Origin of the sequence: Mesorhizobium sp. M0306 (assembly GCF_040321655.1) — a bacterium.
Classification (GTDB): Bacteria; Pseudomonadota; Alphaproteobacteria; order Rhizobiales; family Rhizobiaceae; genus Mesorhizobium.
This window is the reverse complement of record NZ_JAMYRY010000020.1, coordinates 1-57,671: the sequence shown is the minus strand read 5'-3', so window position 1 is coordinate 57,671 and position 57,671 is coordinate 1. Positions and strand designations below refer to the sequence as shown.

General features: G+C 59.1%; 45 protein-coding genes, 10 pseudogenes and 1 riboswitch (1 of these 56 running past the window's edge). Of the genes and pseudogenes, 31 read left to right on the top strand and 24 right to left on the bottom strand.

The window, feature by feature from the left end; all coding sequences use genetic code 11:
• From NKI95_RS23475 to NKI95_RS23445, 7 genes and pseudogenes are all read left to right on the top strand, one after another.
• Nucleotides 1-46, top strand: the 3' end of a protein-coding gene (locus NKI95_RS23475; RefSeq protein WP_352693095.1) for a porin. 1,115 nt of this gene lie to the left of the window's left edge; only the last 46 of its 1,161 coding nucleotides appear in the window; its start codon lies off the left edge, out of view; its stop codon occupies nt 44-46.
• 14 nt (nt 47-60) lie between these two features.
• A pseudogene (locus NKI95_RS34490) lies at nt 61-269 on the top strand (bifunctional hydroxymethylpyrimidine kinase/phosphomethylpyrimidine kinase); the annotation flags it as partial.
• A gap of 403 nt (nt 270-672) precedes the next feature.
• Complete coding sequence (locus NKI95_RS23465) at nt 673-2,205, top strand: Fic family protein (RefSeq protein ID WP_352693099.1); 1,533 nt, start codon at nt 673-675, stop codon at nt 2,203-2,205.
• 15 nt (nt 2,206-2,220) lie between these two features.
• The gene (locus NKI95_RS23460; protein WP_352693101.1) at nt 2,221-3,990 is read left to right on the top strand and encodes a prenyltransferase/squalene oxidase repeat-containing protein; all 1,770 of its coding nucleotides are present in this window, start codon (nt 2,221-2,223) and stop codon (nt 3,988-3,990) included.
• A 203-nt stretch (nt 3,991-4,193) separates the two neighbouring features.
• Nucleotides 4,194-4,280, top strand: a complete 87-nt coding sequence (locus tag NKI95_RS23455) for an N-6 DNA methylase (RefSeq protein WP_352549373.1) — start codon at nt 4,194-4,196, stop codon at nt 4,278-4,280.
• A pseudogene (locus NKI95_RS23450) lies at nt 4,265-4,756 on the top strand (phosphomethylpyrimidine synthase ThiC); the annotation flags it as partial. The gene NKI95_RS23455 and the pseudogene NKI95_RS23450, both read left to right, overlap by 16 nt.
• Before the next feature lie 3 nt (nt 4,757-4,759).
• Nucleotides 4,760-5,254 (top strand): annotated as a pseudogene (locus NKI95_RS23445) (FAD-dependent oxidoreductase); the annotation flags it as partial.
• Between the two features lie 819 nt (nt 5,255-6,073).
• Here NKI95_RS23445 and NKI95_RS23440 read toward each other — a convergent pair.
• Nucleotides 6,074-6,544, bottom strand: a complete 471-nt coding sequence (locus tag NKI95_RS23440; RefSeq protein WP_352719565.1) for a hypothetical protein — start codon at nt 6,542-6,544, stop codon at nt 6,074-6,076.
• 326 nt (nt 6,545-6,870) lie between these two features.
• On the opposite strand from NKI95_RS23440, the pseudogene NKI95_RS23435 reads away from it, so the two are divergent.
• Nucleotides 6,871-7,002 (top strand): annotated as a pseudogene (locus NKI95_RS23435) (ATP-binding protein); the annotation flags it as partial.
• Nucleotides 7,003-7,136: 134 nt separating this feature from the next.
• Here the strand turns inward: NKI95_RS23435 and NKI95_RS23430 are convergent.
• From NKI95_RS23430 to NKI95_RS23395, 8 genes and pseudogenes are all read right to left on the bottom strand, one after another.
• Nucleotides 7,137-9,296 carry a hypothetical protein gene (locus tag NKI95_RS23430; RefSeq protein ID WP_352693105.1) on the bottom strand — a complete coding sequence of 720 codons (2,160 nt, stop codon included), beginning with the start codon at nt 9,294-9,296 and terminating at the stop codon, nt 7,137-7,139.
• A gap of 635 nt (nt 9,297-9,931) precedes the next feature.
• Complete coding sequence (locus NKI95_RS23425; RefSeq protein ID WP_352549318.1) at nt 9,932-10,654, bottom strand: LuxR family transcriptional regulator; 723 nt, start codon at nt 10,652-10,654, stop codon at nt 9,932-9,934.
• Nucleotides 10,655-10,785: 131 nt separating this feature from the next.
• Nucleotides 10,786-11,153 (bottom strand): annotated as a pseudogene (locus NKI95_RS23420) (transposase); the annotation flags it as partial.
• A 139-nt stretch (nt 11,154-11,292) separates the two neighbouring features.
• On the bottom strand, nt 11,293-12,381 hold the full coding sequence (locus tag NKI95_RS23415; protein WP_352693109.1) for a hypothetical protein: 1,089 nt from the start codon (nt 12,379-12,381) through the stop codon (nt 11,293-11,295).
• A gap of 180 nt (nt 12,382-12,561) precedes the next feature.
• Nucleotides 12,562-13,926, bottom strand: a complete 1,365-nt coding sequence (locus NKI95_RS23410; protein ID WP_352719563.1) for a hypothetical protein — start codon at nt 13,924-13,926, stop codon at nt 12,562-12,564.
• Between the two features lie 9 nt (nt 13,927-13,935).
• The gene (locus NKI95_RS23405) at nt 13,936-17,490 is read right to left on the bottom strand and encodes a S8 family serine peptidase (RefSeq protein WP_352719562.1); all 3,555 of its coding nucleotides are present in this window, start codon (nt 17,488-17,490) and stop codon (nt 13,936-13,938) included.
• 203 nt (nt 17,491-17,693) lie between these two features.
• Nucleotides 17,694-18,200 (bottom strand): lysozyme family protein, encoded by a 507-nt coding sequence (locus NKI95_RS23400; protein ID WP_352549327.1) that lies wholly within the window; start codon nt 18,198-18,200, stop codon nt 17,694-17,696.
• On the bottom strand, nt 18,157-18,852 hold the full coding sequence (locus NKI95_RS23395; RefSeq protein WP_352549329.1) for an acyl-homoserine-lactone synthase: 696 nt from the start codon (nt 18,850-18,852) through the stop codon (nt 18,157-18,159). Before NKI95_RS23395 ends, NKI95_RS23400 begins: the two co-directional genes overlap by 44 nt.
• 393 nt (nt 18,853-19,245) lie before the next feature.
• Here NKI95_RS23395 and NKI95_RS23390 point away from each other — a divergent pair, with 393 nt between their 5' ends.
• The 11 genes and pseudogenes from NKI95_RS23390 (at nt 19,246) to NKI95_RS23340 (ending at nt 28,333) form a co-directional block, all read left to right on the top strand.
• Complete coding sequence (locus NKI95_RS23390) at nt 19,246-19,812, top strand: hypothetical protein (protein WP_352549331.1); 567 nt, start codon at nt 19,246-19,248, stop codon at nt 19,810-19,812.
• Between the two features lie 29 nt (nt 19,813-19,841).
• Nucleotides 19,842-20,009, top strand: coding sequence for a phosphatase PAP2 family protein (locus NKI95_RS23385; protein ID WP_352719598.1), 168 nt, complete (start codon nt 19,842-19,844; stop codon nt 20,007-20,009).
• A 169-nt stretch (nt 20,010-20,178) separates the two neighbouring features.
• A pseudogene (locus tag NKI95_RS34485) lies at nt 20,179-20,389 on the top strand (IS1 family transposase); the annotation flags it as partial.
• Between the two features lie 31 nt (nt 20,390-20,420).
• The gene (locus NKI95_RS23375) at nt 20,421-20,714 is read left to right on the top strand and encodes a hypothetical protein (protein ID WP_352549333.1); all 294 of its coding nucleotides are present in this window, start codon (nt 20,421-20,423) and stop codon (nt 20,712-20,714) included.
• 355 nt (nt 20,715-21,069) lie between these two features.
• Nucleotides 21,070-21,378 (top strand): M10 family metallopeptidase C-terminal domain-containing protein, encoded by a 309-nt coding sequence (locus tag NKI95_RS23370; RefSeq protein ID WP_352719597.1) that lies wholly within the window; start codon nt 21,070-21,072, stop codon nt 21,376-21,378.
• Between the two features lie 662 nt (nt 21,379-22,040).
• Nucleotides 22,041-22,394 (top strand): IS66 family insertion sequence element accessory protein TnpB, encoded by a 354-nt coding sequence (tnpB, locus tag NKI95_RS23365; RefSeq protein ID WP_352719561.1) that lies wholly within the window; start codon nt 22,041-22,043, stop codon nt 22,392-22,394.
• 69 nt (nt 22,395-22,463) lie between these two features.
• A pseudogene (locus NKI95_RS23360) lies at nt 22,464-22,859 on the top strand (transposase domain-containing protein); the annotation flags it as partial.
• The gene (locus NKI95_RS23355; RefSeq protein WP_352719596.1) at nt 22,817-23,629 is read left to right on the top strand and encodes an IS66 family transposase; all 813 of its coding nucleotides are present in this window, start codon (nt 22,817-22,819) and stop codon (nt 23,627-23,629) included. The pseudogene NKI95_RS23360 and the gene NKI95_RS23355, both read left to right, overlap by 43 nt.
• 1,034 nt (nt 23,630-24,663) lie before the next feature.
• Nucleotides 24,664-26,001, top strand: coding sequence for a serine hydroxymethyltransferase (glyA, locus tag NKI95_RS23350; RefSeq protein WP_352693120.1), 1,338 nt, complete (start codon nt 24,664-24,666; stop codon nt 25,999-26,001).
• A 54-nt stretch (nt 26,002-26,055) separates the two neighbouring features.
• On the top strand, nt 26,056-27,231 hold the full coding sequence (gene metK, locus NKI95_RS23345) for a methionine adenosyltransferase (protein WP_352693122.1): 1,176 nt from the start codon (nt 26,056-26,058) through the stop codon (nt 27,229-27,231).
• Nucleotides 27,232-27,340: 109 nt separating this feature from the next.
• A complete protein-coding gene (locus tag NKI95_RS23340) occupies nt 27,341-28,333 on the top strand; it encodes an adenosine kinase (protein WP_352719560.1) in 993 nt (330 codons plus the stop codon).
• Nucleotides 28,334-28,365: 32 nt separating this feature from the next.
• Here the strand turns inward: NKI95_RS23340 and NKI95_RS23335 are convergent, their stop codons facing one another.
• A complete protein-coding gene (locus NKI95_RS23335) occupies nt 28,366-29,028 on the bottom strand; it encodes a transposase (protein ID WP_352542143.1) in 663 nt (220 codons plus the stop codon).
• Nucleotides 29,029-29,317: 289 nt separating this feature from the next.
• Here NKI95_RS23335 and NKI95_RS23330 point away from each other — a divergent pair, with 289 nt between their 5' ends.
• Together NKI95_RS23330 and NKI95_RS23325 are read left to right on the top strand one after the other, a co-directional pair.
• Nucleotides 29,318-29,569, top strand: coding sequence for an MFS transporter (locus NKI95_RS23330; RefSeq protein WP_352458261.1), 252 nt, complete (start codon nt 29,318-29,320; stop codon nt 29,567-29,569).
• Between the two features lie 62 nt (nt 29,570-29,631).
• On the top strand, nt 29,632-30,465 hold the full coding sequence (locus NKI95_RS23325) for a helix-turn-helix transcriptional regulator (RefSeq protein ID WP_352515945.1): 834 nt from the start codon (nt 29,632-29,634) through the stop codon (nt 30,463-30,465).
• 317 nt (nt 30,466-30,782) lie between these two features.
• Here NKI95_RS23325 and NKI95_RS23320 read toward each other — a convergent pair whose 3' ends face one another.
• Entirely contained in the window at nt 30,783-31,037 is a 255-nt protein-coding gene (locus NKI95_RS23320; protein WP_352468275.1) for a hypothetical protein, read from the bottom strand.
• A gap of 556 nt (nt 31,038-31,593) precedes the next feature.
• Nucleotides 31,594-31,794, top strand: a riboswitch (cobalamin riboswitch).
• A gap of 95 nt (nt 31,795-31,889) precedes the next feature.
• Here NKI95_RS23320 and metE point away from each other — a divergent pair.
• A complete protein-coding gene (gene metE, locus NKI95_RS23315; protein ID WP_352719558.1) occupies nt 31,890-34,235 on the top strand; it encodes a 5-methyltetrahydropteroyltriglutamate--homocysteine S-methyltransferase in 2,346 nt (781 codons plus the stop codon).
• A 352-nt stretch (nt 34,236-34,587) separates the two neighbouring features.
• On the opposite strand, the gene NKI95_RS23310 is transcribed toward metE, so the two are convergent.
• Nucleotides 34,588-35,490 (bottom strand): dihydrodipicolinate synthase family protein, encoded by a 903-nt coding sequence (locus NKI95_RS23310; protein WP_352719557.1) that lies wholly within the window; start codon nt 35,488-35,490, stop codon nt 34,588-34,590.
• 52 nt (nt 35,491-35,542) lie between these two features.
• Nucleotides 35,543-36,775 (bottom strand): trans-sulfuration enzyme family protein, encoded by a 1,233-nt coding sequence (locus tag NKI95_RS23305; RefSeq protein WP_352719555.1) that lies wholly within the window; start codon nt 36,773-36,775, stop codon nt 35,543-35,545.
• Nucleotides 36,776-36,857: 82 nt separating this feature from the next.
• Here NKI95_RS23305 and pdxR point away from each other — a divergent pair, with 82 nt between their 5' ends.
• The 4 genes and pseudogenes from pdxR (at nt 36,858) to NKI95_RS23285 (ending at nt 40,286) form a co-directional block, all read left to right on the top strand.
• On the top strand, nt 36,858-38,354 hold the full coding sequence (pdxR, locus tag NKI95_RS23300; protein WP_502909233.1) for a MocR-like pyridoxine biosynthesis transcription factor PdxR: 1,497 nt from the start codon (nt 36,858-36,860) through the stop codon (nt 38,352-38,354).
• Between the two features lie 158 nt (nt 38,355-38,512).
• Nucleotides 38,513-38,590: pseudogene (locus NKI95_RS23295) on the top strand (MOSC domain-containing protein); the annotation flags it as partial.
• 220 nt (nt 38,591-38,810) lie between these two features.
• Nucleotides 38,811-39,200 (top strand): phenylalanine--tRNA ligase beta subunit-related protein, encoded by a 390-nt coding sequence (locus tag NKI95_RS23290; RefSeq protein ID WP_352719552.1) that lies wholly within the window; start codon nt 38,811-38,813, stop codon nt 39,198-39,200.
• Nucleotides 39,201-39,764: 564 nt separating this feature from the next.
• On the top strand, nt 39,765-40,286 hold the full coding sequence (locus tag NKI95_RS23285; protein WP_352719550.1) for a helix-turn-helix domain-containing protein: 522 nt from the start codon (nt 39,765-39,767) through the stop codon (nt 40,284-40,286).
• A gap of 277 nt (nt 40,287-40,563) precedes the next feature.
• On the opposite strand, the gene NKI95_RS23280 is transcribed toward NKI95_RS23285, so the two are convergent.
• Both NKI95_RS23280 and NKI95_RS23275 read right to left on the bottom strand, forming a co-directional pair.
• Nucleotides 40,564-41,619, bottom strand: a complete 1,056-nt coding sequence (locus tag NKI95_RS23280) for a cytochrome-c peroxidase (protein WP_352719548.1) — start codon at nt 41,617-41,619, stop codon at nt 40,564-40,566.
• An 810-nt stretch (nt 41,620-42,429) separates the two neighbouring features.
• On the bottom strand, nt 42,430-42,732 hold the full coding sequence (locus tag NKI95_RS23275) for a DUF982 domain-containing protein (protein ID WP_352719546.1): 303 nt from the start codon (nt 42,730-42,732) through the stop codon (nt 42,430-42,432).
• A gap of 557 nt (nt 42,733-43,289) precedes the next feature.
• Between NKI95_RS23275 and NKI95_RS23270 the strand changes: the two genes are divergently transcribed.
• The gene (locus NKI95_RS23270; protein ID WP_352452644.1) at nt 43,290-43,760 is read left to right on the top strand and encodes a Ros/MucR family transcriptional regulator; all 471 of its coding nucleotides are present in this window, start codon (nt 43,290-43,292) and stop codon (nt 43,758-43,760) included.
• Between the two features lie 227 nt (nt 43,761-43,987).
• Here the strand turns inward: NKI95_RS23270 and NKI95_RS23265 are convergent, their stop codons facing one another.
• On the bottom strand, nt 43,988-44,200 hold the full coding sequence (locus NKI95_RS23265; protein WP_023679670.1) for a cold-shock protein: 213 nt from the start codon (nt 44,198-44,200) through the stop codon (nt 43,988-43,990).
• Nucleotides 44,201-44,545: 345 nt separating this feature from the next.
• Between NKI95_RS23265 and NKI95_RS23260 the strand changes: the two genes are divergently transcribed.
• The 3 genes and pseudogenes from NKI95_RS23260 to NKI95_RS23250 all read left to right on the top strand — a co-directional run bounded on the left by NKI95_RS23260 (nt 44,546) and on the right by NKI95_RS23250 (nt 49,144).
• The gene (locus tag NKI95_RS23260; protein WP_352452611.1) at nt 44,546-44,800 is read left to right on the top strand and encodes a hypothetical protein; all 255 of its coding nucleotides are present in this window, start codon (nt 44,546-44,548) and stop codon (nt 44,798-44,800) included.
• Nucleotides 44,801-45,758: 958 nt separating this feature from the next.
• Nucleotides 45,759-47,180 (top strand): M16 family metallopeptidase, encoded by a 1,422-nt coding sequence (locus NKI95_RS23255; RefSeq protein ID WP_352719545.1) that lies wholly within the window; start codon nt 45,759-45,761, stop codon nt 47,178-47,180.
• A 507-nt stretch (nt 47,181-47,687) separates the two neighbouring features.
• Nucleotides 47,688-49,144, top strand: a pseudogene (locus NKI95_RS23250) (NAD-dependent succinate-semialdehyde dehydrogenase).
• A gap of 373 nt (nt 49,145-49,517) precedes the next feature.
• On the opposite strand, the gene NKI95_RS23245 reads toward NKI95_RS23250, so the two are convergent.
• The 7 genes from NKI95_RS23245 to NKI95_RS23215 all read right to left on the bottom strand — a co-directional run bounded on the left by NKI95_RS23245 (nt 49,518) and on the right by NKI95_RS23215 (nt 56,426).
• Complete coding sequence (locus NKI95_RS23245) at nt 49,518-49,940, bottom strand: hypothetical protein (RefSeq protein ID WP_352719543.1); 423 nt, start codon at nt 49,938-49,940, stop codon at nt 49,518-49,520.
• Between the two features lie 16 nt (nt 49,941-49,956).
• Nucleotides 49,957-52,161, bottom strand: coding sequence for a class I tRNA ligase family protein (locus NKI95_RS23240; protein WP_352719542.1), 2,205 nt, complete (start codon nt 52,159-52,161; stop codon nt 49,957-49,959).
• A 134-nt stretch (nt 52,162-52,295) separates the two neighbouring features.
• The gene (locus NKI95_RS23235) at nt 52,296-53,075 is read right to left on the bottom strand and encodes a phytanoyl-CoA dioxygenase family protein (protein WP_352719541.1); all 780 of its coding nucleotides are present in this window, start codon (nt 53,073-53,075) and stop codon (nt 52,296-52,298) included.
• Between the two features lie 506 nt (nt 53,076-53,581).
• Nucleotides 53,582-54,886: a lysine N(6)-hydroxylase/L-ornithine N(5)-oxygenase family protein gene (locus tag NKI95_RS23230; RefSeq protein WP_352719540.1), complete on the bottom strand. Its 1,305-nt coding sequence runs from the start codon at nt 54,884-54,886 to the stop codon at nt 53,582-53,584.
• A gap of 251 nt (nt 54,887-55,137) precedes the next feature.
• Complete coding sequence (locus NKI95_RS23225; protein WP_352719538.1) at nt 55,138-55,287, bottom strand: hypothetical protein; 150 nt, start codon at nt 55,285-55,287, stop codon at nt 55,138-55,140.
• Nucleotides 55,288-55,862: 575 nt separating this feature from the next.
• Complete coding sequence (locus NKI95_RS23220) at nt 55,863-56,117, bottom strand: hypothetical protein (RefSeq protein WP_352719536.1); 255 nt, start codon at nt 56,115-56,117, stop codon at nt 55,863-55,865.
• A 42-nt stretch (nt 56,118-56,159) separates the two neighbouring features.
• A complete protein-coding gene (locus NKI95_RS23215) occupies nt 56,160-56,426 on the bottom strand; it encodes a hypothetical protein (protein ID WP_352719534.1) in 267 nt (88 codons plus the stop codon).
• A 64-nt stretch (nt 56,427-56,490) separates the two neighbouring features.
• Here NKI95_RS23215 and NKI95_RS23210 point away from each other — a divergent pair, with 64 nt between their 5' ends.
• Nucleotides 56,491-57,171: an OmpW/AlkL family protein gene (locus tag NKI95_RS23210; RefSeq protein ID WP_352719594.1), complete on the top strand. Its 681-nt coding sequence runs from the start codon at nt 56,491-56,493 to the stop codon at nt 57,169-57,171.
• Between the two features lie 372 nt (nt 57,172-57,543).
• Here the strand turns inward: NKI95_RS23210 and NKI95_RS23205 are convergent.
• A pseudogene (locus NKI95_RS23205) lies at nt 57,544-57,671 on the bottom strand (ArdC-like ssDNA-binding domain-containing protein); the annotation flags it as partial.

Sequence of the window (57,671 nt, the reverse complement as noted above, 5' to 3'; positions counted from 1 at the left end):
GAAGAGCAGTGTCGGCGGAATCCTGCGTTTCGAACGCTCATTCTAACGGATGAAAGGGCGCTGAGGCAGGCATCGCATGTACTTGTCGTCGGCGGATCGGACTCCAGTGGGGGTGCCGGAATCGCGCGCGATATCGAGACGCTCTCCTCCATGGGCGTGCGCAGCTGCCTTGCCGTCACTGCGGTGACGGTGCAACACACGACAGCGTCACGGACATCCTTCATCTGCAACCCGGTCTGGTGGCCGATCAGATGCGTGCAGCGATCTCGCGGGCGTCGCGGCGTAGTGAGCGCGGGCGCGGCCGTGATGATCGTGGCGGGAGGGAGAGGTAAGGAGCGTCTTTCCTTTGAGAATTCGCGTTTACGGGTACCCACGATGCACAACGGGCGAGTTTTTCAAAGAGGCGCGTCCTCCTTCGAAGCGCTTCGGAGGGCCAGGCTCTAGGCTCGCCCCGAGCCCCTGCGTAGCCTGCGGGGGAGCTGGGTCTCGGCCCATCCGGGTAACGATCCTTCGCGCGGCTATGGAAACGATCGCATTTGCCGATTATCGCATAAAAAACTTGTTATCGCACGACTAAAAAAACTTGCAACTCCACAGCATCATTGACTTGTCGCCTATCAGCACTATACACTTGTAATCGCACAGCTCCTAAAAACTTGCAAAGGCACAGCCATGGCCAAGCCCCATGAAAAACTCGCTGTATCACTGGCCGTCCTCAAAGAGCTGCAGGAGGGTGGGCGGCGCATATTCAAATCAGATGAGCTGACCCGCGTCCACCGGGAGCGGCTGCTGCAGAACGGGTTCCTGCGCGATCTTATCAAAGGCTGGCTCATGTCGACCGGCCCGCAGGCACAGCAGCAAGACACCACCCCCTGGTACGCGAGCTTCTGGGAGTTCTGCTCCCTTTACTGCAATGACCGGTTCGGCAAGGACTGGTTCCTGTCACCGGAGCAGTCGCTGCTTCTGCACGCGGAAGCGCCCACTATTCCGCCTCAGGTGGTGGTGAACACCCCCAAAGGCACGAATAACAAAATCGACCTGCTGTTCGGCACTTCGCTCTATGACCTCAAGGTCAAGGAGATGCCGGCCGAACTGACAGAGAAAAACGGCCAGCGCGTGTTCACTGTCGAGGCCGCCCTTACCCGGGTGCCGGAAGCGTTCTTCCAGCGCGCCCCTGTCGAGATGCAGATCGCCATGGCGTCGGTGCGCGACGTATCAACCGTTCTGGCCCTGCTGCTTGATGGCGGCCATTCCGCCGTGGCGGGACGGCTTGCGGGGGCCTTCCGTCGCGTAGGACGCGACTCCTTTGCCGATGAAATCGTGGCCGCCTTCAAAGCCGCCGGCTATGACGTGCGCGAATCCGATCCGTTCGCGGGACAAATTGGACTGACAACCATTGCGGCGGGCGTACCGCCGTTGGTCGCCCGCCTGCGCGCGATCTGGCAATCGCAGCGCGAAGCCATCATCGAGATATTCCCGAAGGCACCCGGACTGCCGTCCGACAAAGACGCCTATATGAAGTTCGTCGAGGATATCTACGAAAGCGACGCCTACCATTCGCTGTCGATAGAAGGGTACAGCGTCACCCCGGAACTCATCGACCGGGTGCGCGAGGGGAGCTGGAATCCGGAGATTGATGAAGAGGACCGCAAGAACCGGGATGCGCTTGCCGCGCGTGGCTACTACCTCGCATTCCAGAAGGTCAAAGACTCTGTTGCCGCGATCATCAACGGCAAGCCAGCCGGCGCGTTGACGCGGGACACTCACCGGGAGTGGTACCGGGAGCTGTTCGCGCCGTCAGTGACCGCCGGCATCCTCAAAGCCAGCGCGCTTGCGGGATATCGCAATCACCCTGTGTACCTGCGCGGCTCGCAGCACGTGCCGCCGCGTACCGAAGCGGTGGCCGATGGTATGAATGAGCTGTTCGACCTGCTGGAGGCGGAGAAGGAGGCCTCCGTGCGTGCCGTGCTGGGGCATTGGCTTGTGGGCTATGTGCACCCCTATCCGGACGGCAACGGACGGATGGCGCGGTTCCTCATGAACGCGATGCTGGCTTCAGGCGGTTACCCCTGGACAGTCGTCAGAGTCGATGACCGGAAGGCCTACCTCGCAGGGCTGGAGGAGGCGAGCGGCAATATGAATGTGAAAACATTCGCCGCCTTTCTCGCCGAACGGGTGAAGTGGTCTATGGAGAAGGCGGCGTGAGGTCGGTGGTGTGCCATGTTTAACTTGCTTGTCTCGGGCCACGGCGAGTGGTGGGAAACGCCGCCGTTCACGTCAACCATTGACCGGTTCAAGGAATATAGCGGCGCCGAGGCCGAGGCTATCGACCTCGCGCGCCCTGAAACATTGCGCCGGCTGGAGGAAATGCCGGCGCTGTTGATGTACGAAGTCGGGGCGGGAGGCCCGCACGCGCGCGTGGTCCGGCACGGCCGCATACGCAATATCGTTCGGCGCGGACACGAACTGGCCTTCACCTTCGAGCCCGATCCGGAACATGCCTTTCTCGACCGGTCAGCCGTGTTGAGAATTGCGGACCGGCTGGGCATTCAACAGTTCGAACAGCACCGTACGCACTGGGCGATCAAGGATGGTGACATTCCGGCCGAGCTGATTGCCACCGGCACCGCTGAACGGGCGCAGCGCACCGTTGCCGTGGTTGCGGCAGAATATGTAGAAGCGCGCCGCGAGGGACGAAGGAGAGAAGCTGCCGAACTGGCCGAAGAACTGGAGGATTTTCCTCCCTCGCTGGAGAAAGCACTGTCGCTCGTGCCGGCGCGTATCCTTCAGCAGCCGACACCCGAATTATACCCGATCCTTGGGATAGAGCCCCGCACGCCCGAAGGCCGCAACGCCGTCGTGGCCGTCGTCGCAAGGGATCACAATGGGCAGGACTTGCCTGCCGACTGGTCTTATTCGCTGGCGTGGTTCCTGGACCTTTACGGCAGCGCGACGGAAGCGGGGCGCCTTGACGGCGCGCTGGCCGAATGCGCAACGCATATGATCGCGCTCGGCACTGGCGAGGGAGAAGCCGCCGCCCCGGTTGAAGATATCGGCTACGCACTCTGGCGCTGTTCGCGAAGCCCGAAACTTATCGGCGATCTGCGCCGGGAAATTGCGGTCCTGACTGATCGCCTCGTGCGCCGCCAGGAGGGTGGGGGCTACTGGAATGAAACTAGAGAAGGGGTTCCCCGGCCCGGCCTGCGCGCCACGGCCCTTGCGACAGTCGCCCTTCAGCGGCTTGGCGATGACCGCTACCACGACGCAATTCGGAAAGCCGTGTCATGGCTGATCACACAAGTTATTCCTGACACGGGCGCGCTTCCGCGCGACGCGGGCGACGACGATCCCGAGGTCATCGCCACGACACTCGCGATGGAGGCTATTCGCCGGTCTGATTTTGTCGATCACGTGCCCCACGTGCTGGCGGCTGGAGATGCCTGGCTGGTCTCCGGTCAGACCGTGCTGGGAGGCTGGCAGGCAGAGCCGTGGGCAGAGGATTTTGTCGCGGCCTTGGTGCTTGAATATCTTGCGCGCCAAAACGAGATGCTGCCGCAGGTCGATGGCTTTCTCCTGATGGCGCGCGACTTCTTCCGCAAGGCAGAAGAGCTGCAGCTGGAAGGCGGCGCCAATAATCGGCGGCTTGCTGCAATAGCGACCGTGCATGCTGTGGAAATGTTCCTTTATGGGCTGTTTGAGCGGCGGGAAGATTTGGCGCTGTCAGCCTTCCGCGAAAACGGCACTGAGACGCTCGGCCCCCGGGAAGCGCTCGGCGCTCTGCAGGCTGCGTTGCAACGGATCGGGGTGCTGCACGCGCCGCAACGGCTGTCCCACCGCGACAATCTGAGTGCGTTGGTCGGGCGGCGTGACGGGATCATCCATCGCGCTCACGAAATTAGCGAAGCGGAACTCAGAGACGGGATGAAGCATGCCCGGCGCTTTATTGAAAAGTATGCCCGGTCGCTGCTCGACTTGAATCTGTTGCAGTGAATGTACGTGATTGAGGGGGATGATGAAAAGAAGCGATATTCCAAAGGATGTTATGCCGGCTATTCCGCAAGGCCGCGGAAGAATATGGGGGCAGCGATGCCCCGGCGACATGGCCCCGGATGTGCTGATGACCGGACGTTACCAGTTCGGCAGCAACGAGCGCCGATGGCGACGACATTCTCGGCGATGCCTACGAATATCTGATGCGCCATTTCGCGACTGAGAGCGGAAAGAGCAAAGGCCAGTTCTACACCCCCGCCCAAGTCAGCCGCATGTCGGCGCGGCGATGATCGGTTGGTTCGGCACCGCCATGCTCTGCTACGTCACGCCGAAGGAGCATCTCGGCCTTCCCGATCGCAACGATGTCAAAATCGGCGTGATCACCTACAAGATAGCCGCCCATGCCGCCGACCTGGCGAAGGGTCACCCGGCGGCAAAGATCCGCGACGAAGCGCTGTCGCGGGCCAGATTCGAGTTCCGCTGGGAGGACCAGTTCAACCTGTCGCTCGATCCCGAAACAGCGCGGTCCTTCCACGATCAGACCTTGCCCAAGGAGGCGCACAAGCCGGCGCATTTCTGCTCGATGTGCGGACCGAAATTCTGCTCCATGCGCATCTCCCACGACATTCGGGCCACGGCGCAGAAGGAAGGCATGGCGGCGATGGCGGCGAAATGCCGCGCAGGCGGCGATCTTTATATGCCGCCGGTGGAAACGCCCGCGGTAGAAAAACAGGCCTCAGTGCAGGAAGATCAGGGGGCGCGCTGAGCCATGCGCCGCATTCTTGTCAAAGGCGCCGGTATGGCAGGCCTCACCGTCGCCCATGAATTGGCCGCGCGGGGTGCATCCGTCACGGTTGCTGAAATTCGCAGCCAGATCGGCGGCAATGCCTCCTGGCTCGCCGACGGCATGCTCGCCCCTTGGTGCGAACGCGAAAGCGCCGAGGAGGCGGTCGTCACTTTCGGCAACGTTGCAGCCGACTGGGGCGTCGTCTTCCTTTTCGAGACGGGCGAGGTCGGCCTTTCCGGCTTTGATCAGGTGATCGACTGCGCTCATCCGGCGTTCGGTGAGGCCGAAATCGTCGAGACGGGAGTGGGTGTGCGCCCTGCCTATCCCCACAATCTGCCGCGGGTGAAGCGCTGGAAGGACGGCACGATCACGATTAACGGCCTTTGCCGGCATGGTTTCCTGCTTTCACCGGCCATGGCCGAGCAGGCTGCCAGCGTTCTCTTCAATTCATCTGCCGACAAGGAGCCTGAAAATGAGCTGATCGTCAACGCTGAAGCGCTTGAAGCCAAGGCAACGACGCTCGACGCTCTTTTGAAGGAGCTTGACTATGAGGGCGGCTGGCTCGCCACAGCGCTCAACGCAAGCGATCCGCGCTTGACCTGGTCTCGGTCCGTGCCGCCACCGCGTCACCAGCCTTTTCGACTTTCTCCGCCAGAGCAATATCACAGAGCGATGAAAGCGACGCGAGCCAAGTCACTGCTTCACGCTACTACCTTCGCCTTCCCTCACTGATCCCCGAAAAGGTATCCCGAGGTTCACCCAGCGCGATTTGTCCTCGTTCTGACAAGTCCGCTTTCAGCCTATCGAGCGCAACACGGGCCGCAGGCAGTGCCGTCTCCGAACCGTCTCCGAACAGACAGTGCAGCGGCCGCCATGCATTTGGCTCTGCGAGATGAAAGTCACCTTCCGTCGCGCTTGGGACTCCGATAACAAGGTTCTCGGGCGAACCGAGGCGCGGGGATAAAAGCACCGGCGCCCACAATGCCCGGATGTGATGAGCTCGGCGAGGAAAGTCACTACGGTCGTGTCCCATAAGGTGGTGTAGCTCGGCGGTTACGAAGCTGCTCGCGAGCGCGCCGTTAGTAGCGCTGTAGCGAGTGAGCGGCGTGTCGGTGGTCATCGGCGCTTTCCGGTAGGGTTTGGTTGTTGACGCCAACCCCATTTCGGAAGGACCACCGATGACCGACGACATGATGAACCTGCTCACGCTCGTGGAGAAGACCCCGGATGTCGCGAAGAGGAGACCCATCCGGAAGATATCCTCGCTTTGATATCTAAGTCGAGATCAGGTTTCTCTCAGTCGAGCCCGAAATACTTCCGCAGGGAACGGTGCGTCATCTCGCGGACCGCATAGCGGCCGACGGCGCGATTGCCGTCCCAATGCCAGTCATCGTTCCAGCCGAGCATGAACGCCCGCTTGTTCTTGGTCACCGTCCGAGTCCGGATCGTTGTCCTTGACTGAAAATGGGAGATGTTGTCGATGCCCGCGTCGTTTAGGAGCGAAGCGTCGAGCACAGGACCGTGCTCTGCGATCACACGCAGGCCCAGCTTGGTCTTCTCTTGGGCCGCCTCCATCCAAAAGCGGATTTGTTGTTCGTCTAGTTCTACAACATCGGTCATGTCGATGCCTTCATAGTCTGAGACAGCCGCGGCTGGATTGTCGACGATCAGCGAATCTAGCCCGTTGAGATTCAAACGGGCTAAAATTTCGGCGCGCGCTGAGACGCTCAGCTTGGCGAAGTCGGCTAGGTCTAGTAAGATTTGCATGTTGTACCTTGTGGCTAGTTTGGATTCGCCTTTGGTCGGGCAAAATAGAATCTAGCTACGGCAAGATCCGCTGTCAACAGCTTTGTGCCGAGGCATGATGGATTTTTGGTATGGCAACTTTGGAGCCTTGTCCGGCTTCCGGACAGGGCTTTGGAATTTCTGACATTCAAGATCCGTTTGCAAGCGACAGGGCTGTCACGCAGTGAGATCCGGTTCTCGGACTCCTCCATGGCCCAAAGAGGGCAACATCCAACCGGCGGGCGATTCATGCTGATGTAGTAAGGCATTAAAAACTTTAATCGAGCACATTATCCTCTGGTCGGGCGCCGGGGTCAGGAAAGTCGATGCTCGCCGAGCGGCTGCCGTCGATCCTGCCGTCGCTGGCGCCCAGGGAATTGCTCGAAGTCTCGATGATCGCCTCCGTGGCCGGCGAGCTCGGTCGAAGGCAAGCTGACCGACCGGGGGGACGGTTGCGTGCTTTGGTTATCCAGTCGACGTCGTAACCGTGAGTTTTGAATACATTAGGGGAAGATGGCGAAGCTGCCGGATTTCGCCTGTAAATGACCGCTGGTGGGCAAAACTCCGACTACGACTAGGTACATTTCGCCGGAAACCGACAGCGTGACGATAAACGGTCTAGTCCCGCCGTTTTCGAAAACTCCGGAAAAGGTCGTGTAAGCGCGCTGGCAGAGTACAGGAACCATGAATCCAAGATACCCCCTCGCCCCGCTGATTTCCATGAAGGAGAACTGCCAAGCCCAGCAGAAAGCCGGCAGCCGGTCCGCTGTCCCTGTTCGCGCTGCTGCTGCTGCAAGCAAAGATTAAGATTCTTAAAACAGCGAACCAAAAACCTTCCTTCCCCGACTTGGTGGTCCCGCTGAAAGCAAAAGGCAACATCAGGTGGGCTCTCGGCCCAGCTAGCTAAATCCGGAGTCGCGGCTGTCGAGAACTGAACCCATCCGTATCGCCATTCAGTATATTCGTCTTTGAACTTTACAAAGGAATATTCGCCTGTCTCAGCAAGTATTCCCTGAATATATCTGACATCTGCTTTGCCGAAGGCGGCATGGTCCCCGGGGGAAAAAAATAGCTCCAGGGAACCGGTACTCGTCAAACCAGCCGTCTGTCGAAATGCTTCGCCACTCATTAGCCCGGCAGCACTTCCCACTGTGGCGCCCTGCACCTGCGCGGCTTCCTTGGTGAGGCTTTGCCAACTAATCCCAGGCCGGAACAGGGACATATATAAAATATGAGCGGGATAAACATAGTTCGCCTCACTCGACGAAAGCCGTTTCATAAAGCCCCTCGCGGCGGCTAGAGCTGTAGGGCCTACTGGACCGACACCTTTCGCCCTGTTGAAGTCCCCATTTATAGCAATAAGCGCCCGCGCATAGTCTAACAACGCAACATCCACTCTTAAGCTGGCGGGCAGGCATCGAGTCGCAGCCACACCATCGGCGTATGCGGTGTCAATCTCAAGATCATCCGCCCTCGACGTCTTTTTTGCGTAAAATTTATCCGCCACACGGTTGTAATAAAACTGGAGAGCGCCATACCTAAAGTACTTGAGCCTCTCGACGCTTTCCGCGTCGCATGATTGTGAGAATAATTGGCCCCCTTCAATTTGTTGAAATCCGAGAGCAAATCGATCAACAGGAAATCTCTGGGTGAGGCGCCTTGCTTGATAGCGCAGCGTAGGGTCGGGGGAATTCAAAAAAGAAATCAGCAACCGATAATCGGAGTCATCAAATAGTCTAATCAATTGGCTAAGATCTCTGATCCTGTATCCTGGTGTCAACTCGCGCTGCTCGCTATTAATTAGCTCCACTAAAATGTCCAGGACCGCCGCGCGGGCTCGATCCGTGAGATGTGTGTCCCTTAGACTTTTCCTCAACTCCGTGCTGTAATGCGTTCCGTCCTCGCTCAATCCCTTTTTTGCTTCAGCGGCGTTCCTTTCGTCGCTCCCGATCAAATCATTCAGCAGAGATTGATAGTCCTCTTCGGCTGCATATGCGGATCCAATCCAAAATCCGTGAACCAGAGCGAATGATTCAGTTCCTGGGGAAGAAAGGCTTCCCAGTTTCTCCGTCTCTAGAGGAGGAGGAATGGGAAACTCCGACGGTTGACCAACGAGAGGCTCAACGAGAGGCGCCAATTGCTTCAGCCTCGTAAGGCTCAACATGACGCCGTCGGATTCGATTTTGTTCTCGACCGATTGGCTAGGCGAGCCCGGATGGGTTGAAGATCTTAGGCAATTTGATACGGCGTAGCGGGCTGCTTCGGCATCTCCGACGTACTCAGGGTTAAATTTGACGATTATCTTTGGGCTTGCTTTCCATTTCTCGAGAAATGAGGTTTCCTTGAGCTCCTCTTCTTTTGAAGCAATTTCATTGTGCTGGTATTCTACAACATCTATCCGACATTCCCTCGATTTCTCGAAGCGCAGCAATAGAGTAGAGTCCCGCCGGCCGAGCGGAGTTTCATCAAACCTGATGACTAGGATATCATTTCGCCGTTTCTGCACCCAAAAATCCGCTGGAAGCTCTGTCGCTACCAAGCTTTTAGGAATATCCTGAATCTCAAGTTGAAGACCCACCTGTGCCCCACCGCGACAGAAGGAATCATAGGTAAAAAAGGAAATTAGGAACACTGTAACTAAGCCGGCTATACCGCCAACTGCGGCGTAGCCAAATTGCCCAATTGGGAGCGTGCCTTTCGCCCCAATTTCTCCGCCTATGAATGCGCCCGCCATAGCTGTACCCAAGGCGAAGAACGCAGTGAGTGGGTAGAATGCGTTACAGACAATCTGCGGCCCTCCATCTGCAGCCCTAACAGCAATGTAGAAGAAGCCTAGGAGAACAAGACCACCGAAAACTGCTCCTACAACGAGGCGCCAAGGCGGTCCTGCTGGCAAAGGTCCTCGTTCAATTGCGTCAAGAGCGAGATCAGTAGACTGGTCGTGGTCCGGATTTGTCATTTCAGCCCCCTTGCCAAAACGTATTTCCGCTCACGAACGCCGGCGGAAATACGCTTGGCGGCCTAAGGTATATTAGCATCCCGTTATTTTATTGTCGATACGAGAACTGTCCTTCGCATCTTTGACATAGTGGGCGATGACTCTCGCCTGTCCGTTCCTGCTGCCGCGTCGTGAGAATGCCGGCAACCAGCCCCTTGGTTCCGAGGGCAGGATTGAGAAAGATTCTCGCTGCGTCTGAGCAGGCGGCGAAACAGCGATTCGACGGGGGACGAAAGACGTAGCATAGAGATGCTTGTTCAGCGCATTGACGATATGGGCTTCTATCATGGCGCGATCCCCCGATCGTTCTCGGAGGGATAGTCGCAGTCGCGCTAATATACGTCACCTGTCCGATCGGACAGTTGACGCGCTCAGGGATGGATCAAACGTCGCCGCACCGCCTCAACGACAGCTTGCGTTGTGGTGCCGACGCCAAACGCTTCCCGAGCCCTTGTGGCGTGCCATTTGACGGTGCGCTCGGCGAGGCCAAGTATCTGGGATGTTTCCGAAGAAGTCTTGCCGGCTGCGGCCCACAAAAGCACCTCCCTTTCCCGATCGGTCAGAAGACCTTCGTCGCCTTCATCGTCGTTCGACAAAGCCTGGATCGACATGCCCGCGTATACCGCCATGGTCACCAGTTGCACCTGATGGCGCGGCGACAGGGTGCAGGACTTCGCGGAAGACGCAAACGAGAGCACGGATTGCCAGTGATGAACGCTGAGCATCGGCACGGCGAAGCCGCTCGAGATGCCAAACTCCGTCGCCTCGCCGGCAACGCGACGTGAGCCCTCCGTATCTGACCACTTTGCCGGGACTTCGGCCCAAAGAAATGGCTTCAGCGTTTTTGCTGAATAAATGCAGACGCCGTCGACAGACGCATGCTCGGCTTCGATATAGCGTTCGAACCAGCCGGCCGGCCAGCCATTCAGTTCCACCATCGGCGCAAGTTTCTGCCCGCCAAGGGGGACGCCGCTCAGGATGAGATGTTCGAAGCCGAGCTTTCGCACGGTCTCAAGCAAATCGGCCAGCAGCGGCCCCGTTGCCGTGTGTTTCCTGCAGCGTTCGATAAAGTCGAACACGTCTGAATCGAGCATGCCAGAGACTCCCGCCTCTATGCCACGATGGAAGTGTAACCTAATTTAGAAGCGCCGAATATACTATTATGACGTGCACCGTTTTGTCAGCATCAAAGAGAATTGAACTGCGTCCATTGATGAAATTGTTCAAATTGTCGTGGCTGCCGTGGGGAGCGAATAGCTTGGATGGCTCGCAGGATCGACACGTCCCACTCACCGCATGTCTCCGCCACCAGCGTTTGCGGCCAGACCTCACAGTTTCGGAGGATCGCGTCCTGCAGCATCTCCTTGTCCAATGACAGGTCGGCGACCAGCTTCCTCAGCTTGCCGTTCTCGTCCTCAACTGCTTCAGCCGCTTCATCTCCGTCGGCAGCAGTCCGTCGTATTTCTTTTTCCAGTTAATGTACGTCGCCTAGCTGATTCCCGCCCGCCGACAGATCTCGGCAACAGGAATCCCGTCCGCTCCCTGCTTCAGAATAAACGCCTTCTGCGCGTCCGAAAACTTCGATGCCTTCATCGTTTTCCGCTCCTCCCAGCCAAGGGACATTACCGCAGAAAACTCCACTTTCGAACGGTCCAGTTTTCAGGAGTCACAGCAGACGAAGAAAAGCAACTGATATGCTGATACAAGGATCTATCTTTTTGGCAGCAGCAATCTACTCGTGATCTGCGGCCTTCGCGCGCGCCTCTGTTCTGTCGAGGGTGTCCGGCACAAGCCGTTCTGAGAACCCGGCAAGGAATGACCAGACAAGAAGTTTCGCGAGATCGGCAGTTGGGCCTAGAATTGTTAGTCCGCTTGGATCCATTATTTTGCTATGTGTGGAAGAAGGAGAAACTCCACTCTCAGATGCTTGCCATACAACATGCTCTCCAACGGAGATGTTTCCCAAATCTGGAAAGGCGGCACCGCCGATAATGCCACTTCGTAGGAGAAAATAGAAGATGAATGCGCCAATCATGCCGTACAGGAGACGCACGTATAGCATCCGTGGCTGATATTCAGTCATGACGTCCTCAAACCCAAATGTCTGGATATTCATCTGGAACCTCATAACTCTACTAAAGTATGCACCGAGGATTCCAAACGCGGAAACCATGCCAAGACCGAAAATCGGGCTAGAGGAGAATAGCCTGTGTCCTTTCGCGATATCGCCTAGCGCCATGGGGTTACCGTCGGATTGCAACGAGAAGATTAGGAAATAGAGAAGCAATGGCAATACCGATATAGCCATTACGCACAGCCCGAAAAAGAAAAGGCGCGATGCCGTCTCGCCTCGAAGCCTTCTGTTAAATCGATGGTTGATAAACCATCTCTGGAGATCGTCAAGAAGCGCGATATAAGCTGCTCGCTTACGTTGCAATGCAGTATCGTTTTCATCTGACCCATCGAATATCCTTGCATTATTCTCGTGTTGAGCCAGAGTTGCTAACTTACGCGATCTCGCCAACTGAATCAGAATCAAGAATTCCGTCGTTAGTTGCGGCTCAGCAAGCACCAAACCAATCGTCTGTTCGGCGGCGTTCAGCTTGTACCATTCCTCCGCACCCGACTTCCAAACCAGAGGGTCGGGAAAAAGTTCGTCTATTGCGACCTGTGCTGCGGGATCTGCCACGTTGGATCGCGTGGCCTTCCAGATCGTCTGAAGCGATAGCCATTCGTGGGCGAGAATTTCGTTCTTCTCCTCTGGAGCGCTGCCCAAAAGCTTGTGTTTGATGCCACGTAAGGACTGAAAGTTAATAGACATTCGACCACCCCTTGCCTTGAACAAACCGGGTAATATCTCGTTGCCCGCACCTCGGCGACTGCCTCTGCCTGGCTAGTTCCGCCAGCGATCCGGCATAAGCCGTTCGCCCGTCGCAGCATCGGCAAATCAAATTCCCAGTGAGGCAATTCCGTCCTTCGCCGATAACGGTCATGCCGACCGCTAAATCGAGATATCAAAGTAGAGGCCAGTGCTGGCGATGCCTGGAATTGGCCGCGCCGGCGTTTCGTCGATACGCACCACACCGACTTTTGCCATGGCTTTGAGCGCCTCTAACAAGGCCGGGAGCGGCATGTTGCCCCAATTTTTGTCCAGGGCCATCTGATGGTTGACCGGAACTGCCGCTACAAGCAGGTTCTTCATTAGGTCGAGGCCTTTGTCGCGCAGAGTGGCGTTGTGGCTGCCGTGATGGCCGACCTTATAAAAGATTGTGCGCGCCAGCAGATCCGGGCCTGTAACCCGTTTCCCGTCCACGTTCCATGAGAGGTCCTGCCACGACAGCCAATTGCCCACTTGGGCGTCCGCGACGAACAGAAGCACTTCCCGATCGGCAACGAACTCGATGGCCAGCACCAAGCTTGTGTTGTTCGTGGCGCTGTCGAGCGCCAGCGCCAGTTCCGAAGCGCCGTCTAGCCAGGCTGTGTCGACCATGCGCCACGCCGGTGCGTCCTCGCCCCGCCCCCAATAGCGCCGACGAAAGAAGTCCATGCCCCTGGCACTGGCAAACGGGATGGGGCGCAGGCCGTCGAAAGGCGAATTGCGGTCCTCGGCGGAGAGGGCGCTCGCCACGTCAGCGGCCGGCAGATGCGCAGAAACGCCATAGGTCTCGGGGTTTCTGGTCGACGGCAGGGTGCGACGGATCTGCTTGGCATCGGTGGGTGGGCCAAGGATGTAGAACCGAACGTCAGGATCGGAAAGATGAACTGGATCGTCAGCTGGGCGGCAATAGCGCACATCGGCCTTCGCCATAGCTATTTTCAGGGCATCCTCGGTCGAATGGCCTCCCGCAGGCCCAAAAAAGCCCACCAACGCATCGATCTCGGCCGCTTGGTCGGCGTCTCCTGCCATGGTCATGGCCGATCCGGCCAGTCTGAGGGCGCTGATGGCCCTCTTGCGCTCATCCCGGAGCTCGTTGGCGAGGCGGTCATTGGGATCTTCTGTCCATGCCACCCAGACCTTATCGACGTTCAGTTTGGCAAAAGAGTCTTCTGCCTGGATAAAGCCGGACAGATGGTCCCAGTGCTGGTGTGTCGCCACTAGCAGATCAATGTGGGAATCGGTCTCCTCAAGCACATTGTCCATCACTTGCGTCATGATCTCGCCAGCCTTTTTGGTGCCGAGTATCACCCCGCAATCAATGAGAATCCGGTAGGGGTCGCCATGCTGCCTCGCCAGCGTCACGAGGAAGCAGTCTCCGAGACCCTGCCGATACATGCGAATTTTGCCCCGCGCAGCCGTCGGCGATCCGGCCGCATCGGCCCCCTTGGGCGGGGCGGCACTGAGCTCTGTGGTCGATTTCCGTGCCATGTCGCGCCCCTAGCTCATGCCGTGAAGGAAGGCGAACGGCTCCCTGCCCGCCGGTGGCCCACCGAAATAGCAAGCCCGCAGGTTCTCGTTCATGCGGCTGCGATAGTCGCGTTGGGTTGCGATCCGGCCGGCGCCCATGAGTTTCTTGGTAACAACGTAGCGGACCGTGGTGGACTTGAGGTCGATAAGGAGCGTGCAGCCTCCGCGATAGCTGGTGCCATCGCGAATGGCTGGGCGCCAGGTCTGAGTGATCTCGACGACAAGATCGGTCTGGCTCTGTCCGTCTGGTCCGACACGGCGTGCCGGTCGTACCGAATGCACCTCGATGCCCCCGATGGTGCCGTCAATTGAGATGCCGTCAGCAAGCGGAATGGTTTTGGGACTGGTCTCTCGAACGAAACCGAGCGCCGTCAGTTGTTCATCCGAGACGTGCTCGCGGGAAACAAGCCAAGCGTGAAAGATCGCTGCGTTATGTTGCGACGCTTCGTAGGCTTTCTCGCGGTCACCGTCCAAGTTCCAGGTGAGTTCCATCTTGCCGAGCACGCTCGCAAGATTGTCAAGGCCCAGCACTGGAGGGTCCCATACCAAGTTGGCGGGGGATAAATGGCGAACGCCAGGTGGCAGAATCCCCCGGTCGCGGAAAGCAGCTGCGAAGGCCGTGCGGTATCCGCGCGGGTCGTCGGGTACCAGGTCGCGGTCGGCGGTTATGAGCGCCCTTAGGTAATCGCCGAAGGTGATGTCTACCGGCGGGCAATAATCGAGCGCCCGGATACACATAGCTAAAACCTGCCCGGCAACCTTGCTAGCCTCGTCGGCCATCCGGTCGGCAAGATCGACCGGAATTTCGCCAGGCGGCAGGATACCGGTGCCACTAGTAGCGAGGCGAACTAGGTCGGCTGTGCGTCCCTGATAGATGGAGAGAAAAGCGGCAAAAACTGCCGAAACCAGCACCGAACCGAGCGCGTGCGGCTCCTTGCTTGGATCATAGTCGCTGCGCATGACCTTGGCGGGATTCCATTTGCCGTGCTTATCAGTTCTGCCAATTGCATCGCGCAGCGCCCCATAATTGCCATTCATGGCCTGGCCGAACTCTACAGCGAGCTGACTCAGCAGACTTTCCTGCGACAGGTCGCCAGCGGTCTTTCGAATTTGATGCTTCAGGGCCTCCGGCAAGTTGAAATGCTGGAACAGCGCGACGATGTCGGCGAACGCCTCATGAAAGGCCAGGACATCCGGATTGGTCGGCTCGCGAAACCGCCGGTGCAGACCATCGAGCAGGGCGTGAGTGGTTTCGTGTGCGATAACATCATGCGACAGTGCTGCGAAGTAGACCCCGTGTGGCAAGCCAAGGCCGGCGCTGTCGCCGGCGGCGGTAAAATAGCCAAGCAGCAGCGCCTTACGATCTGGACTATAGAATGCGTTCGCGGCGCGGATGGCATGCGGATAAATCCGTAGTCGCTGGATGTAGCTGTCCTTCATGCCCCTTATTTCGCCCGGTTGCGGCGCCCATAGGGCAGATCGACCCAGCGCCCGCTCGAAACGCTCGATGGTCCGCATGGCGACTGCGTACGTCATCTGCTGGTGAAATTGTGGATCGCCCTCGGAGGGCGTCAGCCCGTCCTGCATCAAAAGGTAAGGGTGGTTGAGGTCAACCGGCGCATACGCGCAGCGGCTCGCCGGATCGACATCGACCACTTCGATATATTCGCCCACCGGCCCCGGCAGCAGGTCTCTCTCCCATCGTACATCGATTACTGCGCGATTGATCGCTGCGGTGCCCATATCGGTGGCGAGCGACGGATCGACGGCAAAGACTTGCAACCGACGGCGATTTGGCGGCCGGACCACGGGCGCCATCGCCGTATCGAGCCGTTTCCTCGCGATCGCATCGCCGGCCGGCGTTGGGGACGTGACTGGAGCAACGAGGGATACCGGCACTGACGTCCTGCCGCCATTCTTCAGTGCCGTGCAAAGTGCCCTGGAGACACCCGGCTGCGCCATCAACGCGTCGGCAATGTTCAACTTGTCCCTCGGCGTCAGCGAACGCGGATCCACGGCGGGATCAGGGAGTAGGACCTCGACAGCGGCGGACTGCGAGAGTTGAAGAGCCTCGAGTTCCAGCATCCGGCGGCCCTGTGGGGGCACGGCGCCGAAATCGCCGCCGGTGAGAACGTCCAAGAACGGGAAATTGGCACTGTCGGACGGCGCCTTGACCAGGTCGGCAGGCCTCGGCGGTGCGATTCCCAATGCCGCAAAGGCCTTGAGTTCGCCGCGTCCCAGCCTAGCGGCATCCGGGCTGCCGGCAGCGGAACGAAACAAGGCCTGCCGTACCGCTTCTGCGCGCATCCAGTCTTGGCCATAGGCCGCCAGCTTGGCTGCATTCAACTGTATCCAAAGGGCAGCGGCCGCAGCAATTTGCGGCGTGGCCGAAGAGGTGCCGTTCCCATCGAAATCTATGATTTCCGGACAGCCACGTCGGGCCCAGGTGGTATTTGGCGTGCAGGCGGCGAGGGCCGTTCTCATCTTGGATGGCGGTCCGTAATTGCCAGCCATCAGATTTAGCGCCAGGTCGGCGTAGGCCCGGTGGTCCGCCATCACCCCGCAGGCGGCGACGACGCGGCCAAAGCGGGCCGGATAGACAATGTTGCGCGTAGGCAAGTTGGCGTAGTTGTTGCCGGCGGCGGTGACGATGAATACGCCTTGCTCATACAGGGCATTGACCGCCTCGGCCCAAGCCTGGGAGGCGAGCCCGCCCATGCTCATAGTGACGACGTGGACGAAAGTGGCTGGATTGACCGAAAGGCCGTGGACGTAATCCAACGCTTGTGCGATGGCGCTATTGTAGAATAGCAGCACACTGTTGGCGACGCGGATCGGCACTACCTCAACCTCCGGTGCGCCGCCGAGGACAAAGAACGCACCGAATCCCTTGCCCGCGAGCAAGCCAAGTGTGCCGGTGCCGTGGCCTGGATTGGCGAGGCCCCCGCTTGTGCCACGTTCGGTAGCATCATCGGACAGGTCTGAGTCGACGAAGTTGTGTTGGAGGGCAAGGTTCATATGTGCGGGGAGAGAATGATGACCAGGGTCGTAGCCTGTATCGAGGTGCGCGACACGTACCCGGCCGGCAGCTGCCGGGCCCGCTTTCGCGATGGCCTCATCGAACTGCGAAAACGCCCGCTTCCGCAACCAAAAGCTGTCGGCATTAGTCGGGTAGGACGTGTCCTGCTTGGCCGCGTTACTGCAGCCTCTAGCTAGCGCGAGGCCCATGGCCTTTTCGTCCCCGGCTAACCAACGCTGCTGCAAATCCGGTTCCGCGAATTCTATGCCGCCAGCCAGACGGAACTCATCCGAGAGTAACTGATGGCAGGCGTCCCAAGGATTGTCGCCGCTATCGTCCGAAGACAGAACGTGCCATGCGACGCCTGCGGCCATTCCTTGGCCTGTTTGAGATCCAATGCTGCGAAATAGCGGCACAGCCTGATATTTCCGCTGCGCTTGGGTCAGTGTCTGTCCGGTAAGGGTGGAGTTCGCCTTAACCAACAGTCGCAGCATTGCCAGCTCCATTCTTTCGGGATGTCTCAATCGCGATCCACAAGTTGGTACGGTCCTGACAGCGGCCGAATTGCAGTTGTTAGACTTCGCTCCTAGCTCGACGCGACGAAGTCCTTCCCCGCGTCGTTCCGGACCCGCTCCTGCGCTATTCGTATTTCCTTGGGCAGTATAAGAAGCCGCGGCACGGAAGCGCCCGCGCCGCCGACCGTCGTCACCTAACCGCGGAAGGTATCGCTTAGACCGCGTGTGAGTTTATTCTGTACTCTCGCTGCCGCTTCGCCCTTAGTCACGGCACCATCCTTGTTGCTGTCCAGACCGTTGTTCTGCTGGTACTGGACCGTCGGCACCCTGAACATCACAAAAGCTTCGGCCTTGCCAACGGCTGCCGGCCAGAGGATCGCCATGTACACGTCGGATAGAGTCTTGAGCCTGCCTCTTTGCGGCTTAAAATACTGCGCCACATAGTCGAGTTGGCCGACTTCGGTCATTGCTGCAAGTTTGCCGGTAGTTGTGCCCAACCCCTTTGCCGTGCTTGGCATGAACTGGATCAACCCTGTCGCGCCGCTCACCTTGTTTACAGTGTTCGAGCGAAAGCGTTCGCCTGTCTCGAAGGCCATACACGCCATCAAAAAGCTCGCGTCACAGCCCAACTCATCACAGATCGTGATCACCTTGTCCTTAAATGCGGCGCTGACTTTCTTTCCGAAGGCTATCTCGGTCATGTTCTCTCCTCCCCATTTCGGCCTTCCCAACAAAGGGCAGCTGCGTTCCTCTCCGCACGAGAAGTGAGTGATTGATCCCGAGGATCTTTCGGACACTGGCCAGTGCCGCCTCATTCACTTCGATATACGCGACGATGTACCACTCGCCGTTTTCTTCCCTTGCCATGCCCATGGGCTCGACCCGCCATTTCAGGGCGCCATGGTGCGGCATGAAGTAGGTTTCCTGGATGCCGCCCACAGCGCTGACCCCTTCGTCGAGAGCGTATTCCATCACCGCGCAGCAGAGCTGTGTCAGCGTGCCCCGCAGTCCGGCAGAGCGCCTGTCAGGAACAACGAAAGTGCGTGTCCACTCGGCCCAATCCGGGCGCCTCGGGACCCCTGAGTTCTCGCACATGTGGGGAAAGACTTCCGACACCATATGCGGTTCGCTGGTCGGGATCAGCCGCGCCGACGTTACCACCCGGTCGTCGTCGATACCCAGGAGATACGTCGCAGCATCGGTATCGAACTGGTCTAGTTCGCGACCATCCGGGCTTGGCGGCCGCCACCGCTTCTGGTGCACAAAAAAATCGTGCCGACGGCGCAGAAATTCGTCGAACTCATTTTCATAGAGATGTCTGTTCTGCGCATTGACGACATGAGCCGTAATCATGGCGCGATCCCCTGACCTTCTCGGGGATAGTTGCAGCCGTCCTAAAGTACGTCACCTGTCCGATCGGACAGTTGACGCGTTTTAGGGATGGATCAAACGTCGCCGCACCGCCTCAACGACAGCTTGCGTTGTGGTGCCGACGGCCAGACGTTTTGCCCGCGACAAAGAGGATTTCGCGGAGTTCATTGCCGAAATTTCTTAGGCAGCGGTAGGAAATGGCAAAAGGTCTGATCTTGCTGTTGAACAGATTTAAAACAAAAGATGGGTGCTGAGACCATCCATACACGGCAGTATTACTCGCAATACTCAAGACATCACTCTTATGGCGACATATGCCTCACTATGTAGCAATTTTTATCCCATTGGATATATCGGGCATTTAGGAGGTAATTCGTGGCGGAGCAACCATCAAATGAATCGAGAATGCAGGCCCGACTGAACGCACTATTGGCAGGTCCTGGGGTGGGGTTGGCCATACTGTATGCAGCCGCGATAGGAGCTTATTTTCTATTTAAAGACCTTCAAACGCGCGACCTGTCTCAGACGAGTTCGCAGATTTTTGCGCTCGGTAGTCTGGCCGTTGTCCTGATTTTGCTTTTTGTGGGCGTTCGAATTGTCAACTCATCTTCAGCCACACAAAAGGACGTCATTCCGGACAAAGACCGAAAGCTCCTGGAAGCGCTTATATCCGATTCAAACGAGAAGGCGATTGATCAATACGTGCGCTTGAGCAGTTTGACGGGAGGAACCGGGCTCGCCACCAAACTGGGACTCACGGGATTGCCGTTGCTAACAGTCGCGCTGACGCTAATTTTCTGCAGTCTTGAGCTCTACAAGCCCGGCACAGGTTTTATGGACCTGACCAAACTGACTTTGGGTGCTTTTATTGGGTCGTTTGTCCAAAGAGTTGCGACCTCACAATCGGCCGGTTCGGCAGGTCGGGTGCCGCCCGTTGCGTAAGAAATATTAGGGAAAGCGGGGTGGCCAAGATGTACTTGCTAGCCGTTGCCATTATACTTACCGGTGTAATTGGCGCAAGCAGGGCGTATCTTGGTGTTCATTGGCCGAGTGATGTGCTGGCTGGATGGGCAGCTGGAGCCTTTTGGGTTACCGTTTGTTGGATTTTGAAGATCCTGGTCCGAGGTTCGGAAGAATGACGGCAGGGACGGTCAAGATCTGCAGTTCATCCAGTGGCCGGGCTTTCTGAAGGCCGCGCAATCGACGCCTCAGTTCCATTCGCGGTTCGACAGGACGAGATTTCTCATACGGAGGTTGCTTTGATCCCGTATGTGTTAAATACCGGTTCAGCCTAGGGTATGTCCGCCGAAAGTAGAGGCTCACGCCAACGCAGTTGCCTGCGGTTCATGTACTATAATTTCATCCGCTTGCTTCACTGCGGATGACCCCGGCGATGGCTGCCGGCGTGACCGGCAAGCTTTGGGAAATCGGGGATATCGTCGCGCTGATCGAGGCGAAGGAAGCTGAGAAGCCAACGGCACGCGGTGCGTACGAGAAAGACCATAGGCATGCAACCTGAAACCGAATTGCTTAGCCGACTAGGACTATGTTTGACCATCATGGTTGTTGTCGTTTCTGTATGCGCGACCATTATTGGAGGAATCGCCTTTTGGAAGACTGAGAAGGGAGGCGCTAAGACGTTTAGCCTACTTGTTCAAAGAGCGTCTGCTATTCAGATGGCGACTGTTGTACTCATCATATTGGGCGCCTGTTCACTTCGCATGTTGAACCTAATTTCATCCGAAGCAGTCGTCTCCATCCTTAGCGGGGTTGCCGGATATGTCCTCGGCGGCGTGTCGCGTTCATCGGCGAAGAATGATGTAGCCGACGAAAATTCAAACTGACCACTACCAGGCTTTGCAGTTCTTGTGCTGGGCTCACTGCCGGTCCTGTGACGGTTTCCTTGGGGACCTGCTGTACAGGTAGCTGCTGGTCGTCACGACACACAGCGATGCTGCGACACGGGGTGGTCCATTTATGCGATACCCTTGTGGAGGTCCGGTTTTCGAGCTTACGGAATGCGCGCCTGCAACAGTCTGGCCAGGGTTCCCGTGTCAAAGCTTGCCGTTACGGCATAGTCTCCCTCGATCACCAGGGGGCGTCCCAGCGGGACAACACGAAAATGCAGCTGAACCAGCCGCAGCAGCCAGAGCGGATTCATCTCGATGATGATCGTGTCGATACCACGAGCCAGACCCCATTCGACGATTCCTGGGCGGCAACGGCAATGACACGCTGAATGGCGGCAGGAGCGCAGATGTACTGACCGGCGGGCAAGACGCCGACAGGTTTCTGTTCACAGCGATAACGGACAGCAGCCCGGGCACTGCGGACGTCATCACCGACTTCGTGCGCGACGTGGATATCTTCGACTTCTCAGCCATCGACGCGAACTCGAAGGCAAGGGCGATCAAGCCTTTGCCTTTGCGGGTCATAACTCCAGCACCCTCGCCGACAGCGTGTCGTGGTTTGAAAGCGGTCTTAACACGATTGTTCAAGCCGACGTGAATGGCGATACGACGGCGGACTTCACGATCGTCCGATCGTCCTGGCCGGTGTCAATCATAATTTGGCCGCGTCAGATTTCCTTCTCTAAAGAATATTCAGCGGCCGAGCCGGTGGCCCAAAGACGGTACGCGCTTTGCCTTGGTCGAAAGAAACTTGCGAGCTGGCGGGCCCATATTGCCCCCCACCCGCCTGCCGACAAACTCCCGCGGGGGCACTACCGGCGACCAGACGCTGCTGGCGGCAATCGTAAGCGCTACGCCGCTCCCCTCGTGCGGGGCATGAGGTGAATGTGCGAAGAATCCCCCCGATCGCGAGAGACGTAGGGCCCACATGGGAGTAGACGGCAAAATGGACGTCGATTTGGACGTCCCAACAGCTGGCTACGCAGGCCGGCTCGAGGTTCTGGACGGTCCAACGGGACGGCGGGTTCGCTCGGAGGCCGAGAGAGCCCGGATTGCGGCCGAGAGCCTGGCGGCGTCGCCTTCGTCAGGGACAACTGGCACTGCCAGAAAGCGTGGCGCCGATGTTCGCGCAGTTGATGGTGAGAGGCCATCGAAATCGACGCCAGCGAAGGTGGAAATCGTGATCGACGACATGGTGATCCGAACGGCGGTTGACCTCTAGCAGCTGTCGCAGGTGATCCGAGCGGTTCGGGCCTCGCGATGATTGCACCGGGTGCCGATCTGAAGATCTACGTGGCGACCCGGCCGGTTGACTGCCGGCGCGGCATGGACGGATTGGCATTGGCTGTGCAGGAGATGCTAGGCCTCGACCCATACTGTGGGGCAGCCTTCGTCTTCCGCGCCAAAAGGGCTGACAGGATCAAGATTTTGGTGTGGGATCGCATCGGCCTTGTGCTCGTTCACAAACGGCTCGAGGGCTCGAAGTTCGTCTGGCCGGAGGTTCGCGACGGCGTGATGCGCATGTCGCCGGCGATGTTCGCTGCCATGTTCGAAGGGCTGGATTGGAGACTGGTTCGCCCCGAGCGGGCACGGCGTCCGCAGCTTGCCGGATGAGTGTGGCACAGTGACTCAGGTGCCTTGTCTCCAATGGCGTTATCGGAGATCATGTGGTTGATTTAGTGCATGAATCTGACGGTTCTCCAGGAAGAGAACGAGCGTTTGAAGGCGCTCCTCGCCGAGGCGCAGGCAGCTTTGGCAGAGTCCGAGGAGGCGCGCCGCCGCCTGGAGAGCGTCGTCAGCCAGCTCAACCACGAGAAGTTCGGCGCCAAGTCCGAGAAGCTGCATCCCGATCAATACCACCTGCCGCTCGAAGACGTGGAGATCGCGCAGGGCGTGCTCGATGCCGCGCAGGAAAAGGCGCAGCGGGTCATCCGGGGGCGTTCGGACGGCTCGTCCGGTTCGCGCCGCCGCAATCGTGGCCGCTTACCTGCCCATCTGCCGCGGGTGAAGCGGATCATCGAGCCCGAGAGCACGCTGTGCCCGTGCGGCTGCGGCGAGATGGCCAGGATCGGCGAAGATGTCAGCGAGCGGCTCGACGCAATCCCGGCGCAACTGCGCGTTGGGTCACGCGCCGCCCGAGATACGCTTGCCGGCGCTGCTCGGGCGCCGTACGCGCAGGCGCATGCGCCCGAGCATGTGGTGCCCGGCGGCCTTCCGACCGAGGCGCTGATCGCCCAGGTCATTGTCGCCAAGTTCGGCGATCACTTGCCGTTCTACGGCAGGCCGAGATCTACGCCCGCCAGGGCATCCAACTGGATCGCGCGACACTGGGCAATTGGGCTGGCCGGGCCCGCTTCCATCTCAAGCCCATCGCCGACCACATGCGCGGGCTTCTGGCTGCGGCCGAGCGCCTGTTCCTGGACGAGACCACCGCGCCGGTGCTCGATCCCGGACGCGGCAAGGTCAAGAAGGGCTTCTTCTGGGCAATCGCCTCCGATGACCGCGGCCATGGTGGCCAAGGCCCGCCCATCGTGCTGTTCCACTATGCGCCCGGGCGCGGCGGCGAGCATGCCGAACGCTTCCTTCAAGGCTTCGGCGGACAATTCCTGCAGGTTGACGCCTATGAGGGCTATGATCGGCTGACACGCCTGGAGCGGCCACAAGGGCCGTGGCTGCTCGTCCATTGCTGGAGCCACCTGCGCCGACGTTTTCCGCAATCCCATATGCCGGCGTCCCAGGTCAAAATCTATCGCTGTGCCGCCAGCGACCAACCCGCCTGGGCGTGGCACGGCGGCGGGCGTAGTGGGCGCGCCATATCAGCCTTCAAGTTCCCCTGCTTCGCCGCCTAACAAGGCAGCGCACATCCTCCCCGTGTCCCAATTCAGCCGTTGCAACAAAATCTTTTCAAACTCACCAAACGTAAAAAAAACCGCCTCGGTTATACCGAGACTGTTGCGTACTATGACAGACGTGGTTGCGGGCACTGGATTTGAACCTGTGATTTTCAGGTTATGAGACCACGACTACTTGGCCAGGAAGAAGATCGGGTTGAAAGGGAACCTTCCTGTCATCTTTGCATCACCGTCAGTCTGCTCGAGATTGACCGCTCCAAACCGGGAGCACGAGCGGGCTGGGCAAACGTCGCAACAGATCCTTCAAGGAAATTTATAGACTCTTAGCAACTCCGGTTCGCTGTGAATGGTAGGCTTATTGCAACGTCTGAGGTCAGTGGGGTCCAAACCGTGGCGCCGCTTATTCTCCGACCCGCCGAACTGCGTGCAATTTCCGCTAAAGGCAATGGAAAGAAGAGCGCCATCTTGTTTGTTCGACACAGCCATATCGGCTCAAAACAGTATCTTCACGGCCACCGAGATTGTCCGGTCGGTGGACAATCAACCATATAATTCGGTTCGAAAGCCGCAACATCTGTGGAGAACGCGAAATGACAAATTCAGTAGGACGAGTGCCCAGGCTTTCCAAGTGGCTTGGTCCTGACCAATGCTGACACTGGTCAGTCGCCTTCGGACGGCAGCGCATCTAGATCGCCTTCGAATCCTAGGCCTTTGCGCGCATGCGGACCTAACTGTCTGCCAGCTAGCGGAGATTCTGGGTCTGCGTCGTGAGCACGTTGTACGACACGTCCGGCTGCTGGCCAGAGCCGACTTTCTTTACTGCAACGAACAACGTCCGTGGTGCTCGTACCATCTCAAAGCAGGAGGTAAGGACGGCGGGCTGGTTCAACTGTTGGTTGATCTCCTGCCCCACGGCGATGGCTATCACAAACGAGACCTTCAACGGCTCGAAGCCACACAAGACGCGCCGTCGAAGGGGATCGCATGCTTGACCGTGAAATAGATCAGTCCAATTGGAGCGCGAAACCACCATGGACAACTCCGCCGACGGCGCCATCGCGCCGCGCGACACTTACGGACGGTCTCGATTGGCCGCGGTTGATTGCCGCGTTCACGAACTGCTTCTGAGACAGGAGCGGCAGGAGCGGACGACCCTTAAGCTCATCGCCTCAGAGAACTTTGCGTCCTCGGCCGTGCTGGAAGCGAACGGCTCGATTTTCACGAACAAGTACGCCGAGGGGTACCCCGGTGCGCGCTACTACGCTGGAAATGAGATCGTTGATGAGCTTGAGAATCTAGCCATTGAGCGCTTGAAAACACTATTTGGCAGCGAGCATGCCAACGTCCAGCCTTATTCCGGCTCGCCGGCCAACCAGGCTGTCTATCGTGCGCTTTTGAGCCCCGGTGACAAAGTGATGGGCTTGCCCCTCCCGGAAGGGGGCCATCTGACTCATGGTTGGGCCATCAACTTTTCCGGAACTGACTATCAACGCGTCCCCTATGGACTAGATGAAAAGACACAGCAGATTGACTATGACCGCTTGCGCGAGACAGCCAAGCGGGAACGGCCGCGGCTCATTTGGGTCGGCGGAACTGCTTACCCGCGTGTCTTTGACTACGCGGCAATGGCAGAAATCGCCCTGGAAGCGAACTCCTATCTCGTAGCCGACATTGCGCACATCAGCGGACTGATTGCCGCGGGAGCGCACCCGAATCCCGTGCGCCATTGCGACGTGGTCAGCAGCACCTCCCACAAATCGATCCGCGGTCCCCGCGGTGGTTTCATTTTGTCCAGGAACGAAGATCGCTATCAGGCCCTGTATCATACAAAGAGCAAATACAATCTCTCCAGACGAATAGACCGGGCGGTCTTTCCTCACCTGCAAGGCGGGCCTCATATGAATGCCATCGCTGCGCTAGCAGTTGCCTTGCACGAAGCCGCGAACCCGTCCTTCCGAAGCTACGGCCAACAGACCGTCAAGAATGCCAAGGCTCTTGCACAGGCACTGATCGAGCGAGGGTATGACCTGGTTACCGGGGGGACGGACAATCACATGCTGATCCTTGATCTGCGCGATCGACCACTATCGGGCAAGGCCTATGCCGAGCGGCTAGCAAAGGCAGGCATCATCACAAACTTTAATATGGTGCCTGGCGACCCGCGGGATCCGGCGGTCACAAGCGGAATTCGCCTGGGGTCGCCAGCAGTGACGTCAATGGGCATGCGCGATGTGGAAATGGTGCAAATTGCTGGCTTCATTGACTGCGTCCTCCGGCGGCCTGATGACGAAGATCTCCATGCCTGCGTGCGAAGAGACGTTGCCGATTTGTGCGCTGCGTTCGAGGTCCCGGGCATCACCAACAGGTAAGGTGGGCTAAGCAAAATGCACCATACAACTCCAACACCCGAAACGAGGCATTTCATGGCTAGGCAGTTCGTGTTCTCTTCCGAATCGGTTGGCGCGGGACACCCGGATAAGTTGGCCGACAACATCTCGGATGCCATCCTCGACGCCATCCTCCGCACCGATCCCAAGGCACGCGTCGCCTGTGAAGCGTTGGTAAAATCGGGGATAGTCGTTGTGGCTGGCGAGATTACCAGCGATGCGCGGGTGGATTATAGCCAAGTTGCGCGCGATACGATTATCGATATTGGATACGACGATGAGGCCGTCGGCTTTGACGGCCGGCGTTGCTCCGTCGTTCATGCACTCACCGAGCAGTCGCCCGACATTAGCCAGGGCGTTGACGAGGGACGAGGGCAGGACCTCCAGCAGGGAGCGGGAGATCAGGGCCTCATGTTCGGCTACGCATGCCGCGAAACCGATACCCTGATGCCTTTGCCGATCCAGCTCGCGCATCGCTTGACGAAACGACAGGCAGATGTCCGGAAAGCACGACAGCTTGGCTGGTTGCGTCCTGATATGAAATCCCAAGTCTCAGTGCGCTATGAGGGGTTGCGCCCGGTCGCCCTTGATACCATCGTCGTATCGACCCAACATGACGAGCAGGTCTCGCAAGAGACGGTCCGCGAGGGCGTCATTGAGGAAATCATAAAGCCTGTCCTGCCGACCCACCTGGAGACGGAAGGCATCAGAATTCTGGTCAACCCGACGGGGAGGTTCGTAGTCGGCGGGCCGCGCGGCGACTGCGGTCTCACTGGACGCAAGATCATCGTCGATTCCTATGGTGGGATGGGTCGTCACGGCGGCGGCGCCTTTTCGGGCAAGGACCCGTCCAAGGTTGACCGCTCAGCTGCCTATGCGGCCCGGTATGTCGCAAAGAATATCGTCGCTAGCGGACTTGCGGACGTCTGCGAGGTGCAGCTTGCTTACGCAATCGGCGTGGCCAGTCCGGTTTCTGTCATGGTCAACACGTTCGGAACAGCGAGGGTCGAGGAAAGAAGGATCGAGCGCCTCATTCTTGAGTTGTTCGATCTCAGACCGAAGGGCATTATCAAGATGCTTGATCTCTTACGCCCTATATACCGCAAGACCGCGACCTATGGCCATTTCGGCCGTGAAGAGCCTGATTTCACCTGGGAGAAGACAGACAGGGCCGACGAATTGCGTCGCGAGGCAGGACTCGCCGCCCCGTGAAGGCCGACGCCGAACGGATTGGCAAGCGCAAAGCCCATTCCCACTGGCCAGACCCGCCCGCGCCCGGCGTGGCAGAAAGCCGGTGGGTTTTTGGCGGAGACATGAATTGATGCCGGACTATGACGTGCTTTGTATCGGAAATGCCATCGTCGACATCATCGCCCAGTGTGACGAGGCGTTCCTGGAGACCAACGGCATCATCAAAGGCGCGATGAATTTGATCGACACGAGGCGCGCCGAACTGCTCTACAGCCGCATGGGCCCGGCCATCGAAGCCTCGGGCGGCAGCGCCGGCAACACGGCGGCGGGCGTCGCCTCCTTCGGCGGCCGCGCCGCTTTCTTCGGCAAGGTCTCCAACGACGCGCTCGGCGAAATCTACGCGCATGACATCCATGCCCAGGGCGTCGCCTTCGACACCAGGCCGCTTAACGGCGAACCGCCGACAGCGCGCTCTATGATCTTCGTCACGCCGGACGGCGAGCGCTCGATGAACACCTATCTCGGCGCCTGCGTCGAGCTCGGCCCGGAGGACGTCGAGGCCGACAAGGCGTCGGGCGCGGCCGTCACCTATTTCGAGGGCTATCTGTGGGACCCGCCGCGCGCCAAGGAGGCGATCCGGCAGACGGCTAAGCTCGCCCATGCCGCCGGGCGCGAAGTGTCGATGACATTGTCGGACTCGTTCTGCGTCGACCGCTACCGCGACGAGTTCCTCGATCTGATGCGCTCCGGCACCGTCGACATCGTCTTTGCCAACAGCCACGAGATCAAGTCGCTCTACCAGACCGCGTCATTCGACGAAGCGCTGGCGCGGATCCGCAAGGACTGCAAGATCGCAGCCGTCACCCGCTCGGAAAAGGGCTCGGTGATCGTGCGCGGCGACGAGACCGTGACCATCAATGCGACCAGGATCCGCGAGCTGGTCGACACCACCGGCGCCGGCGACCTCTACGCCGCCGGCTTCCTCTACGGCTACACGCAAGGCCGCAGCCTGAAGCAGTGCGGCGATCTCGGCTCGCTGGCAGCCGGCCTGGTCATTCAGCAGATCGGCCCAAGGCCACGCCAGAATTTGCGCAGAGACGCCGAGCAGGCGGGGCTGCTGTAGGTGGCGAGCCAAGAACCAGCTGCCCACCCTCCTTAATCCAGCCCGAGCCTTTTCTTCAGTTCCGCATTCTCCTTCCGGAGACGATCGGCAAGCAGGCTCTTTAGCCGCTTGTTTTCTTCCTCGAGCGCGACGAGATCCTTCAGCCCGTCACTGTCCGCCGCAGGCGCCGCCGCCTTCTTCCAAAGATAATATGTCTGTTCCGAGATGCCGGCTTGCTTCACCGCGCTCTTGAGAGTAGCGCCGCCGCCGATCGAGGTCTCGATCTGCGCCAGCTTTTGGGCACGATCCTTCGCGGAGTAGCTCTTTCGGCCCGTTCGCGCTGACGGCGGTGCTTCAGTGGTCGCGGATATCGGCTTGGCAGGCGCGCTCGCCTCAGCTTCTGGCTTCCTCGACCGCCGCGCTCTCGTCTTCGGTTTTGGCGTTTCCGTTTTGTCTGCCGGTTCGCTATGAACTACTGCTGACTCGGTCTCCAGGGGATTGGCCATGAAATGCTCCACTCGCGGTTTGTGCAAAGGTTCAGCATCAAGGGCCACTACAGTAGAGTCAACAAGCTGACGATTTAACGGCTCGACTTCCTTTGTTGTCTCGGCCATCGCCGCGGCGATGTCGAAATTGCCCCAGATGGAACGTGCGGATTTTTGATAATTGCGCTTTTGTTTGATTTCCACGGTGAATGGTCGCGTCTGCCGCCTCATAGTTCCTTCCTGAATAGGAGAATGAAGTCGCCGCTCGAATTTTTTGGCGCTTCCTGCTTAGCGCGGAGCATTATCGTATAGCCGCTCAACGGACAAGTGATGCCGGTCTTCGATGGCTGACCATCTGGGGAGATTTGAGCGGCTTCGCACGTCCTGCGCATGCCTGTAAGGCCGCCAAGTTTTCTGGGTTAGCAGGCGCGCACTGTGGCAGCTTGGCTTGTACGGCGAGGCCATAGTTGAGTGAGGCGAAACAAATCCAGCCCCGCGGTCAATCCCGAGGCTTCCCACAATGGCGAAGAGAACATCTTCACTCGTTCCTTTTGAGCACAAGACCTTCCGTTCGCTATGGTCGGCTGCACTCATTTCGAACCTTGGCACCCTAGTGGAAGGTGCGGCGGCAGCTTGGCTGATGACGAGCATCGCAGCAGTAATTTTTGATCGCCCATTCGTGCTGTGTACCAGCCCTGTGTCTTGCGCAAGTGGTCACGAACGGCTGCCGGAGCCTCGAAGACGCCCTAAAAACACATGTTGCGATTTTTGAACACGCTTGACGTGTTAGATTAATTCATCCACGATGCGTGTGTTGAACACGCGAGGTGAGTTATGAACATGAAAGAGCTTAGGGTTCGACTGGGCATGACTCAAAAAGATTTGGCAGAGCAGATGGCAACGACGCAACAGACTGTGGCCCGTTGGGAAACAGGCAAAACGCAGTTGAACGTCGAGCAGATCAAGGACCTTTGTCTCACGTTGAAATGCACGGTCGAGGAGCTGCTGGGCTGGAAGATTGATGTCGAGGAGTGGCGCACGAGCCCGTTTGCAATTGCCGATGCCGAAACGCGATACGGCACGCTCAGAATCAAGACGACTGTTGGCAGCCGCCAATATCCTATCGATGAAAAGGCGCGTGAATCGATTTTACGTCAGTTGAAGGAACTTCATAATCTGCGCAGAAATAACACAAGCAGGCCATGGCTGTATTGTTGGAGCCTTGACAACAAAATACTCTTGATAAATCCGCAATATGTCCGCACCATTGAGCTTATCGGTGACGATGTAGAGGAGATGCCAGAGTATTATCATCCAGAAATCTATCGGGCTTTGGATGACTGGGATAAGGGTGAGGTTTCAGGAAAGCTGAAGAAAGAATGCGATGCCATCATCGCAGAGATGGGTGATCAGGAAGCCGTGCGCATGGCCTCCTATGTTCGCGTCACATATGACGACGGAGAAGATGAGTGGAACTTCTTGGATGAAGAAACCGCTACGACTTTCTTCGGATTGGAAGCTGCGACCTTTGACGTTCCCCAGTGTAGTTTCGCCGAAGTGGAGGAAGAAGGCTACTACCGAGCGCGATACGCCAACCTTGATCGCGTCGCGGTGATGGAGGTTCCAAGCGACCGTTATCACAGATTGACCGCGCCCGAGGAAGCTTAGAACCATCCACGAAGGGCGCATGTTACATCTCGACCTTGCGTGGTGCGTTTTCAGTACGAGATGACGTTAAGCGTAGGTAGTGGCAGGTAAGAGTGCTCGACCAGAAGCTCAACTGCCTCCTCAATATCGCTGCCGATGTGCCGCAGGACACGTCCACGGGAGCGTGGATAGGCGTGAAGTTCCTGCACTCCACGGTCCGCTCTCCCATCGCCGGTGTGTGCCCGACGCCATCTTGTGGACGAGCTTGGCCGCCTGCACCCGGTTGTATTCCGGCTTGCGGTCCGCCTGGGCGGTCCGCCGCGATGGCTATCTCCATGTCAATCGGCGCCGAACTTTGACTGCCCGCTGCTTTTGATGAATTTGGCGAGGTCCCGCGCATAATCACTCTTGGTCTTCTCCTTGAGGCCCTGTGTCGCGAACTTGTGGTCCAGCAGGGCAAACAGGTCCAAGTCCCCTTCCGCCTGTGGCGCTGGCTTGCCCTCACCGCCCTCGGCTTCCCAATTGGGGACCGCTTCTGCGCGCTGCACCGTGGCGATTGTCCGCCCAAGACGCATCACAAGATCGAACGCCAAACCGTGCGCGTGCACGACGATTTGCCGCTCAGGCCTCATTTGGACAGGACTTGAGCTAGCCCGGTGGTTTGAGCCGGGTTACCTTGAGCCGGTGGGCTGCGAACAAGCAGTTCGAGACATTGGCCTCGATCACTTCGCAACACGCCGCTGCGCCTGGCCTCGGTGTGCCCCCCCCCGAAATCGTTGTGTCATATCACCGAGGGCATCACGGCCAACAGCTTCCACATGGGCAACAGCCTCGCCATTGAGCCGAATATGGTCGCGAGCAGATCACCAACGAAGCGGTCGGAACCTCGGAGCCGAAGTTCGACGCCGAGGTGGTTCGCGTGATGCGCTAAGCAGCACCACGGCGCTTGCCGGTATGTTTGCTGCCGGCAGCCGACGAACTCCTATCCTCCTGGACAAGGGCGCCGTGCGTCATTGCTTTGATTTACCGGCCGCTCAAGGCTTCCACAGTTTTCGCTTTCGAGGCGACCTTTGGAACATGCCAACGGAAATTTAACATAACGACATAAACATTTCTTTATGCGGCGTTGACAATGAAGCGAACTGCTGTAATTGTCTCCCGCGTCGTGGTTCTCCGTACGGCGCTGCCGCAGCGGAGCTAAGAGGGAAGCCGGTGCGATGCCGGCGCTGCCCCCGCAACTGTTAGCGGCGAGCCAACCCCACTCATGTCACTGAGGCGAATAGCCTTGGGAAGACGGGTAGAGGCTATGACCCCGCGAGCCAGGAGACCTGCCACGGCGAATTACGTCCACGGGCGGGGTGTCTCGGTGGCCGCTGCAGCCTAGCGTTCGTGCCGGCCTGCTAGCGCCTTCCTTGTCACCGACGCCCCAACCATCGGGGTCTGGCATGACTATCTCTCAGCAAATTCCTGTAGCAACGCTCGGCGTGCCCCGCTTCGGTCGTCGGCGAGAACTGAAATTCGCGCTTGAAAGCTACTGGTCCGGAAAATCGTCCGCTGCCGACCTTCTCACGACCGCGAAGGCGCTCCGTGCCGCTAGCTGGGAGGAGCAGCACGATCGCGGCGTGTCGAAAATCCCGTCGAACGACTTCTCGCTCTACGACCATGTGCTCGACACCGCAGCCATGGTCGGCGCCGTTCCATCCCGTTACGGCTGGAATAGCGGCGAGGTTCCACTTGACATCTACTTCGCAATGGCGCGGGGCAACCAGGGTCAGACGGAGGATTGTCGACACGCTGGTCACCAGCAGGCGGCTCATCGGTCTGATGTAACCGCGATGGAAATGACCAAGTGGTTTGACACCAACTATCACTACATTGTGCCGGAACTCAACGATGATCAGACGTTCGCCCTCTCGTCGACGAAACCGGTCGATTACTTCATCGAGGCTAAAGCTCTCGGCGTTCACACACGCCCAGTCATCCTTGGACCGATCACCTTCCTCAAGCTGGCGAAATCGCCTGCCGAAGGATTCGATCCCATCGCGCTCCTGCCGCGGCTGCTGCCCGTCTACGAGCAACTCCTGCAGAGGCTGAAGCTGTCTGGAGCCGACTGGGTGCAGATCGATGAGCCAGCGCTTGTCCTCGATCTGAACCCGAACGAACGAGCTGCGTTCGAATTCGCCTATGGCCAGCTGTCGAAAGCCGCGCCCGAGCTGAAGATCATGCTGGCTACCTATTTCGGGCCGCTGGGAGACAATCTCGAAACCGCGGTTTCTCTGCCCCTGGCCGGGCTGCATATTGATCTCGTGCGCGCTCCCGAGCAGCTGGAAACGGTGGGTCGGCTCGCACCGAAGGATCTGGTGCTCTCGCTTGGCTTGATCGATGGCCGCAACGTCTGGCGTGCGAACCTGCCCGCCATTCTCGACCGCATCAAACCGATCGTCGCCGGCTGGCCCTTGGACCGCGTCGAGATCGCGCCTTCTTGCTCGATGCTGCATGTGCCGATCGACCTCCGCATGGAGACGGAACTCGACGCGGACATCAGGTCGTGGCTCGCCTTCGCGGCCCAGAAGACCGACGAGTTGGTGTTGCTTGCCCGGGCCCTGTCCCAAGGCAGGGATGCGGTGGCAGGCGCGTTGAAAGCGTCTGCCGAGGCTGCCGCCACTCGCGTGACATCCACGAAGATCCATGACCCGCTGGTTGAGGGGCGGATCGCCAGCATTGACGACAGCATGAAGCGACGAGAGAGCGCTTTTGCCGAGCGCTCCAGAGTCCAGGCCGGCACGCTCGGGCTGCCGCCGTTCCCGACGACGACCATCGGGTCCTTCCCGCAGACGCCGCAGGTACGCAGGGCGCGGGCCGCTCATGCGAAGGGCCAGCTGAGCTATGTCGACTACGAGACCTACCTGAAGAAGGAGATCGAGGCTGCAATTCGGTGGCAGGAAGAGATCGGGCTGGACGTGCTGGTGCACGGTGAGTTCGAACGAAACGACATGGTACAGCATTTCGGCGAGCAGCTGTCCGGCTTCGCCTTCACCCAGCATGCCTGGGTGCAGAGCTATGGGTCGCGTTACGTGCGTCCCCCCATCATCTTCGGCGACGTATCGAGGCCCAATCCGATGACGCTGCGCTGGTGGCAGTTCGCCCAGTCGCTTACGGAAAACCCTGTGAAGGGAATGCTCACAGGCCCAGTGACCATTCTCAACTGGTCATTTGTTCGCGACGACGTACCCCGCTCCGAAGCATGCCGCCAGATCGCGCTCGCGATCCGCGACGAAGTGACGGATCTCGAATGGTCCGGCGCAAGGATGATCCAGATCGATGAGGCCGCGTTTCGCGAAGGATTGCCACTGCGCCAGTCTGATTGGAACGACTATCTCGACTGGGCTGTCGAATGCTTCCGGATCGCTTCAACGGGTGTAAAGGACGCGACTCAAATCCATACCCACATGTGCTATTCGGAGTTCAACGAGATCATCGACGCGATCGCTGAAATGGATGCGGATGTCATTTCGATTGAGACGTCGCGCTCGAAAATGGAACTGCTGGACGCCTTCACGAGCTCCAAATATCCGAATGAAATCGGGCCCGGAGTCTACGACATTCACTCACCACGCGTCCCGGAAGTCGGCGAGATTTCGGATCTCGTCATGCTTGCCCGCGAGCGACTGTCCGATGCCCAACTGTGGGTAAACCCGGACTGTGGCCTCAAAACCCGCAAGTGGGAGGAGGTCCGCCCTGCCCTCATGAACATGGTTGCTGCAGCACGCGCGCTCCGGGAGAAAGTGTAGGCCGGAAGGTTTCCTGGTTGCTCACCATGTGGTGAGTTAGCGGCTGCCGCATGTGGGCCGTGAATGTGCCAAAACGCGATCACATCCTTTGAAATAAGTCACTCGAGCGAGAAAGTGCACTTTCCTTCGGCACGTGTACTAATCGCGCAGGAATAAAGGGAACCGTTTTCTCCCTGTGACGTGTCGAGGTCGAAGGGGATTTGATTGGCGTCGAGACCGCATCCGGCCATGGGTTATCAGCATGCCAAGTGCGCTGTTCTCGATCAGTTCGTAAAGGACTTCTCGGCTCGGTTCATCGAAATGCGCGGGTACATACATGACAGGTTCCTTCACTGGCCGCCGGGTTCGCTGTTCACCGGTTGACATCCGATGGCAAGCGTTCCAACGCGGCGGCGATCTGGCCCTTCGCTGCTGAGGGCAGAGGCAGGATGGGACGCGGGGGGTCGGCACGGCAAATGTCGAGCAATTCGGCAAGTGCATAGACGACGCGAAGGCTCGAGAACTCCTTGAAGAGGCTCCAGAGCGGCGCAAGCGTGGCATCGATCCGTCGCGCTTCGGCCGCATCGCCCTGTTGCGCCGCCGTGACGATCTTCACGCAGACCTCGGGCAGGATGCCGGCGAGGACGCTGTACCATGTGTCGGCGCCGGCGATTATGGCCTCTGCAGCGTTCCAGTCGCCGCTGTAGCCGATCGAGAACCCTTCCGGCACAGTGCGCCTCTGGTCGGCCAGATGGCTCTTGATCGCATCGCCCTTGTCTGTCGGATTCTTGATAGCGACAATCCCACCCACCTTTGCCAGGCGGCTGACGAGTGCTGGGGTGAAATGGAAATGCGTCGTTCCTGGATTGTCGTAGATGACGATCGGAAGGCCACTTTCGCGCGCCACCGTCCAGAAATGTTCGAACACCTCGTCATCAGTGAGCGGGGTGTAAGAGGCGGCCGCAAGCAGCCCCGCGGCAGCCCCCAGGGCCTTAGCGTCCTGCGCGAACCTCACTGCTTCGTCGGTGCGCAGCGCGCCCACACCCACCACAACCGGCATTTGTCCCCCGGTTTCGTCCAAGGTCTCGGCGAGCGCCCGTCGCCGTTCCTCGCGCGTCAGATACATGTATGTGCCGGTGCTGCCGAGAAGACCGATGGAATCGACCTGAGCGGCGCAAAGCCTGGCAATTAGCTTGCGCAGAGCAACGGTATCGGCACGGCCGTCACGATCGGTCGGCGTGATGGGAAACGCGGAAAGGCCGCTCAGGAATGCCATGGCAAGGCTCCGGGTTTGTACGCGAGCGCGGGACTGGCCGGACCACAGGTCATCACAAGGCGTCCAGAGCCCGCCGCATGTCGGCGATCAGGTCCTCGGCGTCTTCAAGACCCACCGAGAGACGCATGAGGTCCTCGCCGACTCCATCGGCCAGATGCGCATCCTTGCGGATCGGCTGACGAGCACGGGTCAGGCTTGCCGGATGATAGATGAGGCTGTCGGCATCGCCGAGGCTGACAGCCCGGGTGATCAGGTTGAGCCGGTCCATCATCCGCCGCGCGCCCTCGAACCCAGCGTGGAGGCCAAAGGCCAACATGCCCGACCCTTGGGACATCTGCTTTTGCGCCGTCACCTGATCAGGGTGCGAGTCGAGGAAGGGATAACTCACCCATGCCACCGCCGGGTGCGCCTCGAGCGCCTGAGCCACCGCAAGGGCAGTGGCGCTGTGCCGTTCCATGCGCAGCGTGAGCGTCTTCAGACCGCGCAGGATCAGGAAGGCTGACATGGGCGAGAGCGCTGCGCCGGTGATGTAGCGCAGGCCCGTTTCGTGCAGCGTGCGGAGCGTTTGCGCGTCGCCGAGAATCGCCCCGCCAAGGGCATCGCCGTGCCCATTGATGTATTTGGTCAGCGAGTGGAGCACGAGGTCTGCCCCATGTTCGAGCGGCCGCTGGAGCGCGGGGGAGGCGAAGGTGCTGTCGACTGCAATCTTTACACCGCGCGCCTGGGCGCGCTCGGCAATGGCAGCGATGTCGAGGATGCGGCTCAGCGGATTCACCGGCGTCTCGAAGAAAACAAGCCGGGTCCGCTCGGTGATCGCGGCATCGAGATTGTGAGGATCGGACAGGTCGACGGCGACGACCTTGATGCCGAAGCGGGGGACCGCCTGTTCGACCATGGCAAGCGTGTTCGCATAAAGCGTCCTGTGGACGATGAGTTCATCGCCTTGGGACAGGAGCGACAGGATCAGCGTCCCGAAAGCCGCCATCCCCGAGGCAACGACCAGACCTGCCTCGGCTCCTTCCAGATTGGCAAGCCGTTGTTCTAGGATCTCCGTCGTCGGATTGTATTCGCGTGCATAGAGCCTTCCGCCAAGCGCGGCGGCGGCCTCGTTCGCTGCCACGCTTTCGAATCCATAGGTCGAGGTCAAGAAGACGGGCGGCTGAACGGCATTGGAAAAGCCGGCGGGATCGTAGCCATGATGGATCGCCCGAGTGGCGAATCCGGGACCGGTGTCGTGGAGCGACCGCGTGAGAGCATCGGTTTCGGATTGATAGGAACGGGTCATTCGGCCTCTAGATCTTTCTTGGGTTTCCGAAAGATTGACGGCAAACTGGCCAATGTGAAATATCCAGTTAGCGATGAATGAAATGGTCCAGTCTTCAAGTGCTGGTTCTGCAGGTCGCTCGCACGCGATGGGTGCACGCCAGATCTACGAGGCTCTTCGCGAGCAAATCCTCGGCGGCGTCTATGAAACCGGCAGTCAGCTGCCGTCCTCCCGAGGCCTGGCAAATGACCTTGGCGTTTCGCGAACGACGGTGACGGTCGCCTATGAGCAACTGACCGCGGAAGGTTTCATCGAAGTCCGTCAAGGCGCACGACCTCGCGTTGCATCTTCGCTGATCGGTCCTGAGACGAGCCGCACTGTCGCGAAACGAGTCGGCCCGGTTCATCTGTCCGCCTATGGCGAACGACTGCGCGTTACGCCGCCCTGGCGGGATTATCTGCCGACTGGGCTGAAGGTCGATTTCCGCTATGGCGACCTGGCGACGTCAGACTTCCCCGCATTGGTCTGGAAACGTGCGATGAACGAGGCGATGGGGCAGCGCCCGTTGCGTCTTGCCTATGACGACCCTCGCGGCTCGCGCCGGCTGCGCCAGGCGCTCCAGGGCTATCTCTGGCGCGCCCGAACGCTGAGCTGCGACCTCGAGCAGATCATCATCATCAACGGTTCGCAGCAGGGCCTCGATCTGTGCGCTCGCCTGCTTCTCGATCGTGCCGACCGCTTCGTCATCGAGGACCCGTGCTACAGGATGGCGCGTCAGGTCTTTGCCAGTACGGGTGCCTTGCCCATCCCCGTCGCCGTCGACGAGGACGGGATGAAGACGGAGTTGCTGGCGGGGATCGGGGCGCGACTGGCCTATGTCACGCCATCGCATCAGTTTCCGCTGGGCGGCGTCATGCCGATCGCGCGCCGCCATCAGCTTCTGGAATGGGCGCGGCACAACAACGCCTATGTGATCGAGGACGACTACGACAGCGAATATCGCTACGACATCAATCCGGTCCCTCCGCTGCACAGTCTCGAGGACCGCGGGGCTGTCATCTACCTCGGCACGATCTCCAAAACGCTCTCGCCGATGCTGCGTATCGGCTACCTCGTCGTCCCGCCGGAATTGCAGGAGGTCTTCGCAACCGCCAAACAATTCGCGGACCGGCATTCGCCGGTGGCTGAACAGGAGGCTCTGGCCTCTTTGATCGAGAGTGGCGGCTACGAAAGCCATGTGCGGCGCGTGCGCAGGCTGAACGGCGAGCGTCGGGGGACGTTGCTGGGCGCCTTGCGGCGCAGCTTCGGAGATCGCATCGCTGTCCAGGGAGCAGAGGCCGGCCTGCACGTCGTCGTTTGGTTCGACGAACTCCCGCGATCGCGGGAAACGACCCTGGTCGAAGCCGCCCGAGGCGCGGGCCTGGGGCTACACCTGATCTCGCCCCTTTACGAGCGGCAGTCGGACGAAGGCCACATCGATCGCATGGGGCTTGTCATGGGCTATGCCGCCTTGAGCATTCGGCAGATCGAGAAGGGCGTTGAGGTCCTGCGAGCGGTGGTCAGGCAGGTACAAGACGCGTTGCCGGGACACGGTGGCTAAAACGGCGGTGACGCGGCGTGCTGGCGAGGAAACCGACCCTTGGGCTGAACCGCGTCTCGTTGCAAAGCCAACTGGACTGGGAAAACGCCATACCATGCTGTTGATCAGGCCAGTTTGGCGGCAGATTTTCGTGCGAGACGAATTTCCGAAAGCGATGCATGACCCGGCAAGGAAAGCTGCTTCACATCCATATCGCGCCCGCTGCCTCCTATGAAATGGAGGATCTGGAGGAGGCGTAGCTTGTTGCCGGCCGAGGTGGGCTCGAGCACCCGCAAGACATAATCGACGATCTCTATCAGGCCTTGTCCACCGCCGAATGATGGAATTATCCAGCGCATGGTGCGGCATGCACCATGGCGACGCCAGAAGATCTGGACGCTCGACAAGCACCTTTCTTGAAACATTTCCCGAACCACCCGCGCAGCGCAAAGCCTCCCCATGAGAAAAGAGCATCCCATGTCTTTCACGCCATTGATTGACCCCGAGATCAAGGCCCGCTACCGGGATTTTCATCTGATCAGCATTGTGGTGCGGAACGCTGAAATCGACGTGCCGGATGCACAGGCGTTGAACGACACGATTGCGGCGGCGGAACAGGCGGCGCTTCGCGATGACGCCCAAAGGGACGCGCATCTTGCGGCGTGGGCCGTTGCCTACGAGGCTTTCGGCACAAAGGCCAATCGAACGCCGTGCTCGGCCGCCGCGCTTCTCAAGCGGGTGCGGAAAGATGGCTCTCTCCCGCGGATTTCCCCACTGGTTGATGCCTGCAATGCCGTCAGCGTGTTGTATGGCGTTCGGATTGGCGGGGAAGATCTCGATCTCTACCAGGGGTCCCGAGACTTTTAATTGCGAAGGGAGCGGAGCCATTCGACACGATCGAGCAAGGTGAAATGGTAACCGAGCATCCCGAACCGGGCGAAGTCATCTGGTGCGATGATTCCGGTGTCACGTGCCGCCGCTGGAACTGGCGGCAGGGGCGGCGCACCATGGGTCACGGTCGATACCCGCGCCATGTGGCTCGTGCTGGAAGCCCTCGGCCCAATGTCAGCTATACAGATGACGGGCACCGGAGAGCATTTGATGGGACTTATCCAAGCGCTATGCCCGGGTGCGCGAATCGAAACCGCGCGGATCGACGAGTCCACTACATCTCGTGTCCCTTAGGGCATGGCCCCCCTTTCGGAGAAACACCCCACTCAGCCCTGTCCGGATCTGGCGCTCCTTGCTCGCTCCGCTGGCCTACACAGTTGATTGCGAACGACCCATAACGGCTCTCGAAAACGAGCGTCGAACGAAATCAGATCACTGCTTGTTCTCCCTTAGCGTGGTTTGGCGTACTTTTATCGCGATGCTTCCAGTGGGGATGGTCCAAATTGCGCAAGCTCGGTCGAGTGATCGCGGAGAAGCTTAATGTCGACTAAATCGAAATTCATGGAGCGGTACGGACAACGGGTGCGAACCCGGGACGTCGTCCCGGTGTCGTCAGGCTCTCCCGTCCGACTGAGCCTCAGTTTTCTTCACGGCGCGAATACTCCTGAGGCCGCCCGGATTCTCGTTAAGAGACAGCTGCCGCTCAGGACGGCCCACGCGATACTCACGGAGATGGTCGATCACGGCAAGGCGTTCGTGACGGTTCCTTGCGTCGACGACCTATTGGCACTGAAGAATGAACTGTCGTCCGCAGGCGTGATCGCGAAGGTTCATGCGCCGCGGCCGATAAGTGTTCGCGAAGTCCGGGATCGCACGAAGCTCTCTCAGGAGGCATTCTCCGTGAGGTATGGCCTCGATCTGGCAACGCTTCGAAACTGGGAGCAAGGTCGCTCGAAACCGGATGCAGCGGCGAATACTCTCCTTTGGACCACCGCCCGGAATCCGGAAGCAGTCGAAGAATCGCTGGACATGGAGGACGGAGTGGCTGCCCCTTCGCCCTAAGGGGGCCGATCGCTTCGGCGCGCGGCAATTCGGCCGCCAGCGCGATGGCCGGCCGCCGCGCGGTATCGACAGCGCGCGAGCCTCATGCGTCAGACGCCTTCCTTGGCATGTCGCACGCCAGATCCCAAACATGTTTCCATCGCAACGAGCTGGTGACGGAAGCAGTGTCTGCACTTTGGAAACGAGCCATTTGCGTTCTCATGGACGTCGCGACTCGTCTCGTCCAGTAAAAGTCGCAATCATTGTCAATTGCGATGTTCCGCAGTCAGCTGGCCGTTTATTTTCCTAAGATCTGCGTTGTAGGCCGGGGTGTTGTCGCCGTTTCGGCGGGTAAGATGGGATAGGCGACCTCGGGTGCCTTTCCGGTCAGCGAGTTGAGGAAGGCAACAAGCAGGTCGACTTCTTCGTCCGCCAGTACCACGCCAAGCTGGGTGGTTCCCATGATGGCAACGGCCTGTTTCAGATCCCAAACCTTGCCCGAATGAAAGTATGGCGCGGTGAGTGCAACGTTGCGCAGCGGCGCCACGCGGAAAACATAGGAATCGTCGGCTGCATTGGTGAGCGCAAATCGGCCCTTGTCTTTTTCCGGCAGGACCTCGGCGCTGGGCTGTTCCACGAGGCCGAATGGGTAATAGGCTTCCCCACCAACGTTGATGCCGGCATGACAGGACGAGCAGCCTTTGTCCATGAAAAGCGCCAGGCCCTGTTTCTGTTCGGAAGTCATGGCGGCGTCATCGCCATTCAGGAAACTGTCGAAGGGGGCCGGCGTGACCAGTGTCGCCTCGAAGGCTTCGATTGCCTTGGCGAGGTTGTCGAAGGTGACCCGATCGGCTTCAGCCGGAAAAGCTGCATCGAACCACTCGACATATTGCGGCATGGACTTGAGCGTGGTGATGACTTGGCCCGGTGTATTGGCCATTTCGATCCCGGCTTGGACCGGTCCCTTCGCCTGAGCCTTCAGGTCTTCGGCACGACCATCCCAGAACTGGGCGATGTTGAAGACAGCGTTCAGTACAGTCGGCGCGTTGCGCTGTCCCTTCTGCCAACCATGGCCGATCGAGGTTTCGTGATTGTCGTCGCCGCCGGTGGCCAGGTTGTGGCACGAGTTGCACGACAAGACGCCTGACGCAGAGACGCGTGGATCGAAGAACAGTGCCTTGCCGAGAGCGATCTTTTCCGGGGTGATCGGGTTGTTGGCGACTGCCGGCGTGGTGGGTGGCAAAGCCTTGAAAGTGGCCATTGCCGTTTCTCTGAGGTCTGCGGGGATCGAATCCGCAGCAAAGGCGGTGGCCGTCAGCAAGGGGACAGCCATCGTACTGAATAGGATTTTCATAAATGATCTCGCTGCGTCGTGCACGCAGCCACTCTGGGATATGCGGCTCATGAACGCCCTGCGCTAGATCAGTTGCGGGAGAGGACCGGGTGGTCTGACACCTGTTTTTGCGGCAGAGCTTGGACCATCCCGGAATTGAACGCTCTTCTCGATTGGATTTCAGGGAGGCGGAGGATCGCTGCTCGGCAAGCGGCGGCGCCGGAGCCCGGAGCCGTGCTTCGGTTCTCTCTGCGCCTTCAACTATGAAGAAATCGGGGCCACCGTGTCCGATTCGGTTTGGGGCCGGTTATCTGTTCCGCAGCAGGTCCTGCTCGACTTCCGCCTGCCTTCGCCAGATCGACGTGGGCCCAAATCGATCCGCGATAGTGTCTTGTAGCACCTTTGCGGGACGATCTTATTTCGACTGTAGAGGGCCGTTTCGGGTGAGCAAAATTACACGAATTTCAAAGGGCGCCCGAGTAGCTGTTTTGATCGGCTTGTGAGGCCTATAGCCTCCATCGAGCGAATATTGGCAGACGACGGAGCACAATTTTGGCTTCGTTTATCAGCTTCAATGGGCCAACTGCTTTGCTATAATTACAGGGCAATTTACCGTCATGAATTCGAGAGAACCAAGTCCCACGCAGTGATTTTCACACCGGAAGCGTTGCAGTCCTATCGCGAGATAGCTGGTTTACAACAAGATGATTAACATCGCCATAGCGCGCAAAATATTGTTTGTTCGCTATAGTACGCTCCAGATGCCGGCGAAATCTCGATACAATAACCTCGTCGGCGTTCCCGCTCCGGCTTCAGATAAGACTGCGACGCCTATACTTGCGCTTTTCCACTGCCCGACATGCAGGCAGCGAGCCATTGCATCGCGGAGGTTGCATCTTCCAATATGGCGACCTGTTCCCCAAAGCGGAAAAAAGTCTTGCGCGCTGCGCTCGCAGGTATTCGTCCGTTGTATGCATCAAAGCACGCCGTGAGAGCGGCTTCGTGGATCCGGTCTCTGCCATCTTCTGGCCATTCGTTGAGAAAATCGATAGCATCCGCAGGACTGGCAATCTCTTGCACGATGTGCGCTGCCCGCCTTACGAAAAGTGGGCTGCTGAAAGTCCCTGAGCTCATTCGTTCCTCCCGACCTGCTGAACCGCTAGTTTGCGTGAACAGGCGCCTCCTCTACACCCGCCCACCATTGCGGAATGTGTTGTCACAGCGATAGCGGTTCAATAGCAAAGCAGCGGCGTGATGTCCTCGGTTTACCAGCGGGCCAAACCCTAATATCCTGCTGCGAGAGCGGCTCACCGGATGAATCTACATCGTTTCGACCATTGCGAATCAACGCTTGATAGTTCCTCCACGCGCCATCAGGAAGCGGCCACTGCTCTGCCACCGATTTCACAGCCAAAGAGAGGATGGCGAAACAGAAATAGCCCGCTTCGTTTCGAGATTACTGGTCATTTCGGCGCAAAGCTTACGGCCGAGACGCGCCTGAAAATGCGCAAGCACCGCGGCAGCTCGCCAACAACGGACGGATCAACGGTCACGACGGCGGGATACCGCGCCGTAGATCTCGCTGGACGAACATCGCAACAATCCTGTCGAGACCTTTGTTGCTTTCAGCGGCGACCGCCACTATGAAGCGACGCTTCGCCGACTGTGTTTCACGCCGCCTGGAGAGTTTCATGACAGAAGAAGCCGAAAAAAACATCAACACCCTCATCGAGCTCACGGCCGATGTCGTCTCAGCCTATGTCTCCAACAATCCGATCCCGGTGGGGGATCTCCCTGCCCTCATCGGCCAAGTGCACGCGGCTCTGAAAGGGACGGCGGAAGGTGTCTCTGCAAAAGAGCCGGTTGCCCTTACGCCTGCAGTCCCGATCAGGAAGTCGGTGACACCGGACTACATCATCTCCCTTGAGGACGGGAAGAAATTCAAATCGCTAAAGCGCCATCTGTCGACCCACTATGGGCTGACGCCGGATGGATATCGGGCCAAATGGGGCCTGTCGGCGGATTATCCCATGGTCGCGCCGAACTACGCCGCGGCGCGCTCGTCATTGGCCAAGACAATGGGGCTCGGCCGCAAACCGAAAGCGCCGGAAGCGCCGGAGCCGGCGCCGACGAAGCGAACCCGCAAGAAGGTCGCGGCTTGATTTCGGCAATGGAGATTCGTTCTGGAGCGTTGCAGCCATCGGCTTAATCTGCGCGTCATATCGTCATATAAAAAGGCGGGGCCAACCCCGCCTTCCTTTTTTGTTTCATGAGGAATTCGCGACGCCTGCAGCAATCTGCTGCCCTCAGTTTTTGCTCGCTCCTATCGAGCGGCCGTGAGGACCTCCGGACCTACGCGCCCACTCTTGCCAGGACGCAGGAGAAAATTTCAACCAGCTTTGCTGAGGCTGCCAGCGGAGGATTTGCCGGTGCGGCGATCCTGCTCGATCTCATAGTTGATCTTCTGGCCGTCAGCGAGGGTCGAGAGGCCCGCGCGTTCGACAGCGGAAATGTGGACGAAAACATCCGGACCGCCATTGTCGGGCTGGATAAATCCAAACCCCTTGGTGCTGTTGAACCACTTTACCGTTCCAGTAGGCATATACGTGTTCCTCCTTAACAATTGCAACGTCGGGCAGGCCATTAGGCCTGCCTGACTCATAGCCGAGACTTGGGCGCAGCAAAAAGCGAAAAATTGTTAAGCCCCGATCAGCTGGCGCACTCCATTTTGGCCGTAGTCGCCAGCAAGCACTGTCCTACACTACCGCTCGAGCATGGCCGGAAGCGCCCGATCCTTCCAACGCTCCTCAGCGCCACGTCTAGGGCTGTGCTTGGAGGCACGGGACGTAAGGCCGACCGCTGCTCGTGCCGCCAGGTCAAAGGCCGGGTAGTTCACGGAGCTACCTTCGTGCATAACGGCTTGGCAAGCGCTTGAAGGAGTTTCGAATTGGATTGTTTCAAGAGGGTCGAGGGGTTGATCGATGCCACCAGCGTGGAAGCGATCGATAACGCGCGCGTTTTGCTGGACCAGTTCAAGGGCAAGTCAGAAACAATCGCCCAAGCGATCGACGACTTCCTACTTGATTTCATGACCTTGCTGTTTGTGGTAGAAGCTACCCGCGAGCGGTTCCACAATCCGGCGAGGCGGTTGGCGCGTATCAGATTGAGCAGGATCAGGCTGTTACTCACCCGATGCTCTTGACCTAAGGGACCACGCCGCCAGGGATGCGTTTGCAGCCGCAAAGAAGGCAAAATCTGTTCGCCGGCAAACCGAGCACAGCCAGTCGGTATTTGCGCAGATGAATTCGACCGCGACCGCCAAATTCTCCTGTTTGGTACCCAGCGACGACGGCAAGCGCGGACAGCTTCCGTGCTGCTGTCCTCCAGCGACAGACGTGCCTGCATGCCCCTCTACGGCGAGCTCGACGGTTGTTTCTTACGTTTGACAAGGTCCCGCGCAAACACTCCCCTTTCCCGCAGCAACTCATCAGGCTCAACGGCCTCGCGGCAGGCGCATTACGCCAGAAGCGCGCGACCGCATCGTTTTTTCCCGCCCGAGTCCTACGATCTTCGTTTTCCAGCGCCTCGCGGATATCGCCCAACTTGCCGATTTTTGGATCAGATCCGTCCTAGCGCGCGAGCAGGCTCCGGGTTCGAGTTGGCTGGGCTGCTCACGCCTCTGCCCTTCAGCATCGACCCGGTCTGGCTGTCGAGGACAGGGTCCCGCTGGGGCGACCAACATCTCCATTCTCACCGTCAGTGCAGCGGCCATTCGAAGCGCATCCTATACCCCTCCCCCGGCAGCGCGCCCAATCGTCTTCCGAACGAAGAAGATATTCTCAGCCGCGCGCGTCGCGTTCGGCCCTGTCCGATGTCCGACAATGTCGGATGCGCAACATGGCAGAGCCCTATTTGTCCACTGCCTCGAACGGTTTTCTGATCTGGCACGGTGCATGCTTGGTCATCCGCAAGGCGTCGCGGACCAAGGAGAATCCCGTCCCATGATCACCTCACCGAGAAATACTCCCGCAGGTCTCCTGGGTCCATCCAAAGATGAGGCTCGAGTAAGGCTTGGTCCCATGAAGAGCTTATTCATCTGGCTCGGCGCTGCCCGCCGATCCTCCCACGCGAGGAGACGGGGACGCAGCGCCTTCATCAAAATGAGGAACAAATCACTTTGCCTCGAACCTTGCCTTTCGACCAGCCACCACAACCGCAGCCATCGATCGTCCACCTGGCTGCGCAGGGCGTTCATTGCCACCGCGCTGGCCCTGGTGACGACCGCTCCGGCTCTAGCCGCCACCGACGGCGGCAAGGTGACGGATTTCCTGCTCGACAACGGCATGGAAGTGATCGTCATCCCCGATCACCGCGCGCCGATCGTCACTCATATGGTCTGGTACAAGATCGGCAGCGCCGACGAGCCACCCGGCAAATCAGGCCTTGCCCATTTCCTCAAGCATCTGATGTTCAAGGCGACGACCAACCACGCCGCCGGCGAGTTCGACCGAGCCGTCTCAGCCATCGGCGGCTACAATAACGCCTTCACCGCCTATGACTACACCACCTTCCTCGAGACGGTGGCGCCCTCGGCGTTGGGTGAGATGATGGGCTTCGAGGCCGATCGCATGTTCAACCTCATCCTCAACGACGATGATATAAAGACCGAGCGCGACGTGATCCTGGAGGAGCGCCGTTGGCACAGAGAGACGAACCCGCATGCTCTGCTGGACGAGGAGGTCAACGCGACGTTGCGGCAGAACCAGCCCTATCGCATTCCGGTCATCGGCTGGATGCAGGAGATGGAGAAGCTGAACGGCACCGACGCATTCACCATCTACAACAAATACTACCGACCGAACAACGCCGTGCTGGTGGTGGCCGGCGACGTAGAGCCTGAGACGGTGAAGGCGCTGGCCGAGAAGACCTATGGCAAGGTTGTGCGCGGGCCGGACCTGCCCCCGCGCAACCGTCCGGTCGAGCCGGAGCAGAACACCAGGCGCACAGTGACGCTGACCGATGCGCGCGTTTCGGTGCCGAGCTTTTCCACTCAATGGGTGGTGCCGTCCTATCATACGGCAGAGCCCGGCGAGGCCGAGGCGCTCGACCTGCTGGCCGAGATCCTCGGCGGCGGTAACCGCAGCCGGCTATATCAGGAGCTTGTCGTCAAGCAAGGCATAGCCTCGGCGGCCGGCGCCTCCTTCCAGGGCACCATGCTAGACGACACCAATTTCACCATCTCCGGCTCGCCGCGCGGCGATGCAAAGCTCGTCGATCTCGAAGCGGCGGCCGTTGCCGAAGTCGCCCGGATCGCCAAGGATGGCGTCACCAGCGACGAGCTGGACAAGGCCAAAGACCGCTATATCCGCTCGGTGATTTTTGCGCACGACGAGCTGGACCACATCGCCAACATTTATGGCAAGACGCTCACCACCGGTGGCAATGTGAAGGACGTGCTCGAGAGGCCTGACCGCGTCCGCAAGGTCACCACCGACGAGGTCAAGGCGGTCGCCGCGCGTTATCTGGTGCTCGACCATTCGACGACAGGCTATCTTTTGCCGCAGCAACAGGCGGGGAATTGATCATGAGCTCCATCCCGATGCAAATGCGCCGGCCGGTCTTCCCTCGGCGCGCCTTCGCCACCCTGTTCCTCTCCATCCTCTTTCTCATCTTCCGGGCGCTCGCCCGGTAAACGGGATCTGTTAAAGCCGCGAGGAGCGGTTTTCGCGGGCCTTGCCAGGCATTTGCCGGTTCAGGCGTCATTATTGGGGTGCGCTCCTCCTCAGGCCAGCCTCTCTTCGAGTGGATAGAGTCGCCGATTCGTGGTCCGCAGATTGTAGGCGCAGGCCACCAGCATCCACTCCGCGCGGCTGGCGAAGCCGATGTCCGTTGTTCAATCGTTCGACTAGTAGAACCGCGAGGCATCTTCTAGCGTATTCAGGTATTCTCCCTTGCAGTCGGGTACCGTGGTCTACCAGCTGTCTGGCCGAGGCCCTATAAGGAACCCGGACGTCGCGGAGTACACACCGCACCTGCTATATATACCTGCTGCGTTGAGGAGGAATCCGGTATTGCCCCTGTGCCTGCCGATGATCCGTCACCTGAGATCCCCCGACCTGTTTGGACCCATTGATCGCCTGCCGGCACTTGGCACGCGGATTAGCGAGCGGACATTCGAGGTCCTCAACCCGTCGACTGGCGAAGTGCTGGCAGAACTACCCGACATGGGGGTCGAGGAGACATGCGCTGCGATCGACAAGGCCTATGTCGCGCAGCCTGGATGGGCAGGGCTGACCGCACGTGAGCGCAGCGACGTTCTATGGCGATGGCATCAGTTGATCATCGACCACGCCGACGATCTCGCCGCGATTCTCATCGCGGAGATGGGCAAGCCGCTTGCCGAAGCCAAGTCGGAGATATCGCATGCTGCGGCGTATCTGCAATGGTACGCCGAGGAGGCCAATCGCGTCTATGGCGAGACGATCTCCGCACCATCGATGGACCGCCGAATGCTGGTAATCAAGCAGCCCATCGGAGTTGTTGGCACGATAACGCCATGGAATTTCCCGGCCTCGATGGTGGCGCGCAAAATCTCGCCAGCCTTGGCGGCGGGCTGCACGATCGTCCTCAAGCCCGCTGAACAGACGCCGCTCGTGGCGGGAGCAATGTTCGCCCTCGCCCATCAGGCTGGCTTGCCGAAGGCGTCGTCAACCTGATCTATGCGTCCGAAGGTGACGCGGTCGGCCGCGAACTTTGTAGCAATCCCAAGGTCCGCAAGATCAGCTTCACCGGGTCGACTGAGATCGGGCGCCTGCTCATGCGCCAGTGCTCGGACCAGATCAAAAAAGTCAGCCTTGAGCTCGGCGGCAATGCACCTTTCATCGTCTTCGATGATGCCGATATCGATGCCGCGGTTGACGGTGCGATCCAGGCGAAGTTCCGCAATGCCGGCCAGACCTGCGTTTCGGCGAACCGCCTTTACGTCCAGTCGGGCGTTCACGACGAGTTCGTCGAGAAATTCGTGCAACGGGCTCGCCAACTTCAAGTTGGTGATGGTTTCGCTCCCGGAGTGGACATCGGACCGCTCATCGACAAGGACGCATTGGCCAAGATCGAATCCCATATTGCCGATGCCGTCGCCAAAGGCGGCGCAATTCGCTGCGGGGGCAAACGCATCGGCACGAATGGCACGTTTTTCCAACCGACAGTCCTGACCGGTGTCTCCAGCGAGATGACCGTCGCGCAAGAAGAGACATTCGGGCCGCTGGCCCCGATTATTCGCTTCAAAGATGCGGATCAGGTCGTGCGTGAGGCCAACGACACGATCTACGGCCTCGCGGCCTACTTTTATGCCTCCAACCTGAAGCGTGTCTGGCGTGTGGCCGAGGCCTTGGAATATCGAATGGTCGGGGTAAATACCGGCCGGATGTCTTCAGAAGCGGCGCCGTTCGGTGGGATAAAACAGTCCGGCATCGGGCGGGAGGGATCCCGCCATGGCCTCGAGGACTACCTCGAAATGAAATATCTCTGCATGGGCGGCATCTGAATTTTCGGCTTGCAGGGTTCACAGACCGGGTAACCTAGCGAGAGATCTCCAAATATGGGAATTGTAGGCTCGCTCCTCGATTGGGAACTGAGGGGCGGCTCCGTACCCGAGCAAACACGCAATCCTGAAGGAGCACCCTGGCTGGACTTATCTCTCGACGAGACAAGCGTCTGCATTGTCGGCGAAGACGGCGTGCATGTGACGGAGGATACGCTTGCGAGGGATTTGGCGGCCCTCGCCGACTATCTTCAGGCGACGGGCTGTCTTTGCGCGGGTCTGGTTGGAAGCTTGTGCACCATCGCGATCGTGAACGCTGGTTGTGCGCAATATCCGGTTTCTGGGGCAGAATTTTGAACCTGCTACCTTCCGATTGTCAGTAGCTCAGTTGTTCTTCGGCCGACTGCCGCGCCAGTACAGGCTCGGACAAAATCGAAGATACCATCAGGCAGGCATTCGCATTCGACATTTCCGGTGATCGGCGCACGATCCAGGGCGCGCCAGGTTGACCAAGCGCCTCGAACCGCATGACAGTCTTGACCGGCTGGAGGACGGAAATCCCGCGATGCCGAACAGGTTGGTCAGCGCAGTCGAGCCCACACGGCATTTGCGGCACGAAACAGCGAGGGCTGGGAAGCGATCGGCCGAGCGGTCTTCGAAGGCGCGGGCCAGGGTGTCGACGATGCGTTGGTTCAGGTCCGCTGATAGCGGCTTCGGTCGCCAGTGACAGCGAGTAAAGATATTTGGCATCATCGGCTTTGATTGCCGCGCAGATCTGGTCGAGATTGGGATAGCTCACTGGTGCACCTTTGGGCTCATGGAGCTTCCTCCTCATCGAGATGAGGATTGCCGGATTTGGCGTAGAACACCAACACGGGTCCGAGATCAAAGCGCGTCCCGGGCGCAAGGCGCTGGACGGATCGGGGCCATGTTTCGGTTGAGACGCCATCGATGCCTCGCGCCAGCGTTCTGGCGAATCGGGGCATCAGCGGAGCGAGTGTCGGTGCCAGGATCGCAGCGGCCGTCGTCTGAAGGGCTAGCGAAGTCCGATTGCGGGCGGGATAGAAACGCCGCGCCGCCGCATAGTCTTGCGCCCGACGGTAGATCACGCAATCGCGCACGAAATCGCAGACCTGAGCGGCCGCGCGCCGGACCGAGAGGCCTTGGTCCGAATAGGCGCGTTCCATCGCCGCGCGATAGATCTCTATCCGAGCAAAGAAGGCGCGGTCGGCCGGGCTCCAGTCGCCTGCATCGGGTACACGGCCGCCAAAATCCTGCTTGATTTCCTGGTTCAACGCATCAAGCCAGTTCAGCCAGATCCCTTGGAACACCTGGTTCTCGGTGCGGCGCAGCGCGTCCAGCGAGAAATCCGTCCGCTCACCTTCCGGGCGTGTCAGGCCCAAATGGAGGCGCACGACGTCGACTGTCTTTGGGCTCAGAACCTCCTTGCCCCAGACCGCATGGCGGCAGCTGGTTGAGAACTTCTTGCCGTCGAGCAGGTAGAACTCGTTGACGTGATAGTGGATGCGTGGCGTCCAGTGGGAGAAGACCTCGGCGTAAAGAGCGGGGTAGAGTAGCGCGTGGTAGAACGAATTGTCGAAGCCGAAGAAATGGACAATCTGCCAGTCGTTGCCGGGCATCTCCGCCTTCCAGTCGCGACCCAGCAAGCGGCCGAGCGCCTGGATGTTGTAAAGAAAACCGAAGGCCATTTCCGGCCAGACCCAGATCACTTGCCCCGGGAACCCTTCGGCGGGCAGGCCCCAGTCCGAGGGGTGGGTAATGGGCACTGAAAAGTTGCCGCGTCGGCGTAGGCGCGCGAAGAGATCCAAGATCCGTAGCGGGACGCCCGACGCCCTTAGATGCCGGTCGATATTGTCGTAGCATCGGTCCAAGGCAAGTTCCGGGCGGCGGACGGAGCCGACCAGCGGCGCCTCGGCAGACTGCCGTGACCGGGCTGCACCCAAGTCGTGGCAAAGGTTTGGGGCGCCGCATTCCTCGCAGATGTTGCCACCGGCGGAGCCGCCGCAATCGGGGCAGAGGCCGCTAACATCCGGCTCGTAAAGATAGTGGCCTGTCACAGCATCGAAAAGCGCAGGGCTCTGGCGCAGATCTACTGCCGTGCTGCTCAGAAGACTGCGGAAACACGCGGCTTGAAACTCGCAATAACCGTCATCGCCCGTCGTGAGTTGGAAGCTGTGGACCTCACAATCGAAAAGTTCAAGCGTGGCGCGAATCTCGTCGGCGTAGTAGTGCGCCACGTTTGCAGGCGTCGATTGATCGGCATCGGCGCGTGTCGTGACGTAGCTCTGGTTGTCATCGCTTCCAGTGAGGTGATATGCTTCGACTCCTTTCATGCGCAGGAAACGAGTATAGACGTCGGCGCCGAAATAGGGGCCAGAAAGATGCCCCAGATGCAGATCGCCATTTGGCGTTGGCGGCGTGGAGAAGACGAAGATCGGCCCGCGTGGAGCCGTGGTCTTTGCAGCGGCATCAAGGGCGGCCTCGCCGTCTCGCCAGTAGACATCGACGAAATTTAGGTCTTCGTCCCCATCGTTGCGCAGCACATGCGCTTCAAAAGGGTGGAACAGAACGACATCGCCCGCCTCGACCGAGATTTCCCCACGGTCGGTCGTGACCTTGCCCGCGCCAGACAGGACCACGAAGGCCTCGATTTCGTCGTGCCGATGGGGCTCGGATGTGACGCCGGGTCCAACCTTTCCGAATGAAAACCCCGTGCGAGCGCTTCCCGTTCCAAGCGTGGCCATGTCGATACCGAACGCCCGCGACAGCTCCGTTCGAGAAAACGTGTATTTGCGCATGACGAACCTAAGCTGTTGAAGCAGTGGGATCTTCGGCTGCCAACGCAACAGCCTCCGGTGCAATTTGTGGAGAGAAGCGGCAGCCCAACCCATTGGCGGTCCCGGCCAGAATAATGCGGCTCTGGGCCGCCAGGCGGGCGACGAGGGGGGCGCCAGTCGGGCTGTAGGCGTCATAGAAGACCGCCCTGCGACCACCTCCACAATCCACGTGCCAAAGCGTCGTAACGGGCTGCGGTCGATGCTCCGCGAGCCCGCAAATCAGAACGCCATACTCTCCGCGCATTTTTGAGCGGTCGATCAGTTTCGTGTGCATGCCTCCGCCTGGCTGCGTGAGCTCAATCGCGATAGAAAATGCCATTTGGGGGCTTGAGTTTGTCGAGATCGGCCACTTTGCCCTCGGGCGGGTTAAGGGCGCGCTTAAGCACGTTATATTCAGCGCGGGTCGGTCCACCGGTTGAAGCACGCTGGAACACCAAGTAGAGTGTCCGCCGCGAACGATTGCTTTTGTTCGGTCGTGAGTAGTGCGGTGCGTAATCGTCGAAGATGAAGATGTCGCCAGCCTTCCATACTACGGGTTCCCAGGAGAACATTTCGGCGACTTGAGGATCGATCACCCCACCGGCATCCATGGGAAACACCCCCTTCTTGTGGTTGCCGGGGCTGAAGAAAAGCCCGCCGTTTTCCGGGTCGGAGTCGTCGATGCCTATGGCAACCACCGCATGGACCATCCGGTCGGGGAGTTTGTGTGGAATGTGATAAATGTCCTGATGCGGGAGATAGCCGCCGCTGTCGGGGTAGTGGAAAATCAGCAACTCCTTGAGCCTGCGCGATTCTTCGCCAAGCAAATCCTCGACCGCTGACTTTATGCGCTGATCTTCTAAGAGCAAACGACGCAATGGATCATGGAAGTCGAGAAAATTCTCGATCTTGGAGATGATCTTTCGATTGTCCGTCGTCTTCTCGAACCAAATGAGCCATTTTTCATCGCTGACATCCCAGCGTGACATATCTTCGACAAAAGTAGAGATATCTTCCTGAGCCGCTGGAGCGAAGAACCTTTCGAGCCTGACGTATCCGTCTTTCTGCCACTTTTCTCTTTGTGCATCAGTCAACATGCGAAAAGCCTCCTGTTGGAAAGACTGGTTGGTCGGACATCCCAATTAGGGCAGTCGGGCGCTGGTCAAGTTGCGGGTCCACCGAGACGGACTCACGTCATGTGGGACGGCGATGCTAAGTGCGTTCCGCTCCGGCGGATATTGTCCGCAGAAGCTCGGCGCGAGACTGCCTATGTCAGGCTCAGCCGGGTCCAGGGGTTCCGTAAACTGAGCCGGAACAGTCGCTTCACCCGGTCCAGCCACGACACGCATCGCTAAAGGCCGGCACCATCCGCTGACCGCCGACCCAGCCATGGCCGCCAAGGCCACGGCTCTCTTCCGAGTGAGCGACCTGGTACGGTCTTGAAGACCGTAGGGGAAATGCACGCCCCCAGAATAAGACGATGCGCCGCTTGGTCCAAGGGCTTGTTCGGTCGCGATGATTTCGGAGAAGCCTCCGGCCTTCGCCGCAGCGGAGGCGGACATCATTCCTAGGATGCCACCGCCGATGATCAAAAGTCTACGAGTCATATCCCGCTGCCCATTTCTTCGGCTGCGGAGGCGGGCCAGCTCTCGATCGAGGTATGGCTGATGAAGCCAGGATGCTCGGGGTTCGCGCATGGCGCGCGCCCAAGAAGGCTATCGAGGATGCGGCGCGCGCGCCAGGCCAGCAGGCTTAGGTTCGGATCGGCCAGGCCGCGCTGCCCGAGGCTCGCGTTTTGTACGAAGATGCGTCTGCCACGCGGTCCGTCCCAGCTCACCGAAAAATCCTCGCGAATAGCTAATTCATTGTCGATCTGCTCCAGCCGGTGCGCGATGGGTTCCAAGAAGTCTGGCACCGCGTTCTCGTAACCGGTGGCCAGGATGACGATGTCAGCCGTGACTTCTTCGACCTCGTCCATGCCGTGCTGCAGGGTCAGCCTGTGACCCGCGCCGGCGTTGATGCAGTGCGAGACGGTGCAGCCCGGCCGCAGTGTGATGTCGCATCGGTTTGGTTCGAAAAATGCGTGGCGGTACAGCGCCTGATAGATCGCGCGCAACGTGCTTTCCGAAATGCCGTCCGAGGCAAGCACGAAACGCCGCAGGAGCAGCTTACGCTGCGACTCGCTCATCGCCGCGAAACGATCCGAAAAGCAGGGCATGAACAACTCGTTTGTGAACGGGCTGTTGTCCAGAGGCAGATAGTTTTCGCGCTGCGAGACCCAAGTGATCGAGGCAGGCCGCCGTTCTTTCGGCAGGCCGATAAGGTGCAACATCACCTCGGCTCCCGACTGGCCTCCGCCAACCACGCAGACATGCTTTCTCCGCACCTCAGGATGGATGTGCAGTAAAACAGATGAGTGGAAAAGGTTGCGTCCAGTCCAGCCCTGAAACTGAGGCGGGATTCGCGCCTGCTTGCCAATGCTGACCACGACGTCTCTGGCGCCGAGAACCGCCTTATCCGTCCGCACCCGAAACTCGCCGTCAAAGCGGATTTCGCGCACCGTCTCGCCGCCACGCACAAGTGGGTTCCTATGGAACACCCATTTCAGGTATTGCTCGAACTCAACTCTGAGCACGGCTTCGAACTGTGCGTTCAGGAAGTGATACAGACGCCCTTCCTCGTGCAGGAAGTTTACGAAAGTGTAGGCTGATCGGGGATTCACCAGCGTGACCAGATCCTTGAAGTGGCTGACCTGGAGCTCCGAGGAATCGAAAGCGATGCCTGGATGCCAGCGGAAGTCGACTTGCCGATCCAGGAACACTGCCCCTTGCCCAACTTGCTCGTGTATCTGACACGCAAGGCTCAAATTAGACGGCCCAGCACCGACTCCAATGCAAGATAGCTCCACTTGCTTTGCTCCTATAGGTTTTTTCCCACTCGGCGGGTTGTTCGCGGCGAATATCGGCCACAGCGATTGGGCTCCCCCTCGCGGGCGTTTTCGAGCCCCGGTGCCGACCGGATTTGCGAGAATTTGTCCAGCGCGTTCGGTTCGTCGAATGTCGACCCGAGCATTCCAGCGCGGTGACAATCGACGGTCATGCCGGGGACGTGGGGCAACGACGTATGTCCTTTTCGCCCGTCTGGATGCCCGCGTTGCCGTCACGCGAGACGCTTTTCAAGCCCATTAAGGTGTTTGAAGCAGGCGCAATCGCCCGCCTCAACCATGACGCGCCGGCCTTTCGGCGGCTTGATGGCAGGCGAGAGCGCAGTTTTCACTGCGGCGACGGCGTTTGCGGTGCGCATGATCATGGAGGAGGTCTCGCTGATGCGTTCGCAGAACCTCATGCATGGGCCGTGCCAGAGAAGGAAAACTTTATTAACAATGGGTTGGCGAATTTTCGATCCTGTCGGAAATCCGACATTGAGGGGGACGCCTCACGGCGGCGCCCGATCGCACGTCGATGTCGCCTTTTTCCGAATAGCTAATCGGGCACCTTCTGCACCAGAATACTTCTCTTATGGAGACCAGCACAGTCTTCATGAACGGACAGTGCAGAACCCTGTGTCTCTGCCGGACAGATCGCGATATGCCTTGTCCATTGAGGTCGGCAGTTGCAAGAGCTGCCAGATCCTTCGCCCTATCGTGCCGTTGCACTGGCTCGATCCCGACATCCTCGGAGGCCGCAATCAGAAGAGTGACGCAATCTCATGTCCGCCGCCCTCATGGGAAAGCAATTCTCTATGTCGGTGTCGGATCGATGCTCTTGATGAGATGCTTGCGGATGGGCGCATGCCCAGACCTAAGCGCATCAATGATTGCGCGATATGGACCTTCACCAACTGGATTGTCGAATCTCTGTAAAGATAGCCGGAAGACAATTGCGTTATAACCACTCTGCCGGTTCCAAAAGCACGTGCGCCATTCGGTCCCTGGGACTCAATCCAGGCGGAGGGATGAGGCCGCAAAGCAGTCTTTTGCGCGCCCACCGGTGGGCCAGGATGTAGCCATCGTAAACGATGTTATTTGATGTCGCCGCCGCGGAGTCCTCAGGCTGTGCCGGGCCGGCGACGTAGTGGTCGTCGATCGCCCCGTCACCGCTGTCGATCCGAAGCTCGGCCAGTTTCGCGGTGAGCTTCACTGCTATTCCGCAGTGCCCACCGAGCTCGCACAGGAGGTTCTATCAGGCGGTCACGGCTGCGTTCGTTGTCGGATCTTCGACGATGTCGGATATGAGACACAGCGCCATCAGGGTGATCGCATTGTTATGAAATGATTTTCTCATTTGGCACGACACCTGCAGCGCAGTCCGCAAAACGCGCTGCGGCACGGAAAGCTGCGGCACGGAAAGAGGAGAAATCATCCCATGATCATGCCCGCCGAACATGCGGTCGCAGCCGCGAAGCAAACTGGGCATGAGCGCTCCGCCAATATCAAGCAATTCGAGCAAGATTTTTCGTAATTCAGTCCACATTTCTGAAGAGCAAGGAGAGAATATCATGGCGAGAAACCAAATGCGCGCGGCGCGGGGAGTAACAGCGGCCGTTGTCCTCATTGTGATGGGACAGCAGGCCGTCGCGGCGGACCTTGCGCAAGCGGCCAGCGTCCCGCAGGCGGGAGGCTCGGTCACGGAAGCGCCAAGCCCTTGGCAGATCCGCCTGCGTGCGTTGGGGGTCGTCACTGAGGATTCGGGCTACGCAAATGCAGTGCCCGGCTCCGATCTTTCGTATTCGAACACCGTGACGCCGGAACTCGATATCTCCTATTTCTTCACGGACAACATCGCCGCCGAGCTCATACTCGGCACCACCTATGCAAACATCGGGGGCCAAGGTACGATCGGCGGGCTGGGCAATATCGGCAAGGTTCGGCTGCTGCCGCCTACGCTCACATTGCAGTATCATTTTACCGATTTAGGCGCGTTCAAGCCCTATTTAGGCGCCGGCGTGAACTACACGATCTTCTATAACCAGGGTGCCGGCAGTGCCGATGCTCTCAAGGTTAAGAATACGTTCGGCACCGCGCTGCAGGTCGGATTCGACTACATGGTGGATCAGCACTGGGGCGTCAACTTCGACGTGAAGAAGCTTTTCCTCAAGCCAGACTTCGACGTCACGGTCGACGGCGCGAAGCTGACGGGAAAGGCGGAGCTCGATCCCTGGTTGATAGGCGCAGGTGTCACCTACCGCTTCTAACAACGAAAGGTGAAGGCGGCTGCTGATAGCCGATCGGAAATAAGGGCGCCTCGTGCGCCCTTTTTACGGTCGTCCCTGCACGGGCGACACTTGAATGAAGCCGTTGTCGACGGGCGGCCGCCCTCCTCCAGCGGACCAAGAAGGTACCCCTGGTCAATGCGGCCTCGACTAACGCCTGAAATGGACGTGCTTAGATGCGCTTTGGATCAGGATGGCTGTTGGGTATTGTTGATGGAATGCCCGGCATCAGTCTCCCGGACGTTATGTCAGAGCATGCGCCTGCGTAAGGCGAGCACGGAGCTTCTCGACGCCGACAAGATGCCCCTTGTTCAGCCATGCTGCGACAGCTGCTGTTCTTTTGCTGCAGCTGGCGCCCGTGGATGCATTCCTCGGCAGGCCAAGGCCTGCCTTTGCCCTGCCCCATGGCTTGACCCATGGCACGGTGCCGCGCTCCAGTTCGGCAATGATGCGGTCGGTGATCTCCTGATAAAGGCTGGCGC

What these genes read in the sequence shown, in the direction of transcription:
- NKI95_RS23305 (WP_352719555.1), bottom strand. Translation starts at nt 36,775, where the DNA reads ATGACCCGTTCCTATCAATCCGAAACCGATGCTCTCACGCGGTCGCTC.
- NKI95_RS23460 (WP_352693101.1), top strand. Translation starts at nt 2,221, where the DNA reads ATGTTTAACTTGCTTGTCTCGGGCCACGGCGAGTGGTGGGAAACGCCG.
- NKI95_RS23335 (WP_352542143.1), bottom strand. Translation starts at nt 29,028, where the DNA reads ATGAGGCGGCAGACGCGACCATTCACCGTGGAAATCAAACAAAAGCGC.
- NKI95_RS23425 (WP_352549318.1), bottom strand. Translation starts at nt 10,654, where the DNA reads ATGCTCGATTCAGACGTGTTCGACTTTATCGAACGCTGCAGGAAACAC.
- NKI95_RS23235 (WP_352719541.1), bottom strand. Translation starts at nt 53,075, where the DNA reads ATGTTGACTGATGCACAAAGAGAAAAGTGGCAGAAAGACGGATACGTC.
- metE (WP_352719558.1), top strand. Translation starts at nt 31,890, where the DNA reads ATGACTATCTCTCAGCAAATTCCTGTAGCAACGCTCGGCGTGCCCCGC.
- NKI95_RS23415 (WP_352693109.1), bottom strand. Translation starts at nt 12,381, where the DNA reads ATGTCTATTAACTTTCAGTCCTTACGTGGCATCAAACACAAGCTTTTG.
- NKI95_RS23330 (WP_352458261.1), top strand. Translation starts at nt 29,318, where the DNA reads ATGGCGAAGAGAACATCTTCACTCGTTCCTTTTGAGCACAAGACCTTC.
- NKI95_RS23465 (WP_352693099.1), top strand. Translation starts at nt 673, where the DNA reads ATGGCCAAGCCCCATGAAAAACTCGCTGTATCACTGGCCGTCCTCAAA.
- metK (WP_352693122.1), top strand. Translation starts at nt 26,056, where the DNA reads ATGGCTAGGCAGTTCGTGTTCTCTTCCGAATCGGTTGGCGCGGGACAC.
- NKI95_RS23410 (WP_352719563.1), bottom strand. Translation starts at nt 13,926, where the DNA reads ATGGCACGGAAATCGACCACAGAGCTCAGTGCCGCCCCGCCCAAGGGG.
- pdxR (WP_502909233.1), top strand. Translation starts at nt 36,858, where the DNA reads ATGGTCCAGTCTTCAAGTGCTGGTTCTGCAGGTCGCTCGCACGCGATG.
- NKI95_RS23265 (WP_023679670.1), bottom strand. Translation starts at nt 44,200, where the DNA reads ATGCCTACTGGAACGGTAAAGTGGTTCAACAGCACCAAGGGGTTTGGA.
- NKI95_RS23395 (WP_352549329.1), bottom strand. Translation starts at nt 18,852, where the DNA reads ATGATTACGGCTCATGTCGTCAATGCGCAGAACAGACATCTCTATGAA.
- NKI95_RS23400 (WP_352549327.1), bottom strand. Translation starts at nt 18,200, where the DNA reads ATGACCGAGATAGCCTTCGGAAAGAAAGTCAGCGCCGCATTTAAGGAC.
- NKI95_RS23210 (WP_352719594.1), top strand. Translation starts at nt 56,491, where the DNA reads ATGCGCGCGGCGCGGGGAGTAACAGCGGCCGTTGTCCTCATTGTGATG.
- NKI95_RS23225 (WP_352719538.1), bottom strand. Translation starts at nt 55,287, where the DNA reads ATGATCATGCGCACCGCAAACGCCGTCGCCGCAGTGAAAACTGCGCTC.
- NKI95_RS23455 (WP_352549373.1), top strand. Translation starts at nt 4,194, where the DNA reads ATGCGCCATTTCGCGACTGAGAGCGGAAAGAGCAAAGGCCAGTTCTAC.
- NKI95_RS23255 (WP_352719545.1), top strand. Translation starts at nt 45,759, where the DNA reads ATGAGGAACAAATCACTTTGCCTCGAACCTTGCCTTTCGACCAGCCAC.
- NKI95_RS23275 (WP_352719546.1), bottom strand. Translation starts at nt 42,732, where the DNA reads ATGAGCTCAGGGACTTTCAGCAGCCCACTTTTCGTAAGGCGGGCAGCG.
- NKI95_RS23325 (WP_352515945.1), top strand. Translation starts at nt 29,632, where the DNA reads ATGAACATGAAAGAGCTTAGGGTTCGACTGGGCATGACTCAAAAAGAT.
- NKI95_RS23310 (WP_352719557.1), bottom strand. Translation starts at nt 35,490, where the DNA reads ATGGCATTCCTGAGCGGCCTTTCCGCGTTTCCCATCACGCCGACCGAT.
- NKI95_RS23340 (WP_352719560.1), top strand. Translation starts at nt 27,341, where the DNA reads ATGCCGGACTATGACGTGCTTTGTATCGGAAATGCCATCGTCGACATC.
- tnpB (WP_352719561.1), top strand. Translation starts at nt 22,041, where the DNA reads ATGATTGCACCGGGTGCCGATCTGAAGATCTACGTGGCGACCCGGCCG.
- NKI95_RS23440 (WP_352719565.1), bottom strand. Translation starts at nt 6,544, where the DNA reads ATGCAAATCTTACTAGACCTAGCCGACTTCGCCAAGCTGAGCGTCTCA.
- glyA (WP_352693120.1), top strand. Translation starts at nt 24,664, where the DNA reads ATGGACAACTCCGCCGACGGCGCCATCGCGCCGCGCGACACTTACGGA.
- NKI95_RS23280 (WP_352719548.1), bottom strand. Translation starts at nt 41,619, where the DNA reads ATGAAAATCCTATTCAGTACGATGGCTGTCCCCTTGCTGACGGCCACC.
- NKI95_RS23270 (WP_352452644.1), top strand. Translation starts at nt 43,290, where the DNA reads ATGACAGAAGAAGCCGAAAAAAACATCAACACCCTCATCGAGCTCACG.
- NKI95_RS23285 (WP_352719550.1), top strand. Translation starts at nt 39,765, where the DNA reads ATGTCGACTAAATCGAAATTCATGGAGCGGTACGGACAACGGGTGCGA.
- NKI95_RS23290 (WP_352719552.1), top strand. Translation starts at nt 38,811, where the DNA reads ATGTCTTTCACGCCATTGATTGACCCCGAGATCAAGGCCCGCTACCGG.
- NKI95_RS23405 (WP_352719562.1), bottom strand. Translation starts at nt 17,490, where the DNA reads ATGGAGCTGGCAATGCTGCGACTGTTGGTTAAGGCGAACTCCACCCTT.
- NKI95_RS23430 (WP_352693105.1), bottom strand. Translation starts at nt 9,296, where the DNA reads ATGGCGGGCGCATTCATAGGCGGAGAAATTGGGGCGAAAGGCACGCTC.
- NKI95_RS23385 (WP_352719598.1), top strand. Translation starts at nt 19,842, where the DNA reads ATGTACTTGCTAGCCGTTGCCATTATACTTACCGGTGTAATTGGCGCA.